Source organism: Acinetobacter gyllenbergii, from assembly GCF_001682515.1.
Taxonomy (GTDB): Bacteria; Pseudomonadota; Gammaproteobacteria; order Pseudomonadales; family Moraxellaceae; genus Acinetobacter; species Acinetobacter gyllenbergii.
The window spans coordinates 173,015-230,685 of sequence record NZ_KV575265.1 but is presented as its reverse complement, the minus strand read 5'-3'; the positions used below and the strand labels follow the sequence as shown (position 1 = coordinate 230,685).

The following is a 57,671-nucleotide window of genomic DNA, read 5'->3' as shown; positions in this document are numbered from 1 at the left end:
TCATTTAAGAATAAAACGACCGTGGACAGTTTAGAGTAGTGTAAGTCAAAAAATAAATGCTCTTGGGAGAGTGCTCAATGAAAATGTTTACTAAACTAGCTTTAGTTTCTTCAATGGCGATTAGCGTAAATGCAATGGCTATGCAGTCAATGGACGATGCTGCACTAAGCGCTGCAACTGGTCAAGATGGTATTAACATTGGTCTTGGTGTTACATCTGTTACGATCGACAAATTATTAATTCATGATAATGATGGTTATGCTGATAATGGTGGTGCGACAGGCGCTGCAGGTGTAATCGGTGCTGGTGGTACAGCAACTGCTGGTGCAATCGTAGTTAACAGTATTTCTATTACACCAAATACAGATAACTCTGGTGCAGAATTATTGGCTTCTCATAACCTAGCTGATTTAACAATTGATACAGATGCTGGTACTGCTGCAACTGGTGGTGCTTTCCTTAACGTAGCAGCGAAAGTATCGGGCTTAAATATTAGCATTGGTGAAATTGGTGTTTCTGCTTCAGGTACTGCGAGCACTACAAGTGTTCAGCGTGGTAACGATGCATCTAACTACAATGCAATCTTATCTGGTTTAAGCATTAAAACAGGTAAAATGGATGCAAACATCCAATTAGGTGCTGCTCCTCAAGGTGCAATGATCAAGTTAAATACAACGTTGGCATCTGGTTTAGAAATTACCAACCTCGGTATTTTGGATAAATCAACAATTGGTCAAACAACGTTGACTGGTGTTGCAAGTACAGCTGCAGGTGAAATTCACCTTGATAGCATCAAAGTGGCTGATCATGGTGTGAATAGCTTAAGCGTTAATACTGACGTTAGTGTCGTAGGTGAAAGTGCAGCAGCTGCGAATGATGGTTATTTGAAAATTATCAGCAAAGCACCTGCAAATGGTACTGACATCTATATTTCAGGTGTTCATTTAGGTAGCAAAACTGCAGGTTCAATCGGTGATGTAGAAATTCAAGGTTTGAAAACGACTTACGCTGGTGGTAACGGTGCTGCGATTACGATTTCTGGTCACTAATCAGTTATCAAACAAAAAAAGCGCATTTTGCGCTTTTTTTGTTTTTAAAAGAAAACTTTATTATTTGAAAAGTATAAAAGCTAAATCATAAGACCCTTTTAGCTTTTTTGGGGGAGTTAGCTTGATGTTATTTTATGCCTATCGTTTATTTATCTTTGGCCCACTATGGTAATTTATAGCGAATAAAAAGACATTTTTAGCAGCAATTTCTTGTTGTTGAATTGTATTGTTAGGGGTGCTAATTGTTTAATTGTAGAGGTAATTATAAAAAAAATAACATTCCGTCAAAAAAAACCAAAAAAAAGATGTATTTTCTTATAAAAAAAGGTATCTTCATCTTGCAGGGATGTAGTGTCATCGACACTAAAAATAAAATGAATAAGGCAAGTGCTGCCATTGTTAGAAAAAGAGACTTATGTTAGAGATCGCTTTAGGCTCGGCATTGATGTATTACTTTACAACGCAAGCCTTTGAAATAGAAAAAAAACCTGAGGGAACTGTATATTATACAGAGACCTTGGACTCTCGTTACCCATCTTTTACTCGTAATCATCGTGAAGCAGTTGTGATTAAGCCTGCTGTCGAGGAGCAATTTCGGGGAATTGTTCGTCAAGCTTACGACTATAGTTGTGGTTCTGCTGCATTAACAACCCTACTTAATGGTTATGGAGGGCTACGCCTTACCGAACAGCAGACCATGAGTGGTTTGCTTCAGTATGGAGAATACCAGCGGATTATTGAGCGCCGTAGTTTTTCTTTACTGGATATGAAACGATTCGTCTCTGCTTTAGGGATTAATAGCGGTGGCTATCGGGGGGAATTTTCCGATCTTATTTCATTAAAACAACCCGCGATTGTTCCTATTACTTATGCCGGTTTTAAACATTTTGTAGTATATAAAGCATATAAAGATGGGAGAGTTTATGTTGCTGATCCTGCTTTGGGCAATATCAGCTTTGATGAATCTCGGTTTAAAGAAATATGGGATAACAATACGCTATTTATCGTTGACATTCCTCAACAATACCAAAAGAGTTTATTGGCTCTACAAGATGCGGATATGCGTCATGTTGAAGATGCAACAGTCAATAAGTATGCCCTTGCTGAAATTCAATTTCCAACGCAGAAATTAGAACGTCTTGCGGATAAAGCGTCAACCATGCGTCGAGTGTTGGATGCGGATACCAAATCAGCAACTTATAACCAGCCGATAACAACCTATATGCGCTTATATTACAAGCGGAAGTAAGTTTAGAAAAATCAGTAAAATTAATGTAATAGGATGCAAAGTAAAATGAATCGTACATGGATGAATATGAGTGTGTTGGCGTTGAGTTTGAGTGCCATCACATCAACACTTTACGCAGCAGAACAACAACCACCTGTCGAATCTGGAACAGAGACGGCTCCAGTTGAAGTGCAAGGAAATGCCACAACTGAAAGCCCGGCAACTCCTGGCCCAGAACCTCAAGCGCCTGCTGAGAATAACCAAGCGGATCAAGCGGCAAGTGCCTTACAAAAGAAAGAGAGTGATGCGACTCAAGAAACGAATTTACAAGAAGTATTTACTTCAAATGAACGTCAGTACTCATTAATTAAGAAAGGTATTTTCTCATCTTATTATGATTTGGATTATACCTATTACAGAGATAGCCGCCTTGATTTGGCGATGAGTGATAGCAATAGTTCTTTATCAAGATTGCGTGTTGAAGAGGATGCAAACCATACCTTAACCAACACCTTTACCGTTCAATATGGTCTGTTGGATAACGTGACCTTATCCGCCTCGTTGCCTTTTGTTGCGAAAAAAGAACTTTTAAAAGATCAAACGACAGCAGGTTTGGGGGATATCAACTTTGGAGCACGTTGGGAACCATTTCCATTAAAGCAAGGACGTCTACCTTTGGTACTGTTTGGTAGCTTATCTACTAAAACTGGGGATAGTCCTTATGAAGTGGGGGTAGATGAACTTTCTACGGGTAAAGGCTATTATTCGGTGGGTGCGGGTGCAAGTACACGTAAGTATATTGATCCTGTTGTTCTGTTTGCCTCAGTTTCGACCAGTTACGGCTTTAAAGAATCAGGTCTAAACCAGTTAAGAGGAAGCCGAGTTTTAGAAAGTTTTGATCCTGGTTTAAGTGGCGGATTCTCTTTTGGTTTTGCATATTCGTTTAACTATGATGTGTCGTTAACCATGTCATATCAGCAAAGCTTTAATACGGGTGCAAAATTCTACTTTGAAAATAATGAGAGTTATGAATCCGCTGACCAAAGTAGTGCGATGTTGTCATTCGCTTTAGGGGTACGTGTATCACCTGAAACAATTGTCAATGGTACGGTGGGAATTGGCTTAACTGAAGATGCTCCAGATGTCTCATTAGGTCTGTCTTTCCCACTTGATATCATAGGTTTTGGTAAAAAAATTCGTTAAGGAGATGTAATAATGGTGAAAAACCTTAAATTATGTCCATTAACGATAGCAATTTTTTTAGCAGGGCTATCAGGTGCTACACATGCACAACTCGGACAAGACTTATCTGTAGATTTGCGTTCTTTGGCCTTGGGGAATGCGGTCACCGCTGATCCACCAGGCATTAGCGCTGTTCATTTTAACCCAGCCGCACTTGCTAAACTGGATGGTCTGCAAACAGATGTGCAGGGGATTCTGGCTAATTTTGCAATTCAACGAGATTACTCAGCGCCAGCAGGTTATAACGTTTTTGGTTATTCTGACGATCCTTTGGTCTGTAATGATGGACCAGAAATAGATGCGAACATTTGTACTGATTTTAAGGGAACAGTACATGGGGATGTTGAATATGCCAGTATTTACGTTCCTGTTTTAAAGAAAATTGTAGATTTGGGGCCAAATTCTCCTTTAGTTGCGCCAACGGCAGGGATTTCTTATAAGCCACCTGGTTCGAAAGTAACTTATGCAACAGCTGTATATGCTCCACTTGTTGCGGGTTTTGGTGCCGAAGATGGTAACCCAAGTAACTATATGGGACAGCAAGTTGCTTTAGAGCGTATTACTTATCTATCGCCATCATTTGGCTATCAGGTGAATGATCATTTATATCTTGGTGCTTCATTTGGGATGTCCTATCAAGCGATTGCCATGAAAACTGACTTACGTTTCCCGAATGAGTTAATTGGGGTATTACGTATGGTCGATGAAGTGGTATGTGGACCATTTAAACAAAATGGAGACATTATTACAGACCTCTTACTTTTCGGTATCTGTAATGCGCAGCAAGGCATGGACCCTTTTAGCAAGGTAGGTTCATTAGATGTCTCACTTGAACAATCGCTCAGCCCTAGTTATAACTTGGGTTTGCTTTGGGAACCAACTGACGACTTTAGCTTCGGGATGGTATATCAAAGTGAAGCGAAGATGCGTTTACATGGTAAATACTTAATTAATGTGGCAGAAGCACCACAACAGTTAATTGCGGGTTTAAACTCTTCAGCAACAGGTAAAGTTCTTGCTGCAATTCTAGGCCTCCCAGCTTATGCACCCGCTGTAGATTCTGGTTTAATGGCTATGGATTTCAAATATCCACAGCATTTTAAAGCAGGGATTAAATATAAAATCTTTCCAGACTTACAAGTGAACTTTGATTTGGGATGGACCGATTTCTCGGCATGGGATAAGTTCAAATTTGAATTTGACCGACAAATTTCTTTGTTAAAAGTTGCTCAGATTTTATCAAATGATGTTACGGATCGATCACTTGCCTTACCGTTAAAGTTTCAGTCCTCTTGGCGCTGGGGAATCGGTTTTGAATATTCAGCAACAGATCGTTTGAAGTTACGCATGGGCTATGAGCCGCGTACCAGTTCGATTCCAGACGACAAACGAAATACCATGGTGCCGATTAACAATGCACAATTGTTTGGTTTAGGTATTGGCTATCGTTTTGACCAAGATACTGATTTGGATTTATCACTTGGTTTCTTACGCAGCCGTGATGATATTCCTGCAAATACAAGTAGCCTTTCAAACCAGACTGGGGTTAATAACCTATTACTCAACCCCTATGCTGGTTTGAATGTCAAAACCAATACCAAAGTCACTTTACTTGGGATTAACTACAGAACAAGATGGTAATGCAAAAGATAAAGATGAAACGATCAACACTTGCTATTTCATTACTTTGTTTAATGGTATCAAGTGTTTCGGCTGTTTATGCGGATGGCTTCTATACGATTATCGGGCCTGATGGTCGTCCAATGGTTGTACCGATGAAAATTGGGAAAAAGGACGTAGAACCCAATAAGCCGAAACAGGAAGCACGTTCTGAAAAAGTAGTTCAACCAGCCGTTGATCATTCCAATACGGTAAAGACTGTTGTTGTGCCTATGGAGCAGAAAAAGGCTGAATATTCTCAATCAGCCGAATCTAAACAGATTCCATCTAAACCAGTTAAAACCATTGATGTGGTTGAGCCTACAATCGTCAAGCAAAAATCTGAGCCAGCACCGTCATCTAAAGCAAGCAACAAAGATACAAAAGACGTTTCTGCAATTGTTACTGAACCATTGAAGGTAACACAAGCACCGTTAGTTATAGAGAAGCCTGCAATCGAGAACAAATCAACAGTTGCACCCAAAGTACCATTAACTCAACGTGCTTCAAATGCTTCAAATGCTTCAAAAATGCTTCAAATGCTTCAAATGCTTCAAATGCTTCAAATGCTTCAAATGCTTCAAATGCTTCAAATGCTTCAAATGCTTCAAATGCTTCAAATGCTTCAAATGCTTCAAATGAAGTTATGTCTTCTACAGGATTTAGCCAAGTTGATGGAGTTGATTATGTCAATAATGAGTATTTGGAAAATCAAGAGTTTAATTTAGATGGAAAAAAACGTTTTTATACCATGCCAGATGGTACTGGACGTATGGAAACCATAGAAAGAAAAAAAGGGGTGAGTCGCTCAATATTAGATAAACTATTGAACCGTTCTCAACAAGCAACTGCACCCATTGCATTGTCTGGAACTTATGTGCGTTTATCGAGTGAGGACCTAAAATCTGCATTTGAAGATGATCGTTGTTTTGTAGAAGGTTATAAAAAATCGATCAAGACCTTGACACTGAAAAAAGATGTCGGACTATGGCCACGAAAACCATTGAAAGAAAAGTTTGAATATGAGGTCGTAAAACTGGATCCTGCAATTGAATATATGCAGATAGACTCTTATGCCTCAAACAATGAAAAACCTGTTTATTATTGGCCTCTTGTTGTATTCCTCAATGAAAAAGGTTGTATCGAAGAAGGCGTGAGTGGCTTTAAAAATAGTCAAGTCGCTGCGACAATGTTGCAACATTCTGCGCTTCAGGGTGTGATAAAAGTACCGAAAGACGCGCATTATATCATGATGACTCCTTTAGCATCGGCAGTGGATGTTTCTGAGCAAGAGCTCTCTAATCAAGGACAGATTAAAATTTCTGTTTTACAGTAAGTACGGATAGGATGAACCAATGATGAATAAAAAAATATTATTGCCATTTGCTCTTTCAACATTGGCTGTTTTTTTACATGGATGTGGTGGCGAAAGTAGTAAAATTAATGAAGACCCAAACAAGGGTGTAAGTGGAGTGACGACGAGTACAAGCTGTAATCCAACAGCAAGTAATTGTGTTGAGTTCATTTTAGACTACCCGATTGCGGGACTAAATTTTGATTGTAGTAGCGATACTGTAAATCACTTTGCAACAAAGGAGGACGGCGGTGCTGCTTCTGGCGCATGTAAGGTGAGTGATACAGTAAGTTTTTATTTTCAAGGTAAAGAATCTCGTAAAATCAGTCTTGGTGCTGTGAAGCTAGATGATATTATTAAGGTAAAAGATACAGAAACTCGATTGGCCCCGCCTGTAATCCGTGTGATTGATATGGCTAGAGCTTTAACAGGCCAAGCTTTGCCTCAATCTATTGAGCCAAGTAATGATACTATTCGTGTGGCATTGGCAATAATAAAAATATTCAATGGCATTAGTTTAGAGCAAGATGATAATGTCAAGGGTGATATTCAGCCTATTGAGCTTACAGCAGAAAAGAAAGATTTATTGTCTGTATTAAATCAGGATATTGGCGTTACTGAATTAAAAGATGGATCTTATGTCAACATATTAAAACCTTGGGTGGATGTAAGCTCGATTTCGGATAATGATGCGTTGCTTATGCTCAATCAATTGCTTAATCTGAGCAACGCTGGGGTATGGCAAATTGAACGTCCAGTATTTAAAACCAGTAGTAATTTGACGACTGCTCTTCCAGATGGATTTTTTGGTTGTAATCAAGAAGACTATGCAAAGTGTATGGATCCTAAGCTAGGAACGGGCCTCATTCATTCTATGGGCAGCGCTTTCTTACTGACAGATCGGCAGGGCTATGCGATCGGGGCTGGAAGTCAATGGAAAGGTCCGGCCACGATTTTAAAAGATGCGAATGGGACAGATTTCGTCTCGGCACCCTATATGTCGTTATCGACCAAAGTTAAACCAAGCAGGTTACAAGTAAATGCACAAAACGCATGGTTTAATACGATTACACTGGAAGTTAATTCCAATTCGCCTCTACAAATGAGTGTATCTGACAATGTTGCCGATAATTTGAAAATAACAGGGGGGAAACTGTTTAATGGTTATGCCATTCCTGGTATTGAATCTATTTACAGAAAATTACTCAATTTAAAGGCGACAGATCCTGTAAATATCAATAATTTAGGACGTTGGACACAGACGATTGATGCAAGAAACTATTCGGGACGAGTTGAGTTCTATAAAGTGAATCCAATTCTCTCTCTTTCGAAGAATATTTTTAAAGTAGAAAGTAATGTGAAGGTGGGGGAGAAATACTATTTCCCACTCTATGCAACATTAACCTTTGGATTTTCAGAGCCCAACCTGACTCCAATCGATTTAGGGATTGTGATTGATGAACATGGGGATATTCGAACCGATATTAAAGCAGGTTCAACTGATACCGATATGAGTGGTGTGTGTGGTACGGTCCAATCATTAAATGATGATGGAACGATTTTAGACAGTAACAACCAAGTACAGTATCGTATTGGAACAGCCACAGCAACTTCATTTACTGCTACTGATAAGTCCTTTCCAGTACGGATGATGTTTGCAAATTCTAAATTTGGTTTTATTAATGGCGCTTCTCTAGGGTTGAATTTGTCGAACGTATCGGCTGCAAAAATTAATGTAAATAATTTAATTTCGGGACAATCTTCAAATATTAATCTCACGAGTTTTTCTGGCGAAGCGGCTAATTGGGATAATGGTTATGCTCGCGATATGTTCACTTACGTAAAACTCTATGATGCTTTAGCGAGTAAAAATAACTATGTACCGCCTAGTATTGAGGACCGTGAGTTTGCAAAACGCTATTTTGGTAAAGTGACGTTACGTATCGCAGATCAAAATCTTCCTGCATGTAAAGCAATTAAGATTAAGTCTTAATAACAGAATAAAAAAAAGACCGCTGAGGCGGTCTTTTTTTTATTTAACCGGTATGATCAAGCCGTGTTCCCAGTGTTTCTAGGTGGGGAGGGAACTGTCCGGTTTTACGGTCAGCAAAATAATGTCGGAGGGTTTGTTCTACACTCGGAAAAGCCAGTTCAGTCCAAGGAATTTCATGTTCTTCAAATAGGCGACATTCAAGACTTTCCTCACCAGCACCGAATAAACCTTGTTTTAAATGCGCTTTAAATAGCACATAGATTTGGCCAATACGTGGGATATTGTACATACAATACAGTTGTTCGATTTCTACTTCGGCCTCGGCTTCTTCACGGGTTTCACGTGCAGCGCCTTGCTCCATGGTCTCAAATAATTCCATATAACCAGCAGGTAAGGTCCATAGACCGTAGCGAGGCTCAATTGCGCGGCGACATAACAGAACTTTATCATCCCAAAGGGCCAATGCACCACAAATCACTTTAGGGTTTTCGTAGTGAATGTTGCCACAATGAGTGCAGACAAGTCGTGTTTTATGATCACCTAGTGGAATTTTTGCTTCAGTTTGATGTCCACATGCAACGCAAAAGCTCATAATTATCATCGGCCGTAGAGATAGCTCAGCATAACTGAATTTTGATGACTTCGCATCATGATCTATGATTGCAGTTAAAATTTCGGCTATGATGCTGGATAAGGAAAAACAGAAAAAAGAGATGAGTCATATGGAAGAACCATCGTTAACACAGCTTTTACAACAACGGTTGCGTTTTTCCAAACGAATCCAGCAGGCAGATGCCGCTGTTTTGATTGCAATTACCCAAGAGCCGCAACCCAAAGTTTTACTGACCCGCCGTTCAATGCAACTGTCTCAACATGCGGGGGAAGTATCTTTCCCTGGTGGCAAACGGGATCCAAGTGATACCAGCAATATTGTGGTTGCTTTACGTGAGGCACAGGAAGAAACAGCCTTAAATCCTTTTGATGTGAAGCTGCTGGGAGATTTACCGATTCAGCGTGCACGAAGTGGTCTCTCGGTTAAACCGATTGTGGGATTAATCCCTGCTCAAGTTGAATTAATTGCTCAGCCGACAGAAATTGATCGAATCTTTTTTGTCCCTTTACAGGAGCTGATTGATGCACCGCCGTTACCTTATGAGGTGCGTTTAGCTCGACAGTCGCTTTATTTTCCTAGTATGCAGGTTGAGAGCGAAATAGTTTGGGGACTGACGGCTCGGATGCTGATTTCCTTGTTTCAGTACGGATTGGGTTATCAAAAAAATTGGCCGTTTTTGGTGAACCCACCTCACTTTGGTATTGCAAAGTTCTAATTTTTAAAAGAGTTTTTTATCATGATGTATACCTATCAGGGATTGAGTCCAAAAGCTTTACATGAACCTTGGGATGGTTGGGTTGCACCCACGGCGACCGTAATTGGTCAGGCTGAATTAGGGCGACAGGTCAGCATTTGGTTTGGTGCCGTGGTTCGTGCCGATAATTGTGTGATTCGGATTGGCAACTTTTCCAATATTCAGGAAAATGCCGTGTTACATACTGACGCCGGCATTGAATTAAACGTGGGTGAATATGTCACGATTGGGCATAAGGTGATGCTGCACGGTTGTACGATTGGTGATAATTCCTTAATTGGTATGAATGCTGTGATTTTGAATCATGCGGTGATTGGCAAGAATTGTATTATTGGAGCCAATGCACTGATTCCAGAAGGGAAAGTGATTCCAGACAATTCAGTGGTGATGGGATCACCAGGTAAAGTGGTGAAAACCTTAGATGAGCAGGGGGCTGCCCGATTGCGTTTAAGCGCATTGCATTATGCAGAACATTATAAAAATTTCTTAGATTTAGAGCCGTTCCAGTTCTAATCATTCCAGTCAAAGAAGCCAAGTTGATACTTGGCTTTTTTATGGTGATAAAAACACAATAACTCGCCTATCGTGTTTGAGTGGAGTATGATACTCGACGTTTTTTATCTCTTTTTCTCTAAGGTTTTTGCATGAAGTTGCTTGCATTGGAAACTGCAAATGAGCAGTGTTCTGTTTCATTAATTGATGATACTCAAGAACTCTATTTTCAATTGGATGAGCGAACCAAGGCACAAACTCAAACTATTTTACCTTTAACTGAACAAGCCCTGTTGCAAACCAATACGCAATTGGCTGACTTAAGCGCGATTGCTTTTAGTCGTGGCCCAGGTTCATTCAGTGGTGTGCGGATCAATGCGGCGGTAGCACAGGCCTTAGCATGGTCACAAGATTTACCTGTTATTCCTGTTTCAAGTTTACAGGCTTTGGCACAGGCGGCTTATCGTCTTAATGGTCTAAAACAAGTGACGGCTGTTCTTGATGCACGTATGCAAGAAGTCTACATTGCCAATTTTAGTCTGGATGAGCAGGGCATCATGCAGGCCATTGATGATGAGAAATTGTTAAGTTATGAACAGGCCACAGCATATTGTCAATTTACAGCGATTGGTTCGGGTTCAGAATTAATTAAGCCAACTGCGATAGACTCGGAAGCGGCTTCCAGTCAGCACACGTCAAATGTCAACATCAAGGCAACGGCGCAGGATATTGCGAGCATTGCTCGAGTCTATGCGGCGCAGCAAAAATGGGTGGATGCTGAACACGCATTGCCTGTGTATTTACGTGATGATGCTTGGAAAAAAATTCCCGAACAAGGCAAAGCGAACTAAGGTTAATTATGGATCTTTTATTGCTATTCAAAGCAGCGATCATGGGGTTGGTAGAAGGGATTACTGAATTTCTACCAATTTCAAGTACAGGACATTTGATTTTAACTGGTCAACTGTTGGATTTCTGGACGGTTGAAAAACGAGATATGTTTGCGGTGGCTGTACAGATTGGTGCAATTGCAGCCGTGATCTATGAATATTGGGGTAAGTTGTGGGGCGCACTGATTGGCGCACTCACAGGACAAGAGCAAGGTCGTCGCCTAAGCCTGAATCTGATTATTGCCTCGATTCCAATTGTGATTATTGGTTTGACCTTCGGTGATGTGGTCAAAGCCTATTTGTTTAATGCCATTACTGTTGCGATTGCCTTGATTGTCGGTGGTTTTATTATTTTATGGGCGGAACGTCGTCCACATCAGATCGTGACTCAAGAAGTTGATGATTTGAGTTTTAAGCAAGCGACTTTAATTGGTTTGATTCAGTGTTTGGCTTTGATTCCAGGAACGTCTCGTTCAGGCTCGACCATTATTGGCTCATTATTCTTAGGCGTATCACGTAAAGCTGCGGCAGAGTTTTCCTTCTTTTTAGGGATTCCAGTGCTGATGGGTGCAGGCTTACTGGATATGTACAAGATGCGTCATGAGTTGCATAGCAATGATATGGCCGTGTTAGGCGTAGGAATCATTGTTGCCTTTGTTTCTGCTTTGGTGGTGATTCGCGCTTTGATTCGTTATGTATCCAAGCATGACTTCACTGCATTTGCTTATTATCGCATTATCTTTGGTTTGTTTATTCTTGCAACATGGTGGACAGGTTGGGTGCATTGGTAATGCAAATCGGGTGTTGGTATCAAACGGAATATGAACAGTCGTTTCAACAACTGCACACGCATTTGGCTGAACTGAATGTGCAGCTCAACGGGCAGGCGGTTGAAAAGGTGAATGCACGTTTTTTACGTTTGAATCCTGACATGGCATTGGTTTTGGATGAGGATGGACTTAGTCTTGCTGCCAATGGCATGAAAATGCAGCCGGATTGGCGTGCAGAAATTCCTCGCCTAAAAAGAGCCAGCCTGAAATCTGAAATGATTGCCAGAGCCTGTCAGTTAGGTGAAAAGCCAACCTTAATTGATGCCACTGCGGGTTTAGGTCATGACAGTTTACTCATGGCCTACCTCGGTGCGAATGTTCGTTTGATTGAACGTCATCCGATTCTGTTTGTGTTATTGGAATACAGCAAAGCCAAAGCCGAACAAGATCCATTTTTGCAAAGCTTTATGCAACGGATCGAGCTGATTTATGCAGATTCCAATACCTATTTACAGCAATTGGGGCAGCAAGGTGAACAGGTGGATGTGGTGTATTTAGATCCAATGTTCCCGCAGCGTGATCAGAATCAGCAAGCCGTAAAAAAACAGGCGCAAGTCAAAAAACAAATGCAATTGTTGCATATGTTGTTGCCTGAGGATGGCGAGATGGATTTAGGCGATCAACTGCTGGATCTGGCGCAAAAAATTGCCAAACGTGTCATTGTGAAGCGTCCACGCCATGCAGTTTATCTGGCAGATCAAACGCCTGATCATCAATGGCTTGGTGATGCTTGCCGTTTTGATGCATATTTTCCAAAAGGTCAAATTTGAATCAGAATTGAATGATTGTTTGGCTTGCGTCAATGCTCGGTAAAGATTTGTGATATAGTGCAAAAGCATGATTGCTAAAAAATTCTTGTCGAGCTTACACTACAGTCACGCATCGCGTCTTTTAGGAAAAGTACTGCGCATTCAATCATTAGAATGGCATATTTTCAGTTTAGGCTTGAAAAGAGAAACTCCCGAAGAATTTTATGATCGACCTCAAACCCTCTATTAATATCTGGCATGATTTTAAAAGTAACCAAATTGCTGGAATGTGGTTGTTCCTCGGGTCACGTCGTTCCTTGCAGGTCGTTCATCCCTCGATTACCCAGCTGATTATTTGGGGTATTTTAGGGGGCTGTACCAACTCTTTATATAGCTGGTTGGTGGCTGGACAAGTCGGAGAGTTTAATGCTCAAGGTCTGATTGGTTATGCACTTTGGCCGTTTATTGCGCTCATTGTTGGTATTTTCCTGTCACAACGCATGAACCAGCCGCGTCTGATGTTGGTGCCTGCCTTGTTATGGCTCGTATTGGATACCAATATTCTATTGTTGCAATGCGCCATTCAGTATTTGGGCTCAAACGGCTATCTTAACTTTATCCCTGACAGTATTTATAACGGATTCTTACCACCTTTATTTGTTGGCCTCTTTGTTTGGCAAAGTTTGGCAGTGATCTGGGTTTTTTCACGTGCCTTGAATTGGCCGTGGTGGGAACGTGCCTTGGTGTTTGTGGCAACCATTGCCACCATGGTGGTTTGGCAACTTTCAGTGAAAGATCAGCCGATTTGGAAAGTCGAGGCAACACCACCAAGTTTTGCAGAAGATGCTTTTTATGCGCAAAGTCATTTGTTAGATAAAGCGCTGGATCAGATTCAATATGGAGATATCGCCAAAAGCCATTGGTATTTTATGGGGGTGGCAGGTGATAGCTATGTGGATGTATTTAAATCTGAAATTGAGCGCATAAGAGAACAATTTGACACCCGTTTTGGCACTTTTGGGCGCTCGATTATGCTGATTAATAATCCAGCAACACGCTTGGACGTCCCAATTGCCTCTAAAACCAGTATGGAATTGGCTTTACGCCGTATTGGTCAGCAAATGAATCGTGATAGCGATGTGCTGTTTCTTTATATGACTTCACACGGCGAACGCAATCATTTTGAAATTGAAAATGCGCCTTTGGATTTGGATCAGGTTGATCCAAAATGGTTAAGAGAAACACTGGATAAATCGGGCATTCGCTGGCGTGTCATTGTGATTTCTGCTTGTTATTCAGGTAGCTTTATTCCGGCACTACAGTCACCTGATACTTTAATTATTACCGCATCTGCTGCAGATAAAACCTCGTTCGGTTGCAACAATGAAGCGGATTATACTTATTTTGGTCGAGCATTCTTTGATTTGGCGATGCGCGAACAATACTCAATGAAAACTGCATATGAGCAAGCCAAGCAAACTGTGACCAAATGGGAAATAGCACAGGGTGTAGAACCTTCTGAGCCACAGTGGGCGATTGGCCGCAATATGGAACTCATGCTGCCGCAGCTTGAGCCTTATTTATTTCCAACGCAAAATATCGCTTCAACAGATATAGCCAAAACACAGGATGATGAACATGCAGCTACTGCAAAAAAACCGTTGTTTTGAGGGTGAGCAACGTATTTATCAGCTGGAGTCGCAACATTTAAAGGGAAGTAGCAAGGTGGGCGTTTATTTACCTCCTGCAGCTTTAGCGGGTAAGCCTTGTTCCGCTTTGTTTTATCTTGCGGGACTGACTTGTACCGAAGAAACCTTTGCCATCAAAGCACATGCACAACGAATGGCTGCTCGATTAAGTCTGATTTTGATTACGCCCGATACGTCTCCGCGTGGAGATAATGTGGCTCAAGGCGATCACTGGGATATCGGTCAGGGTGCTGGTTTTTATCTCAATGCCACACAACAGCCTTGGGCAGCACATTATCAAATGGAGTCTTATCTAGTTGATGAGTTGTATGCGCATGTCTTGCAAGAATTCCCCGTGATTGAAAACCAAATTGGTATTTTCGGACACTCGATGGGTGGGCATGGTGCTTTAACTTTGGCTTTTAAATACCCAGAGCAATTCAAGTCGGTTTCGGCTTTTGCACCGATTTGTGCGCCGAGCATTTGTCCTTGGGGCGAAAAGGCATTCACCCAATATTTAGGTGCAGACCAACAGCAATGGCTCGCGCATGATGCGACAGCTTTGGTACAGCAAAAGGGCAGTGTGTTTGATGAAATTTTAATTGACCAAGGTTTGGATGATCAGTTCTATGCGCAATTGAACCCTGAAAAGTTCAAGCAAGCTTGTCTGAATGCAGGGCAGCACCTGACGTTACGCCAGCACAAAGGCTATGATCACGGCTATTACTTCATTCAAAGCTTTATCGATGATCATTTACAGTTTCATGCGATTCAATTAGAAAAAAATTAACAACCAAAAGGTTGTTTTTAGGGGGCTGTTGTTTGAGCCTATAACATAAGGCATAGCTGAAATGCCAACAGCCCCTAATTTGTTAGACGATTATAATTTTACTAATTCGACTCTTCTGTTTTTTGCTTTACCTTCCTCAGTATCGTTCTCGGAAACGGGTTTGCTATCACCAAAGCCTTGCGCCTTTAAACGGGATGAGTCAATTCCTGCATCGGTCAATGCTTTGACGACGGCTTGTGCTCTTGCCTGAGAGAGTTTTAAGTTATGTGCGGATTCACCTGAGTTATCGGTATAGCCATTAATTTCAAGCTTGAGAGCACCATCATTTTTTAATAAATTCAGTATTTGGTTAATTTGTTCATCTGAATTTGCTAGCAGTGTTGCTTTATCTGTTTCAAAGTTAATCTGTATATCCACTTTATTATTTTGATCTAAAGCTGCTTTTAACTGGTTTGCCGATAGGGCTTGTGCGGTGATTGCTATAGGTCGGGTTTCTAAGACCAATAACCCAGCTGAAAGTCCGCTTTGAGTGATTTGAAACCAGATATCTCGATGATTTTGATGAATCACATAGCTTTGAGTTGGATTGTTATAAATATCACCTAATCCATCGACATAAGCGACGCCATATTTTTCTGAAAGTTGGCTAGCGAGCGCTGTCGGGATTTTACTGTCTGTAATTTTTTTCCCGCCTAAGCTGCTAATCACAGCATCTAAATTACGCTGTAACTCCAAGAAAGAGGCCGCTTTGTTATTCTCTTCCGCATCGATTCGTCCATTAAAAAGCTGACCTTCAACTTTCTCTAATCGATCTCCGACCCAAAACTCCATTTGAGCAAAGTTTTCAGTGGATTGATGAGCAAAATGATAGCCTTTAGGCAGTTGAATAAATGGAAAATCTCCAAGTTCAACATTCGAAATCGGAATTTGATTGATACTGAAGCTAGCTGTTTTTGACGGGGTTTCTGCTGATTGATGTTCTGTTGTTGGCGCACTTGTTTCGGCTGCCTCATGCTTTTCTTGTTTTTTGCTACAACCAACGGTTGCTAGACTGATGATTGCAGTCATTAAAATGACGGATGAAAGTTTCTTATTCATATGCTTTCCCTATTTAAGGCATACATGATATCCAAAACAAAATACTATTTTTAATTCATCTGATTTAAGCTGACAGATTGAATTGAAAGACTGATCTGCCAGCTGATTGAACACTTTCTTCAGTTTTTTAACTATGTTGCCATTCCGCTACAAATTCCTGTTGTGCCATACGATTTAAATGATCAATGACGACTTGTTCCAGACGAGCCACATCTTCTTGTTGATTTTCAATCAGTACAGTCAAATATTGTTCCTGTGGTGTGAGTGTCACAGTGGCAGTTGGCATGAAAATTTTTGAATGGGTTTCGGTTTCTAAGACTTCAAATTTATGTTTCCAATGATTCAGTAAACGCTTACTGATTCGTTTCCCTTCAGTGGTTGTGATTTGAGTCGTACTGTTCATGTTTAAGACATCCTCTTATTTCACTTGATACCATAGCAAAGCTGAGAAAAGATAAAAATAGTGCAGATGCAACGTGGTGTTGCAAGTTTGCAATGCCCTAATAATGACTTTGTAACAGACTTAAGTCCGCTAAATTTGCTATAATCAATGCATCATTTTCTTAGAGTTTGCCAGGTCATCCATGTCCAAGCCTTATTTGATTGCGCCTTCGATTTTATCTGCTGATTTTGCCCGTTTAGGTGAAGATGTAGAAAAAGTTCTAGCGGCAGGCGCAGACGTTGTACATTTTGATGTGATGGATAACCACTACGTACCCAACCTGACTTTTGGAGCAGGTATCTGTAAGGCATTAAAAAGTTATGGTATCAAAGCACCGATTGATGTGCATCTAATGGTTTCACCTGTTGATCGTATGATCGGTGATTTCTTAGAAGCTGGTGCAGACATTATTACCTTTCATCCAGAAGCAACCGATCATATTGACCGTTCGTTACAGTTGATTAAAGCTGGTGGTGCCAAAGCAGGCTTGGTGTTCAATCCTGCAACGCCGTTGCACTATCTCGATTATGTATTGGATAAAGTCGATCAAATTTTATTGATGAGCGTCAACCCTGGTTTTGGTGGACAAAAATTCATTCCGATGACGTTGGAAAAGTTACGCCAAGCGCGTCAAATTATTGATGCCAGTGGCCGTGATATCCGTTTAGAAGTGGATGGCGGAGTAGGGCCAGCCAATATTCGTGAAATCGCAGAAGCAGGTGCGGATATGTTTGTCGCAGGCTCAGCGATTTTTGGTCAACCAGATTATAAAACGGTGATTGATCAAATGCGTGCAGAGTTGGCACAGGTTGGTGCAAAAGAAGTTTAGTATTTTCATTCTATTCTTCATATAAACTTGTGGATAACTTTGTTTATAACTCGGTGGATAACCGTGTTGATAACCAGGTGGATAAGATGTTGTTAAAATAAACAAAATGATTTCAGTTGCTTATATTGACAACAAAATGATAAAAAAAGGACAGTTTTCTGTCCTTTTTTTGTGCATTAACTTATTCATTTTGCTTTATTTTTGCTCATGGCTCTTGAGGTGCCGTTTAGCTTGATAAAACAGCATTTTGGCGCGATGTATGGATGGAATTATCGAAATTCAAACATAAAGATGGTTGTGTATAACTACAAAAGAAATTATCCTACCCCTATCGAATTATTTTTTGATGATTGGAATAAGGAACATAAGTGCAACTTCTTAAGCGATACAAACGCCTGTGGTTTGTATTCCTGATGATATTTTTCATCGGGGGAAGTGGCGTGGCTGTTGCTGCTGTTCAAGCGATTCAATCTGAGCAAAATACTTCAACTTCTATTCCCACTACGGCATGCCATGATCAGCAAATGATGGATCAACATCATCATATGCCAAGTTCAAAAAGTGCCCCATTGAGTTTAGCACAGTGCCATGATGGGAAAATGCACAGTGATCAACATTGTCTGGACTGCAATAGTACCTCACATTGTCAAAGTATTAATCTAGGCTTAGATCAACATAGCCCAAGTTTAACATCATCGCCATTTTTAGAGTTGAGTACCCGTACCAATACGGCTTATCAAGCTCGACACCTTGCTGGTTATTGGCAAGAGATTTTACGCCCTCCTAAAGCCTAATCTGTCTTTATAGGCTCTTTCTGTCTATGAAAAGAGCAATTTGAAAAGTTAACAGATTAGGAAATTATCATGTCTTCAAAACTATATGCTGGTGTTGTTGCTAGCTTAAGTCTATTGTTTGCCCCTTATACGCTGGCTGCAATTAAAGAATATCATCTGAACATTAATGAAGGGACGGTGAATGTCACCGGCAAACCCGTCAAACGCATTACTGTAAACGGTAAATTTATCGCCCCGCTATTAGAGTTTGAAGAGGGTGATGAAGCCGTGATTCATGTGCATAACCAACTCAAAAATCAAGATACCTCTTTGCATTGGCATGGATTGTTATTGCCTGGGTTGATGGATGGCGTGCCTGGTTTTAATGGTTTCCAAGGGATTAAGCCAAATGGCAGTTTTGAATATCGTTTTAAAGTACGTCAAAACGGCACTTATTGGTATCACGCACATAGCAAGGGACAGGAACAAGACGGTTTGTATGGCGCGTTGGTGATTTATCCAAAAGGCAAGCAACCTGTTGCTGCACATGAGAAAGCTGAACGTGATTATGTAGTGATGTTGTCGGATTTCCATGAAACGGAAAGTGACAAGATCATGGCAAATTTGAAAAAGTCTGCTGAATACTATCAAAACCATCGTGAAACACTGGGTGATGTTTGGAAACAAGTTAAAACGCAGGGTATAAAAGCCACGTGGCAAGATCGTTCCGCATGGAATCAGATGCGTATGGCCAAAACCGACATGGGTGATGTAGACGGCTATACCTTCTTGGTCAATGGTCAGACCCCACAACAAAACTGGACTGGTGCTTTTAAAGCAGGTGAAAAGGTACGTTTACGTTTTATTAACGCATCGGCAATGTCTTTCTTTGATGTGCGTATTCCCAACTTAAAAATGACTGTGGTCAGTGCCGATGGTCAGCCAGTCAAGCCTGTTCCTGTGGATGAGTTCCGTATTGGTACAGCTGAAACCTATGACGTGTTGGTTGAACCAAAACAGGCCCATTATCAAATCGAAGCGGAATCGATTGATCGTACTGGCTTTGCTATTGCTTCATTGCACAATGACATGACACCCAATACCCAAGCAGTTCAAATTCCTAAAGCGCGACCACGTGCCTTGTTGACCATGGAAGATATGGGCATGGATCATGGTTCACATGGTCAGATGGATATGGGCAAGATGGATCATAGCCAGCACCAGATGCCACAAGACCAAGCGAAAACTGCAACAACCTCACAGCCAGCCATGGATCATAGTGCACATGGCCAAATGAATATGGCGAATATGGATCATAGTCAGCATCAGATGCCACAGGACAAGGCGAAAACTGCAACAGCCGCGCAACCTGCTATGGATCACAGTGCACATGCTCAAATGAATATGACCAATATGGATCATAGCCAGCATCAATCAGCTGCAACTGCTGAAGCATCAAACGCGGATACTGTACAAGGTTGGGCCAATGCGGCAACGCCTGCGGGGCATAAAGCGTTAAGTTATGCAGATTTACAATCATTAAATCCACAGCCTGAGAACTATAGTCGTCCAGCAGAACGTGAAGTGGTGATTCGTTTGGGCGGTACCATGGAGCGTTATATCTGGACCATTGATGGTAAGAAGTTTAGTGATCCTGACTTTAAGCCTTTAACCGTGCGTTATGGTGAACGTATCCGTCTCAAATTTGTCAATGAAAGTATGATGGCGCATCCGATGCATTTGCATGGCATGTTTATGCAGCTGGAAAATGGTCAAGCACCACAGGATATGCCAAATAAACATACCTTGGTTGTGCCACCAGGCAAGACGGTTACGGCTTTACTGACTGCGGATGAAATTGGAGAGTGGGCGATCCATTGCCACCTGTTGTATCACATGAGTGCGGGCATGATGAGTAAGTTGATTGTCGCTAATGTAGACGGAAGTACAGCTGCACCAGCAACCCCTGTTCAATCTTCTCAAGGAGCAAGCCATGCACATCACTAAGCGATCTTCTAAGATGAAACGTTATACGCAATTATTGGCGATGGGTGGATTGGTCTCTTCTTTAAGTACATTCACTTTTGCACATGAAGGACATGATCATTCAATGCAAATGGATATGTCAGCACAGCAGAATATGCCCATGAGCGCTTCTGCTGCGATGGATCATTCGCAACATCAAAACTCAACTATTCCTCCACAGACGCAAAATAAAGATGAACATGCGGGCCATTATAAGGAGCATGGTGGGCAGATCTATCAGGCGACACAGTTAGATACGCAATGGATGTTGGATGAAGATGGGCAGGGCACACTCAAATCCAAGTTAAAAACTTGGGTGGGAACCGATGAAAATAAATTATTCATTATTGCCGATTATGCCAAGGCCGAGTCAGAAAAATCGGAGCAAAGTCTGGCTGCGCTATATAGTCGGAATATTGCAGACTTCTGGGATGTACAAGCTGGGGTGAATTACCGCTATAACCCTGATCGTGAGATGGATAAGGAACAATTTGAGGGTGTCGTCGGCTTGCACGGTATGGCTCAGTATTTCTTTGAAACCGATGCACATCTGTATGTCGGACAAGACCAACAATGGCGCTTTGTGTTGGAAACAGAACGTGATCTATTGCTGACGCAAAAGTTGATTCTGCAACCATATCTAGAAATGGAGTGGGTACTGCGGGATGAATCCAAGTATGCGGCTAAAACTGGTCTTGCCGATGCGGAAGTGGGGATCAAAACCCGCTATGAAATCGTCAAAAACCGTGTCATGCCTTTTATTGATGTCGGCTATGGTTATAGCAAAGGGCGTAAAGAAACCAATTGGCAAACCGCCAGTGATTCTAAAACGGGTTGGGTTTATGGCGCAGGTCTTTCGCTAAAGTTCTGATATTTTGTTTAAAATGTCATTTTTTCGAGATACTGTTGGTTTATACTAACAGTATCTTTTTTGAGTCATTCATGGTGCATAAATGGCTTTAGAACAACAACACAATCCAATAATAGATAAAGCAAACTCGTCGACCAATTTACGAGAAAAAGCTGCACGTGTGTCGGCCTCTCAGCTTGAATTGATTCCTACCGATGGCAGTATGAATGTCAGTTTTTACTATATTCCCCATATGAGCAGTGCCGTAGAAGTGCTGCGCGTTAGAAAAGCATTACTCTCTTTTTCAGATCAATTGATTGAACACGGTATTGATTTAGAAGCGCGTCATTTAGCCCTCTATCATCAAGATGCCATTCCTGAGGTAACAGCAGCATTACAGCGTTTAAATCTCGGTGCAGAATTACAGCAGACCCTGCCACATTATGAACCATTGGAACTGTCCACGGCTCAACACGAATCAACTCAGAATAAATCTATGCCACCGAGTGAAAGTGTCTTGAGTCTGATGCAACAGTTTTTCTCTGCTGTTTTTGAGAAAGTGAGGTTATGGATAAAAGCGGTGAGAAATAAACAGGATCAATAAGATGCCAATATAACTGGCGTTGCAAGAGCTCACTATCTCGACAGAATACAGGCATTGGCGCATGTGAGTTGATGCGTGTCGATCAAATTATCTAGCAGTAACTCATCTCAATAGAAGGTTCATATTTTCAATATCTTAGTCATTTTAGATACATAACAAATCACATAATTTTCATGTTTTACAGTACACTGCTGCACCTAGGAGGACGACCTCCCTCGAAAGAATCACGTTGGGACGACCTGACAATCGATAAAGTTGAGCGTAATAAAATGGCATGGGCAATTTTAATTTTGGCAGGTATTTTTGAAGTTATTTGGGCATATTCCATGAAGATGTCTGAAGGATTTACCAAGTTAACGCCAAGTATCGTGACCATTGTTTTCATGATTTTAAGTGTGGTATTACTTTCCATGTCTATGCGGACTCTTCCACTTGGAACGGCCTATACGATTTGGACGGGAATTGGAGCAATTGGATCATTTGTTGTTGGTATTTTGATCTTGAATGAACCAATGACGGCTATGCGTATGATCGCAGCGGTATTAATCGTTTCAGGTCTTGTGTTGATGAAATTGTCATCAAATTAATGTTTTAGGAGAGTGTGATGCAACTGGTGTATATGTACATGGATTCTCCTGTGGGTGCATTAAAACTGGTTGCACATGATCAGGCACTGGTCGCCGTGATGTGGGACAATGAAGATCATAAACGGGTACGGCTTTCTGAACTGATAGAAGATCGTCAGCATCCAATGCTGCATCGCGTCAAACAACAATTAGAACAATATTTTGCAGGACAACGTCAGCAATTTGATTTGCCTTTGGACTTTCAAGGCACCGCATTTCAGCAACAGGTTTGGCAGGCTTTATTGACCATTCCTTATGGCGAAACACGGAGTTATAAAGAGATCGCCGTTCAGTTGGGCAATGAAAAAGCCGTGCGTGCAGTTGGGGCAGCCAATGGTAAGAATCCGATTTCGATTATTGCGCCGTGTCATCGGGTGATTGGGTCGAGTGGTGCATTAGTTGGTTTTGCAGGTGGTTTGGATAAGAAGCAGATTTTACTGAGTTTGGAACAAAGTAAATCTACTTAGTTCATGGATAAAAACTCGATTTTTCTGATTATTTAGCATAAGCTTTTAAGGCAAGGTTTGGTATATAAACCTTAGTAGATTTTTGATACGCGGAAACGTCACCCGCAACCTGCCCGATTTAAAGAAGATGCAAATATTGTATTGATGATTGAAATTAGATAGATGCAAGAAATGAACAGGTTTTGCGGGTGACAAATGGTTTTGCCTACTTTTCCCGAAAGAAAAGTAGGTCGAGCCGAAGGCTTACCCAGAAATGGGATGAAAGTTCAATAAGACTCCGATGAAATAAATCTCTTAATTAAATATCAAACTAATATCTTTAAAGCTCAATTAATGGAAGTTTAAAAATGGCTGTTGGTGACGTAACAATGCCACTTATGCATGTGGTGCAGGGTGTAAAAATTGGCTCAACTGAGGCGTATGTACGTTATCCAAATCGACGAGATCTAGTCATTTTTGAATTTGCTGAAGGCTCGAACGTGGCGGGAGTATTTACTCAAAGCGCTTTTGCGGCTGCACCTGTTCAATTGAGTAAAAAGCATTTGGCCGAGAACACACCACGTTATCTGATTATCAATACAGGCAATGCCAATGCTGCAACAGGCACAGTCGGTTATCAAAATGCAGAAGCCACTTGTGCCAAGTTAGCTGAATTAACTGGTGTTCAAGCCAATCAGATTTTACCCTTTTCAACTGGTGTGATTGGAGAGCAACTCCCCATTGAACGCTTAGTGCAAGGCATTCAACCTGCATTAAATGATTTAAATGCGGATCGTTGGGCAGATGCTGCATCAGGCATCATGACCACAGATACCACACCAAAAGGTGCATCTGAACAGTTTGAGCTGGATGGTGTGAGCTATACCATGACAGGAATCAGCAAAGGTGCAGGCATGATTCGTCCGAATATGGCGACTATGTTGAGCTTCGTTGCAACCGATGCGCCGATTCGTGTTGAATTGGTACAGCGTTTATTGCAAACCACGGTTGAGCATTCTTTTAACCGCATTACCATTGACGGTGATACCTCGACCAATGACTCTTGTATCTTTGTGGCAACGGGTCTGGCTGGTGGTGCTGAAATCCAGAACCAAGATGATGCACGTTATCAACAAGTGCTCGATGTGCTGGCACGTATCATGAATCGTTTGGCGCAATTAATTGTGCGTGATGGTGAGGGTGCAACCAAGTTCATTACCGTTCAGGTGGAAGGTGGAGCCAATACCCAAGAATGTTGTGATGTTGCTTATAGTGTTGCTGAGTCGCCACTTATTAAAACAGCTTTATTTGCCTCAGATCCAAACTGGGGTCGTATTGTGATGGCGATAGGTAAGGCGGGTGTACCAAACCTAGATAGCAGTAAAGTTCAAGTCTGGCTGGGTGATGTCCAGATTTGCCTAGATGGTGGGGCAAACCCAGACTATACCGAAGAAGCGGGCGCAGCCGTCATGGCTGAGAAAGAAATTAGCATTCGTATTGACCTCGGTCGTGGTACAGCAAAAGACACGGTTTATACCTGTGACTTTTCTTACGACTATGTCAAAATTAATGCCGATTATCGCTCATAAATTTGCGTTATAATAAAGCCTCCACAGTGGGGCTTTTTTTATAAGCTAGTTTGTGGATGAGGTGATTTTTCCCAAATGATCACGCCATTACCCACGTTAAAAGTTTGCAGTGATGCAAGCACGCAGGATAGAGAAGACGTTTTATGAATGATGCGAATTTAATTGCGAACGAAGCCAAAAATATTGTGCAAGCGCATTTAGATCGTTTGGGCGAGCCAAAGGACAATAGTCTTAGCCCAGAAGTGAAACAAGAAAAGTTTGCCCAAATTGCAGCCGAGTTGAAAAAACGCAATGCAGTGCTTGTGGCTCACTATTACTGTGATCCTGAAGTGCAAGAGCTTGCCGAACTGACTGGTGGCTGTGTTTCTGATTCATTAGAAATGGCGCGTTTTGGTCGTGATCATCCTGCGACGACTTTGGTGGTTGCTGGGGTGAAGTTTATGGGTGAAACCTCTAAAATCTTATCACCTGAAAAAACCGTGTTGATGCCAACTTTAGAAGCAACCTGTTCACTTGATTTGGGTTGCCCTGTGGATGAGTTCACAGCATTCTGCGATCAGCATCCTGATCATACTGTGGTGGTGTATGCCAATACCTCAGCGGCTGTGAAAGCGCGTGCCGATTGGGTGGTGACATCAAGTTGTGCGGTTGAGATTATTGAGCATTTAGATAGTTTGGGTGAAAAAATTATTTGGGCACCAGATCAGCATTTAGGGCGCTATATTCAAAAGAAAACCGGCGCTGAAATGTTGTTGTGGGATGGTGCATGTATCGTGCATGAAGAATTCCGTGCGCGTGGTATTGCGCAGATGAAAGCGCTCTATCCAGATGCTGCGGTACTGGTCCATCCTGAGTCACCTGAATCAGTGGTGGATATTGCAGATGCGGTGGGGAGTACTTCACAACTGATTAAAGCAGCACAGACCTTGCCGCATAAACAAATGATCGTGGCAACAGATCGCGGTATTTTCTACAAAATGCAGCAAGCAGCGCCAGATAAAGAATTATTTGAAGCACCAACTGCAGGTGAGGGGGCAACTTGTCGTTCATGTGCACATTGCCCGTGGATGGCAATGAATGAACTTGATGGCATTTTGCATGTATTACAACATGCTGATCAAGAAATACACGTTGATCCAGCCCTAGCTGAACGTGCGAAATTACCCTTAGATCGAATGTTGAACTTTAGTGCTTCTTTGAAACGCTAAAATGTCTGAAAATGCTTGTTAAATATACATTTGATAAGGATTTATTAGTTTTTTAGAAAATAGGTGTTGACGTTCTAAGGCGTCGCGCCTAGAATGCACACCGTACCGCACGATGTGCGATACAATAAAAGCTGAAAAGAAATCGGAGCATAGCACAGCCTGGTAGTGCACCTGGTTTGGGACCAGGGGGTCGTAGGTTCGAATCCTACTGCTCCGACCATTTAAAATATGTTGAAAAACATAGTTTTAAATATCGGCGAAGTATCGTGATAGTATTATCATCGTTATGCGCCTGTAGCTCAGTTGGATAGAGCATCCGCCTTCTAAGCGGATGGTCACAGGTTCGAATCCTGTCAGGCGCGCCATTTGGCAGCTTGGTATATAGAATCAAAGTTTTGATGGTGGATGTAGCTCAGTTGGTAGAGCCCTGGATTGTGATTCCAGTTGTCGCGGGTTCGAATCCCGTCATTCACCCCAATTTCGGAGCATAGCACAGCCTGGTAGTGCACCTGGTTTGGGACCAGGGGGTCGTAGGTTCGAATCCTACTGCTCCGACCATCATCTTAAAAGATGAGATAAAATACCGCTAAGTTAGCGGTTTTTTTACGTCTGGATTTTTTGAATTTAATAGCTTAAGTTGAGACCGTAGCCATAAGTCGAGGCGTACCACATTAAAAATATATGTGTAAGAAAAAATAAACTGAAATAAAAAACTAAAAGTAATGTCTTTATTTTTTGAATCGCGTAGTAATAACTTAATGTTATTGTTATGAGTATTACTCCCCAAAACCAATATTTGAGTATTGAAATAAACTCGGTACTGCATCCTTCTTTGCAGGGGATTTTTCCTGTAACAAAAACAAATGGGTCATATGAAAACTGCATAATTGCTAAAATAAATATTACCCCTACAATTGGGTATAGAATTTTTTTTATCATTTGACCTCAAAATTAGTAGCTTAGATTTAGTCCATAGCCATAACCTGTGCTGTACCAAACAATGACTAAATAAATCATTAAATAGAAGGCAAGAAAGGAATAAATATTTTTACGATTAACAGTTTTTTTTGCTAATAAGTAACCAAGTATTGGTGCGATGATTAAACTTATAAGACCAAACGAAAATACAAATTTCCTAAATGCTGGGGCACACCCTTCAGCACATATAGATGAATTAGGAATCATAAATTCATAGATTAGAGGTAGCCCAAAAAAAATAATTACTACAAGGATGATACTTAAAATTGGATATATTATTTTCTTCATTATTTACTCTATTTGGAATAGTGTCTCATTTTAGAATTACGAAAAAAAGGGATAACCTGCATATACAGCTGAGTACCAATGAAATAAGTACATTACAATAAAATAGATTGGGAAAAACCACAGAAATGAAATGCGTTTGGTGGTCCAATATTTCCAACCGATTAACAGCCCTAAAAAAGGAGTAAGCATGATTATGTCAAAATGTACATAACTGAATGTGCCAGATGCATGTTCAACAGCATAATAACGCCCTGTCATTTTGTGCATTGAAGTTTGAGCTAACGCAGACAAAATGAAAGCGATAATCACACTTAAAATTGCTGATAAATATTTCATTATTTGATCTAAAAATTAATAACTTAGGTTTTTCCCATATCCATAATCTAGGCCGTACCAAGTTATTGCGATCCAGATTATCGAAAGAAAAATTATGATAGTAAGTAGGATTTTATTGGGTAATTTATTGGAACTTTTTAAGTATCCTAGAATACCACCAATCACAATGGAAAATAGAAGGGACCACCTACTGAAACTGATATATGCTAAGCTACAACCCTCTGCACAAGTTTTTCTACCAATAATAGCTAAATACAAATTGGATATTGTATAAATCAATAATATTGTCAGTACAATGCCCAAAATTACATATAAAATTTTACGCATTATTTAACCTCGAAAAATAATATCCTTTTTGCGTTAGCATAATCAGTGTATATATACCCACCAAGCATATTCATTCTATTTATACCAAAAAAGAATCTAGGTACTGTTGTCCAATTGCTTGTTAACCTAAAATTATTCCATAGATCTATATGTCCTCCAGAGGCAATATCTCTAAGTTCTTCTAGTCCATCTCTTTGCCAAAAGTCTCCAAAGTAAACAATTCCTGTTCGACCTTTAATTTTTTTCTGCCAATCTTTGCCAGTGATATCCTCCGCTGGGCCGATACCACAAACTGGACGTGTTTGTAACCACTGGGCAAATTCATTTGCTCTTGTTGAGGTGGGTAATCCTTTTAAAAGTAGGCGACCAATAGTTGCTTCATTTTTTTCTGGTTTTATTAGTTTTTCTGAAAAAGAAGTCATTTTTATACCAGTGCGATGAAATGTAACACTCATTCGAATTGCACATTGATTTTCAAACTCATCAGGTATTTTTCCATTTACAGTATAAGGTGGAGTTTTGTCACCATAGTAATTATCCCATAGTTCTTTAAAGGTAATCGGGACGATTCCCGCCATACTACAAGCCGCAACAGAGCCACGTTTGGGATTTGTTTTAACCGTCCCCGATTGATTAACTGGCATCACCACCACGCTTGGTGAGTGCTTCTTCACCTAAATAGAGCTTATAAGAAGTATGTCCCTCAGTTTCAATCCGTGGCAGTTTTCCATCAGCCCCAATTGTACCTTGATAGATTTTAGCCTCAGCTGTTTCGATCAAGTAGGGCATCCCTTCGGCAAAACTAAACTCAGCTGCAACTTGCTCATCAAAAACTTGAGGGCTACTGGTATTGAGAAAGTTGCTAACAGCGGATGAACTATTCGCGCCTGTACCAATTCCGTTATCTCTCACCACAAGGCTTTGATTCGGGAAAAAGGTTGCACCGCAAGTGGCTTTGTCACCCGCCACAATAATAGTTCTGGTGCCTGCCTTTAAAAAGCCTCTGCCTGAAGCTTGGGCTGTGGCCATCACTTGGCATTTAGGGCAATAGTGCCTCATGCCTTCGACGTGTACAGGAATCCCTTCGACGAGAAAGATGTTATCTGCCTCTTGTACTATGCCACCGTGGTCTGTATGACAACCTTTGGTGATGAGTGCCTTCATTATTTTATCCTGTAAATAATATTCAGTTATTTGAAAAATTTGTTTTAATAAAACTAATAAGTGGTTTATTTACTTGGTTTGGCTATTCAAAGTAAAGCGGAATGTAAACATTGTCCTGATGTGTTAAGAGGAAGTGGCTAAAATGGTGAGTTAAACTGGGTATTTGCGATATGATTAAATCAAAATAAAAAAGAGAAAATGACCATGCATAATATGAGTTATATTATGATTAGCATATTGGGAGGTGTGATTGTTCCACTACAGCTCGCAATGGTAAATACTTTTCGAAATACAAGTGGTGCTTCTCAAATTCAATCAACTTTTGTGCTTTATGTTGGTGGAGCAATTGCATCACTAATCATTGCATTAATCGTTGATGGTACGATTAAACCTCCGTTATACCAACAAGCCTCATGGTGGATGTGGTTTCCAGGTTTTCTTGGCTCTATTTATATTCTTTGTATGTTTCTTGCAGCTCCTCAAATAGGAGCAACAAATACATTGTTATGGGTTTTCTTAGGACAAATGCTCTTTGCAACGATTATTGATAGTACTGGACTTCTAGGAATGCAAATTAGAAAAATAGATGGATTAAAGCTGTTAGGTCTGTTTTTTATCCTTATGGGCGGTTTGATTCTAATTTATAATGAATATAAAAATATAAATAATTAAGTTAATGTTGATAAAATATATTCTAAAATTTTAGATCTTATTTTTTTGTTCTTAATAAATTAAATTTAAAATTACTGGGGAAGGAATATGCTTTTATACTTTATATTTTTCATTATTATTCTTTCTATTATCACTTATTTGAAATCACCATATTTTAAGGGAAGAATAGGAGAGCTGATGGTTAAGGCTCACGTAGAAAAGGGGTTAGGAGAGGAGTACATGTTATTAAACAACGTGACGATCCCTGATGGCGAGCAAGGTACAACTCAAATTGATCATATTTTAATAAGTCCTTATGGGGTTTTTATTATAGAAACGAAGAACTATACGGGGTGGATTTTTGGTAGTGTTCGACAGAAGCAATGGACGCAAAAAATCTATAAGAAAAGCTATAAATTTCAAAATCCTTTACATCAAAACTATAAACATAGCAAAGTGCTAGAGATAGTGCTAAATGACGTGTTAGATCCACAATATTTGCACTCGGTTATTGTTTTTACGCCTCGTAGTGAGTTTAAAACAGAAATGCCTGAAAATGTGTTTCGAGGTAAGACTTGGCTGAAATATGTGAAAAGTTTCAATGAGGAGGTGATCAGCCCCATGAAACAGAAAAGAATTCGCTCTCGTATTGAGAAAGAAGTATTGGAACCATCGTGGAAAACAGATCGTCAACATGTTGAGTATCTGAAACAGAAAAAATTAGAGAAAGAATCCATCCAGTAGTTTTGCAATTGGCTCTCTTTTTACAGCAACGTGACTGCTTGATTTGACTATTGCGCTTTTATTGCGTTGCAGTTAAGTTGCTTTTAATGATATGAGTTGGTTAGACAACAACAACAGTATTTAAATGCCGTGTTCGGCATAATGCTTCCACTTTTTAAAAAGAAAAAACAGAGTATAGCGATGACAGAAACAGCTTTTGATTTTGTAATTATAGGTGGTGGTTCAGCAGGTTCGGTACTGGCTGGTCGATTATCTGAAAATCCAAATATTTCGGTATGTTTATTAGAAGCTGGTGGTGATGGAAATAGCTGGTTGGTGAATACACCTTCCGCAGCGGTGATCAGTATTCCAACTAAAATTAATAACTGGGCTTTAGAAACCATTCCACAAAAAGGGCTGAATGGACGTAGAGGCTATCAACCTCGTGGAAAATGCTTAGGTGGCAGTTCTGCCATCAATGCAATGGTGTATATCCGTGGGCATCGTAGTGACTATGACCATTGGGCTGCTTTGGGTAATACGGGATGGTCTTATGACGATGTTTTGCCATATTTTATAAAATCAGAGCATAACGAGCGCATTCGAAACGAATATCATGGTCAACACGGACCATTAAATGTCAGTGAATTGCGTTCGGACAATCCGTATCAGAAAACCTTTGTTGAAGCTGCGAAGCAGGTCAATTATCCGCTGAATGATGACTTCAATGGTGCAGAACAAGAAGGACTCGGTGTTTATCAGGTTACACAAAAAAATGGTGAACGCTGGAGCGCAGCGCGTGGTTATCTGTTTCCTTATTTAGGTAAACGCCCGAATCTACATGTGATTACCAAAGCTTTGGTGTCAAAAATTGTGATTGAAAATGGTCGTGCTGTTGGGGTCGAATATAAACACAATGGACAAAGCACGTTTGTTCGTGCCAATAAAGAAGTGCTCTTATCTGCGGGTGCATTCCAATCTCCACAAGTCTTGATGTTGTCGGGGATTGGTCCACGCCAAGAACTAGAAAAACATGGTATCCCTGTAATTAAAGATTTAGCAGGTGTTGGAGAAAACCTGCATGATCATCCTGACTTTATTTTTGCTTATAAGACCAAGCAAATGGAAGGCACTTTTGGGGTGTCGGTTGGGGGCAGTATTGATTTAGTCAAACAGATTGGGCGTTATCGTAAAGAACGTCGTGGTTTAATCACCACCAATTATGCTGAATGTGGTGGTTTCTTAAAAAGTCGTCCTGAATTGGATAAGCCGAATCTACAGTTGCATTTTGTGATTGCGGTGGTGGATAACCATGCTCGAACCATGCATATGGGACATGGAATTTCATGCCATGTTTGCTTGTTGAATCCGCGTGCGCGAGGTTCAGTCAAACTCAGTGGCAAAAATGTCGATGATCCATTATTAATCGACTTTAAATTCCTTGAGGATGAGCAAGATCTGCAAGATATGGTTGATGGGTTTAAAGTCACGCAAAAGTTAATGAATGCACCTGCTTTAAGTGAAAAAATTAAAGAAGATATGTTTACAGCCAATGTGCAGACTGATGATGAAATTCGTGAGATTTTGCGCCAACGTGTCGACACGGTGTATCACCCTGTTGGTAGTTGTAAAATGGGTGTGGATGAGATGGCGGTAGTCGATCCTGAGCTAAAAGTGTATGGCATTGCAGGACTGCGCGTGGTGGACGCGTCGATTATGCCAACCGTGGTCAATGGCAATACCAATGCACCTGCAATTATGATTGCTGAAAAAGCGGTGGATTTGATTCGTCAAACTTGGAAGTAAGTTCTAAGTTATTGAGGAGCTAAGCTATTTACCTTAGCTCTTTTCATTTTCAGTGCTGTTACGTGGCGTTTCCAGCATACGCGGAAAAGTAAAATTATAATCTTGCAGTGCATAGCGGAACAATTGAGCAGGGCGCTTGCCGACAATTTTTTGCTGTCCCGTTTCTTCAACGGCACCAGCTTCTTGCATACGTCGTCTAAATGATTTTTTTTCTAATCTATGACCTAAAATAATTTCATAAATGGTCTGTAATTCAGTCAGGGTAAATAACTCAGGCATCAGGCTGGCGGGTAAGGCGGTATAACGGGTTTTATTGCCAAGACGTTCAAATGCCAGTTGTAATAGCTGTTGGTGATCAAAGGCTAAATCTAGTTGTAATGCCTGATCGATCGGAAGCCATTGACGATGTTCGGTGGTGCTGCTTGTTTGAATTTCAAATTGGTCAAAATCAATCAGGGCAAAATATAAAGCGGTAATGGACCAACCACGTGGATCACGATGTTGATTGCCAATGGTTTCGACTTGTTCTAGATAAGGGGAGGTAATCCCTGTTTTTTCAAGCAGTTTACGGTGTGCTGTTGCCATTAAATCGGGATCGGTTTTTAAATCGACAAAACCACCCGGTAGCGCCCATTTGCCTTTTTCGGGAAAGTTGGAGCGTTGAATCATTAAGACTTGTAATTGACCTTTTGCTACAGAAAAAATTGCCATATCGACCGTAAACAGAGGCGTGTCATAGTCTGTTTTTTGATAGTGGGCAAGGTATTCCTGTTCGGAGGTATGGATAGTTTCCTGACTCATAGAAATATTAAGAAATCGGAATAAAGTAATATCATAGCGGAGTCTTATTGGGTTCTCATCATATTTTAGGATAAGCCTTCGGCTCGACCTACTTTTGTTTTGGCAAAAGTAGGCAAAACCTGAGGTACGAAATAGCAAAGATTGATAATCTTTGCCGTACCGTAAGGCGAAAGCTTTGCTTAAGTGCTTAACTATTCATTTCATTTATCTTGCACTACGCCAAAGCTTTAGTCGCTTTGGCTTGTTCAGGTTGCGGATGACTTTTCCGAGTATCTAATCACTGGATGTGTTTTAATCATAGAGAATTTTGCTTAGACCAATCTCTCCCGAATTTGATCAAGTGAGCATTCTCTTAACAATTGACCATTTTCAAATACCGTTTGCAGTGCGCCCATTTTCTCCTGTTCAAAGCTTTGTTGATCAAAGAGCTCAAAACCATTTTCAGTTTGTTCAACCCGTAACAAGCCTTTGGCTGACTTTTTAACACCTGAATCCGTTACAGGGTCTTTAAACAGTTCACGACCGACACCGTTAACCTGACCCCAAGTGGCTTTGACTGCAAAACCAAAGCTATCACGAGTCAAATAGTTATAAGTATAGCTGCCGATTCCAAAGACCAGATTATTTGAAGCAAAGCCTTTGGCCTCCAAACCTTTTAAGATATTTTGGGCACGTTCTAGGGTAATCGAGTCACCATAAATCAAGCCAACTCGTTCATTCAATACCTTATAGCCTTGAACGGTTTCTGTGCCGCCGAAAATTTCCCATAAACATTGCACTGCACCTTTATAAGCAGGACTATCTCGCTCTGCATCAGGATCGCCACAGATAATTTTCACGGGATCACCTGAGTCAGGGCGAAACACCACTTTGGCGAGTCCGAGGGCATTCGGTTGGCGTTTTAAAATCTCCGCTTTTAATTCCACACTAAACTCGGTAATCACACGCCAGAAATCCCAAGTATCTGAAACGATACTGACTACACCGGCAGGATAAAGCTCACAGATCAGACGTCTAAAGGTCTCGATTTCACTTTCTTCACTGCCCATACACATCACACTGTGTTCTGTTGCAGGTACTGAAACGCCTACGACACCTGTTGCGTTGTAATATTCTTCTGCATAATCAATAGAAGCAACTGAATCTGTCCCAATAAAACTGGTTAAGTGACCCACACCCGATTGGGCAGCATCATAGATCCCACTCATCCCTCGGCTACTAAAATCATGGCCTTGAACAGCAACAAAGTCTAAAGCTGCACCTGTTTTTTCTGCATATTGGGTCAACAAGCGTTTATATTCATAGGCAATGCTGGCTGTAGTACAGCTTTTCCATAGCTCGGCACTGAGCACGGTTTCGATGTAGTTGGTTAGCCAAAAGAAATTCGGGTCAGTATTGATAATAGTCAATACAGGTACTTTGATATTGACGCGGCTACCTTCTGGCAAGGCTTTAATTTTTAATGGTAAATAGCCGAGATCGTGTAAAGCTTCGATGTGCTCGACAGGCACTGCACCTTCACCTAAAGAATTGTCCATACGGCGTTTATAGGCTGCGACTACTTTGGCTTTAGGTTGATTGAAGAAGCCTTCATTCCAGGTTTCAATCAAAAAGTGTTTGATAAAGCCTTGTAGGCCAAAGAACACTATCTTGTCATCAAAATCCGGCAGCATTTTGGCTAAACGTGATGAACGCGGGGTAAAGTTGGCATAGACGTATTCAGTTCCCACTGGATACTGGCGACGGTGGTCGGCTTTATAGAAATCAATTGCATTGAGTGGATTAATTTTAATACTCATTTTTATTGGCCTCGTGCTTTAAATCTTAATTTTGAAAATTGATAATGTTGAGTTTGCTTGCTTCTGTTTGTGGCAGGCTATTGCTGGTAAAGACCTGATCGACCAAGCCATCAAATACCGCGATACCTTTGCTAAAAATGCCATGCGTGACATATAAAATAATGTTTTGGCAGTTTAGGCTGCGTAATTGTTTGGCAATACCAATAAAGGTTGCACCACCGTCACAAATATCATCGGTGATCACGGCTGTTTTTCCTGTCAAATCAGGGCTATCCACCGCCGTTGTGCTAATTTTGCCAGTGCTTGGATCACGTTTCTTTTCACAGTGAATCACTTCAATGGCCTGTTGGCGTTGCGGATTAATACCGTTTGCAATCGCTTGGGTGCGCTGTATTGCGCCTGCATCAGGACAGATCAATACGCTATTGTCGGCGCTTAAAATCTGCATCAATGCTGGGCTTTGCTGGATAATCTCAATTGGTTCGATATTGATCACTTGTTGGAAGCGGGTATTTTTTCGTAGCAGCTCCAGAGTCACCTGACTATGACAATCCCACACCACAATTTTCTGACGTTGCCCTGCAAATTTTTCGCTATTGCTATTTAATAACTTGGTCATTAAATCCAATGAGAAGGCCTGACCTTGTGCACAGATACGGTCTTGACGTGCATAGGGAAAATAAGGGATTTCTACCGAAAGGTGAGTGCCTTGTTGCAACAACACATTTTCTAATAGCAGATAATCCATCACATCTGCACTGTTCTGTAGTGAGGCTTTGATCTGAGTGTCAGCTGTTAATTGGTTTAATAATTCAGGTTGCAGTTGAATATGACGCTCGCCACCTGAAAACTGCAAAAACTCGATGGGAACATTCGCTTGAGCTGTCATAAGTTGAATCGTCATTTTTAATTTCTCTTTTATAGTGGCTTAAAGCCAGTAAATATATATTGGCATAATGACACTATTAAATGCAAGGTTTAAATTTGATCGTTTTAATAAAAATCGGGCAACAATTGAGAAAAATAGACTCATCTATTTGAAGTTAAAAGAGAATAATTTTTAATCTTTTTTCAATCAATCGAGCTATCCTAAAATACATCATTTGCTGACTTTATTGCTTCGATATATTGATATTTCGGTCATAGTTTTTGACAATTATCCTTGTCAGGATTGAGTCATGTGTTGTTTGCTTGGCACAGCAACGGGTTAAAGTGCTGAAGGTGAACAATGGGAATAAAACAAAAAAGGAAAGCATTCTATGAAATCTCTGGTTTGTCATAACGCTGAGCTGAAACTGGAAGACAGTGTTCAATTGGTCCCTGCTAAAGGACAAGTCCTGCTTGAAGTGGTGCGTTGCGGTATCTGTGGTTCGGATTTACATATGCAACATCACTGTGATCATATGCATGATTTGGCAGCACGCGTCGGCTTTAATGGGGTGGCAAAATCCTCAGATAAATTGGTTTTCGGGCATGAGTTCTGTGGCAAAGTCTTGGATTATGGTCCAAAAACACGACGTAAATTAAAAGCAGATACGTTGGTTTGCGCCATGCCCTTGTTAAATGTTGATCCGCAAGGCTATGTTCCTACAGGCTTGTCACCGAGTGCTTCCGGTGGTTATGCAGAGCAAGTCTTGGTGCAATCCAGTCTGATGTTTGAAGTGCCGAATGGTCTAGATGCGGACAGTGCCGCACTGACGGAGCCAATGGCTGTTGCACTGCATGCAGTACGTCGTAGTCGAATCAAGAAAAATGAGCCAGCGATTGTGATTGGTTGTGGTCCTGTCGGTTTGGGCGTGATTATTATGCTGAAAGCGGCTGGCGTCAAAACCGTAGTGGCCAGTGATTTTTCACCGAACCGCCGTCGCTTGGCTGAGCAATGTGGTGCAGATATCTTGATTGATCCTAAACAGCAATCGCCATTTAGCAGTTGGAAAGAGCTGGGTTTATTGGGCAATGTTTCTGAAGCAGTGAATATGGGGATGGGGCTTTTTGACAAGGTTCAAACTTACTCATTACCGTGGGTCAATGCCATGCGCGTGGGGGATAAACTTGGAATATTGCCAAAGCGTCCAGTGATTTTTGAGTGCGTCGGTGTGGCTGGAATTATGCAGCAGATTTTGGAAGGTGCACCACTGTTCTCACGTATTGTGGGGGTGGGCGTGTGTATGCAAAGTGATAAAATCGAACCTGCCTTGGCGATTAATAAGGAATTGGAAATCCAGTATGTATTGGGTTATACGCCGCTTGAATTCCGTGACACGCTGCATATGATTGCAGAAGGTAAAGTCGATTGTTCACCATTGATCACAGGTGTGGTCGGTTTGGAAGGCGTCGGCAATGCCTTTGAGGCGCTGCGCGATCCAGAGCAACATGCCAAGATTCTGATTGATCCAAAACGTGCAGGTACAACGATTGAACTGATCAAGCCTTAATATCCAAGATTTTAAAAGCCGCTTTCAATGAAGCGGCTTTTTTTATGCCAGAAGACTTGATTCAGCTTGGATTAGAAGCTTTTGGTCAGTGACAAAGTTACGGTTGAATCAATTGGATTGGAGACTTTGGCGTTGGGATTGCCATTGCTGTATTGCTGATAAAAATCGTCTTTATCCCATGCTTTGCTATAGGTCAAACTGCTGGAAAGGTTATATGGTAGCTCTTTGTTGACGGCAAAACTGGCATCTTGGAAGCTGGCAGCAGAAAAGTTTTTAATGCGTTGGTTGCCATAATGGGCATCGACTGACCAACCTTGTGTAATCGGTTGATGCCAATTGACATCCAAATACCCCGAGCCACGTGAATGCTTATTGTTGCCGACGCCTAAGGTATCCGAATTATTGCCGAAATAATCTTGGGTATAGGTAATCGCATATTTCACGCTGAGCGGGCCGTAACTGATTTCAGGAATAATTTCCCCATAATCAAAACGGGTATTGCCTGTATCCGCAGTGGTTTTTGCCCCAGGATAATAGTAATAGGCGACTTTAGTGCCGACGGTTAAATCACCAAAACTGCGGCTATAGCCAGTATATACATCCCATTCGACTGAAGCATCGCGAATAAAATGATCGCTTACGGTCGATGCCCATGTACCCGCATAAAAACCGCTGGCATGATTGTAGTCCAGTCCCCCTTGCAAGGCAGGTTTGCCCCAAGTTTGTTGAAAACCGCGTGAAACGTATTGGCTGGCCGCAGTGATATTGGCTGAGTAGGGGGAAGTGGTTTCAGTGGCGTGGGTGCTTTGAAAATAAAAAGCCAAAGGTGCAATTAAGAATAAAGTTTTTTTCATCATTTCTCCCTGAATGAAGTGGAACCCGAAGCTGAGCTTCGGGTATCCCCTGAGGAATATCTTCCTTATAGTATTGGACGTAACGGCGCTTGACGTACAGGTGCTGTACCCGCTTTGTAATAAGCCGCTTCAGAACGAGGGAGTTTTTTGCCACGGATTTGATCGGCAATTTTTTCTGCGATCATAATGGTGGTGGCATTTAAGTTGCCAGTAATGATTAGTGGCATGATGGAAGCATCGACCACACGTAAGCCTTGTACGCCATGCACTCGACCTTGGCCATCGACTACCGCCATGTCATCTTCGCCCATCTTACAGCTACATGATGGGTGGAACGCCGTTTCTGCATGGCTACGTACGAACTCATCCAGTTCTGCATCGGTCTGGATATGTTTACCTGGACTGATTTCTTCACCACGATACGGATCAAGCGCAGGCTGCGCCATGATTTCACGGGTGATACGGATTGCATCACGGAATTCACGCCAGTCCTGTTCTGTTGACATGTAGTTGAACAGAATACTTGGATGTTCAAACGGATCTTTGGATTTGAGCTTGATCCGACCACGCGAAGGCGAGCGCATTGAACCGACATGGGCTTGGAAGCCATGCTCTTTTACTGCATTACTGCCGTTGTAGTTAATCGCAACAGGTAAGAAATGATACTGGATATTCGGCCAGTCGAACTCTTCCGAACTGCGGATAAAGCCACCTGCTTCGAACTGATTGCTTGCGCCCACACCTGTGCCATTGAATAACCATTCAGCGCCAATGGCAGGCTGGTTATACCATTGCAGTGCAGGGTAGAGTGATACAGGTTGCGTGCATTGATATTGCAAATACATTTCCAAGTGGTCTTGCAGGTTCTCACCGACACCTGGCAGGTCATGTACCACATCAATATCCATCGATTTCAGGAAGGTACTTTCACCTACACCTGAGCGTTGCAAGATTTGTGGTGAGGCAATTGCTCCTGCACAGAGCAATACTTCACGTTTGGCTTGTGCCTGTTTCATATTGGCTTGGTCAGCACCAATAATATATTCCACACCGACTGCCTGTTTTTGATTAAACAAGATTTTATTGGTGGTGGCATGCGTGACGATGGTTAAATTCGGACGACCTTTGGCCATATCCAAATAACCACGCGCGGTACTTGAACGACGACCTTTTGGGGTCACGGTACGATCCATTGGGCCGAAACCTTCTTGTTGATAACCATTTAAGTCATCGGTACGTGGATAACCTGCCTGTACGCCTGCTTCAACCATGGCATGGAACAGCACATTATTGCCATTTTTAGGGGTTGCCACGGATACAGGACCTTTGTCGCCATGATAGTCATTGCCGCCAATATCACGGGTTTCGGCTTTTTTATAGTAAGGTAAGCAGTCGGCGTAGCTCCAGTCTTCCAAACCTTTCATGCTTGCCCACTGATCCAAATCCATGGCATTACCACGGATATAGCACATGCCGTTAATCAGTGAAGAACCACCGAGGCCCTTACCACGACCACATTCCATACGGCGATTGTTCATGTGGGGTTCAGGATCGGTTTCATAGGCCCAGTTATAGCGACGACCTTGTAAAGGAAAGGCCAAAGCGGCTGGCATTTGAGTACGGAAATCTAAACGGTAGTCTGGGCCACCAGCTTCCAAAAGTAAAACAGTCACATCTTTGTCTTCAGTCAGACGTGTTGCGAGCACATTTCCGGCAGATCCTGCGCCAATGATAATGTAGTCATATGCTTGAGTATTCATCGTTATCCCTTTTTCTATTCTTGAGGATGCCGAGGCAATCATGGGATTGCTCGGCATTGAGGATTAATTTTGAGGGTGAAAGCTGAGGGCATTAGAAAATGCTGTGATACTCACCCAACTCAACTTGAACGGATTTGATACGGGTGTAATGACCCAAAGTGGTTAAGCCATTTTCACGGCCAACACCAGATTGCTTGTAGCCGCCCACTGGCATTTCCGCAGGTGATTCACCCCAGGTATTGATCCAGCAGATACCAGCTTCAAGTTGATGAATCATACGATGCGCTTTAGTGATGTCTTGGGTCACCACACCTGCAGCTAAGCCAAAGGTGGTGTCATTGGCACGACGAATCACTTCTTCCTCAGTTTCATAGCTGAGAATGCTCATCACAGGACCGAAGATCTCTTCTTGCACAATCGCCATATCATCTTGGCAGTTGCTGAATACCGTCGGGAGCACATAAGCACCTTTGGCGAGATCACCTTCTGTGGCACGACCACCACCAATCAATAGTTTTGCACCTTGCTGTTTGCCTGACTCAATGAAAGACAACACTTTTTCCATATGCGGGAAGCTGGTGAGTGGACCGAAATTGGTTTGCTCAGCCATCGGATCGCCAATACGAATGCGTTTTACCCGTTCTACAATGGCGGCTTCAAAAGCCGCAAGCAGGGCTTTCGGTACAAACACGCGAGTACCATTGGTACAGACTTGGCCTGAGCTAAAGAAGTTTGCCATGACGGCGATATCCGCAGCACGGTCGAGGTTGGCATCATCACAAATAATCAGCGGTGATTTACCACCCAACTCCATGGTGACTTCTTTCAAGGTTGAACCCGCAGCGCTGGCCATCACTTTCTTGCCAGTTTCGACACCACCCGTGAACGAAATTTTTTCAATCACAGGATGTTCAGTCAGCCATTGACCGATATCACGACCCGCACCTTGAACCACGTTGAAGACGCCGTCTGGAACGCCCGCTTCCGTATAGATTTCAGCAAGTTTGAATGCGGTTAGCGGCGTAGTTTCGCTTGGTTTGAAAATCATGGCATTACCCGCAGCAAGGGCAGGGGCAGATTTCCACATTGCGATTTGAATTGGGTAGTTCCATGCCCCGATCCCAGCCACTACACCAAGGGGTTCACGACGGGTATAGAAGAAGCTTGATTCACGAAGTGGCACTTGCTCGCCTTGAATGGCAGTTGCAAGACCTGCGTAGTATTCGATGACATCGGCACCTGTCACAATATCAACAGTCGATGTTTCGCTGTAGGCCTTACCAGTATCGAGGGTTTCGAGCTGGGCAAGTTCATCATTACGTTCACGTAGGATATCAACTGCACGGCGTAGGATGCGAGAACGCTCCATCGCAGTCATGGCTGCCCAGACTTTCTGGCCTTGTTGTGCGCTTTGAACAGCCGCTTCAATGTCTTGTTGTGAGGCTTGTTGAAGTGTTGCGATCACTTCACCGTTGGCAGGGTTAATGCTGTTAAATGTTTGACCACTGGTTGCTGCGACATAACGTCCGTGGATATATAACTGGTGAACTTGTGCATCACTCATTCTGTTTCTCCTGCAAAGGTTTGTTCGCAAATTGCAATTGCGTTTTTACATAATCGTAAGCAATGGAACGTGCCAACTGGCTGTCAAACTCATCATGACTGCTCAAACTGCCACGTAACCATAATCCGTCAATCAAAGCCGCCAATCCGCGAGCGGCAATGCTGGCCTGTTGTTTATCCTCTACCAACATCAAAAAATAATGCTTCAGGTTGGAGTACAGGCGTTGATCATTAATTCGTTGTAAACGTCCAAGCTCGGGCAAGTGCATACTGGCTGACCAGAAGTCTAACCAGACCCGCATGGCTTGTTTGTTGACCTGACTGATATCGAAGTTGGAATCAATAATGGCCTTGATCTGGCTTTCTGGATGCGCATCTGCTTCGGTTTTGTATTGGTCAGTCTTTTGACGCAAAACGTTGAGCATTTCCTGCATACAGGTATTGATTAGACCCTGTTTGTCACCAAAATAGTGACTCACGATACCGGTCGATAGTTCGGCCTTTTTTGCAATCTGTGCAATGGTGGTATTGGATAACCCCACTTCAGAAATTACATAAAATGCGGCGTTAATAATTTCTTCACGTCGCACATGCTCTGGTTTTACTCTACGCTTTGTCATGCTTATCCATTTCAAGCCCGGCCAAGGTGCTTTTTATTCAACATTTCTCGATGTAGAGCATCATAACATTTTTTTATCATACTTTTTATTGATTGAACGTTCAATCAATAAAAAGTATAATCTGTAAAAATCAATGAATTTTTGATTGGCAAGAATAGAAGTAGCGTAATAAATCAAAGATTCTTATGGATAAGGCGATAAGCAGAATTGAACACTTATCACATTATTTTTTAAGAAAAAAACACCAATTGCAAGGAGCAAGAACATGGTGTCAGAAAGTAATGAAGGGTCCCCATCTGAACCTATACGTTTAAATTTGTTTGTTTTTTGGAGCTCCGCAATCAGTATCGGCATTTTTGGCCTATTGTTTGTGTTGTTTCCACAGCGCAGCCAGTTCTGGTTGACCTATATACAAGGGCAGGCCAATCAATTGTTTGGTTGGTACTATATGCTGGTGATTGTGGTTTGTTTAGGTTTTGTTGCTTGGCTGGCTTTTTCACGGGTTGGGCAGATTCCTTTAGGCAAAGATGACGATAAACCTGAGTTTGGCTATCTGGCTTGGGTCTCAATGCTGTTTTCGGCAGGGATCGGGATTGCACTGTTGTATTACGGTGTAGCTGAGCCTGTTGATCATTTCCTGCGACCGCCTGAAGGTCAGGGTGGCACCATACAAGCTGCGCGTGATGCCATGATGTATAGCTTTCTGCATTGGGGCATTCATGGTTGGGTGCTGTATGCCTTGCTAGGTGTGACATTGGGTTATTTTGCTTTCCGTCGAGATTTGCCGTTGGCCTTGCGTTCCGCGCTGTATCCAATCTTTGGTGAGCGGATTCATGGTCTGATCGGTGACTTTGTCGATGGTTTCGGGATTTTAGCCACGGTGATTTCTCTGGTGACTAACTTGGGCATCGGGGCTTTGGTACTGGTCTCGGGTCTACATTATCTTCTCCCAGAAATTCCCAATAACCAAACCACACTGATTGCGGTGGTGTTGTTGATGATGTCAGTGGCGACCATCACTACCGTGGCCGGAATTGAAAAAGGTCTGGCGTGGTTATCTCGTATTAATCTACGATTACTCTATGCCTTATTGCTATTCGTGTTCCTGACAGGCCCAACCAATCATTTGCTCAATGGTTTGGTGCAGAACATGGGCGATTACCTCGATCATTTTCTGGCAAAAAGCTTTGATATGTATCTTTATAACAGCAAGGCGGGTGAGTGGTTAGGTTCGTGGACCGTATTCTATTGGGCATGGTGGATCGCATGGGCACCATTCGTGGGTATGTTTATTGCGCGAATTTCCAAAGGCCGTACCATTCGCGAAGTGGTGTTGGGTGTCTGCCTGATTCCACTCGGTTTTACCTTGGCTTGGATCTCGATTTTTGGCAATACTGCAATCTATTTTATTCTGGAACAGAAGCAAAAAATCCTCGGTGACTTGGTGTTGACTGACCCTGCGTTGTCCTTATTTAAGCTTCTCGAATTTTTACCGTTCAATCCTTATATTGCTGGGATTGTTGTTGTGATTTGTTTCGTATTGTTTTTGACCCCTGTGGGTTCTGGTACACTCATGATCGCAAATCTGTCCTCGAAAGGGGGTAGCAATGAAAGTGATTCGCCGATTTGGTTGAGAATTTTCTGGTCTGTGGTGATTACCATTGTCAGTATTGGTCTGCTGTTGGCAGGGAGTTTTCACTCCATGCAAAGTGCCGTGGTGCTGTGTGGTTTACCATTTTCCGTTATTATTTTGCTGTATATGTTTGGCCTGGCCAAAGCACTAAAACAGGATCAGTTTCGTCCTACACCGCCGCAAGTGATAACGCAGGTAACTCAGTCATCACAAGCTATAACTGAAAAATCAGAAACATTGTAATTCGGGTAAATGACTTTTATTTTTCATTTTTTATTCAGACATGTCTTTTCATTGATGCAAAGGTGGAAAGACGTAGATGAATATTTTCTTTTTGTTCTCTAACTCCCTGAGGATTGTATGGCAACAGATAATCCAAGAGCGGTTGATGATTCTACATTAGCGAATAAAGACCAGTTAAATCGTGTGGTCTTTTATGTTTCAGCTCTACTTATTTTAACATTTGCACTGGTTACGATTTTTTTTAATGACTTTGCCAACCACTTACTTAATGTGGTGCTGGCTTGGGTCAGTGATAAATTCAGCTGGTATTACTTGCTGGCAGCAACGCTATATCTGATCTTCGTGATCTTTATTGCCTGCTCGCGTTATGGTGATATTAAGCTCGGTCCGAAGCACTCCAAACCTGAGTTTAGCTTGCTGAGTTGGTCGGCCATGCTGTTCGCAGCGGGCATCGGCACAGACTTGATGTTCTTCTCGGTGGCTGAGCCGCTGTCTCATTATATGAATCCTCCCGTGGGCGAGGGACAGACCTATGAAGCTGCGCGTCAGGGCATGGTCTGGACGCTGTTCCACTATGGCTTAACGGGTTGGGGCATGTATGCGCTGGTCGGGATGGCCTTGGGCTATTTTAGTTATCGTTATAACTTGCCGCTGACCATTCGTTCTGCCTTATACCCAATCTTTGGGAATAAAATTGACGGACCGATTGGGCATACCGTCGATACAGCCGCAGTCATTGGTACGATCTTTGGTATCGCCACCACCTGTGGTATTGCGGTGGTGCAGATCAATTATGGTTTGCATGTACTGTTTGATGTACCTGAAAATCTATGGATTCAGATCGCCCTGATTGGTCTTGCTGTGATTGTCACGATTATTTCGGTGACGGCAGGGGTCAATAAAGGCATTAAGGTTTTATCCGAAATCAATATTTATGCCGCGATTGGCTTGATGTTGTTCGTCCTATTCCTTGGCAATACCGAATTCCTGCTCAATGCCTTGGTACAAAACTTTGGTGACTATATCAGTCGTTTCCCAAGTTTGGCCTTGGAAAGCTTTGCCTTTGACCGACCAAAAGACTGGATGAACAGTTGGACCTTGTTCTTCTGGGCATGGTGGGTCGCATGGTCGCCATTTGTGGGACTGTTCTTGGCACGTATTTCACGTGGTCGTACCATTCGTGAATTTGTCTGTGGCACCTTGATCATTCCTTTATTGTTCACGATTACGTGGTTGTCTATTTTTGGGAATAGCGCTTTATATAACGTAATTTTTGAAGGCAATACGGCACTGGCACAAACCGTTCTGACTGATCCTGCACATGGTTTTTATGACCTGTTGGCGCAATATCCAGGCTTTGCCTTTATTGCGGGGATCGCCACCATTACGGGGCTATTGTTCTATGTGACGTCTGCCGATTCAGGGGCTTTGGTACTCGGTAACTTTACCACCAAGTTCTCCAATGTCGATAATGATGCACCACGTTGGCTGAGAATCTTCTGGGCAACTGCCATTGGTTTGCTTACCGTGGCGATGTTGATGGCCAACGGGATTACTGCACTGCAAAGTGCCACCGTCATTATGGGCTTGCCGTTTAGTTTTGTGATGCTATTGGTGATGGCGGGCTTATATAAATCCTTGCGCTTAGAAGATTATCGTAAAGCCAGCCGTAGCCTGAATGCTGCACCTGTGGTCGGAAACGTGGATATTTTGAACTGGAAACAGCGTTTGTCCCGTGTCATGCATCATCCAGGCAGTAGCGAGACTCAACGTATGCTCGATAGCGTGTGTAAACCTGCGGTACAAACCGTGGCGGATGAGTTGGTGAAGCGTGGCATGAATGTCGAAGTGACGCAGGGTGAAGTCGAAGAAAGCGAAAGCCTGTATCATCTTGATCTCACCATTTACATCGAAGAAGAACATAACTTCGTGTACCAGATCTGGCCAGTCCGTTATATCGCGCCGACCTTTAGTGAGCGTGGTAAACGCGGCAAACAGTTCTATTACCGCTTGGAAACTTTCTTATATGAAGGTTCTCAAGACAATGACTTGGTTGGATATACCAAAGAACAGGTGATTAATGACATCTTGGATAAGTACGAGCGGCATATGACCTTCTTGCATATCAATCGTATTAGTCCTGGTAATCGTCCTTTGTACCCTGATTCGCAAGATTAATCGAGTCAATAAAAAAACCTCACGTCATGTGAGGTTTTTTTTATGGGTGGACTTATAAAGCACCATATTTTTGCCATGTTTCACCAGTTTCATAGGGAGCATAATGGCTTTTCAGTTCATGCAGAGATTGGCTTTGGTAAATTGCAAAGATGATCATAATCAAAAACAGGCTGATCAACTTAATGGCGCGTTTATGTTTATATTCGCCTGAATAGAGATAGAAAATACAATAGAAGGCAATCATCAAATAGGTACAAAATAGCGAATTAAACACTAGATAGACCAGTAATATGGCAGTGATGGCCAAGGCAATTCGGTTTTTTAAGATGTTGGGGCGCAAGCTGAGTAGGTTCAGAATCAACAGACCCAAAGAAGTCCAGAACAGATAGGCTTGACCCCCGATAATGACAATATAGGTCGACTGTAGCCACAACAGTACTAGCCATACAAAGACGGAAAAAATAATAAATTTAGAGAGGCCTGAAGATGCGGGCAAAGTGTGTTTCATATGATATTGGTTTTTTAAATAGCTGTTTGTTTGGGGGATTAAAAACGAAACTTCAATAAATCTTTGGTTTTGATCTTGGTCAGTAGCACACAGAACAAAGACAGTGAACCGCCAATCAACATGGCTGGCACCACGCTAAAAAAGCGTGTCATCACACTGGACTGCAATGCACCCAGCTCATTGCTGGATGTGACAAAGATGCCATTAATGGCAGCGACACGACCAAGCATGTCTTTGGGTGGAATCAATTGCAGTATGGTTTGACGAATAATTATGTTGATGCTGTCACATGCCCCCATGATAATGAGAACTGCAATGGAAAAATAGAGGTGTCTGGTAACAGCAAATAACAAAGTACACAGACCAAAGCCAGTGACCGCAATGAGCATCATCTGCCACGGTCTGGATTTAGGTGGATAACGTACCAAAATCAGCAGCATGATCAAGCCACCAAATGCAGGTGCGGCGCGTAATAGACCAAAACCATCGGCACCGACATGCAAAATATCTTGGGCAAAAATGGGTAGCAGCGCGATGATGCCACCAAAGAAAACCGAGCCGAGATCGAGAAACATCGCCCAAAAAATAATTTTGGTTTTAAAAATAAATTGTAGTGCGTCTTTTAGACTTTGAGTCACCGACTCCGTTTGGATTTGAGGAAACGTGCGCTTCTGTAAGCACCATAGGGCCATACTGCCCGTAAGAAAAAGCGCCACAATCACGGCAAAGGTAATATCCAAATCCAGATGCGCCAACAGAAAACCGCCAACCACGGGTGCAAGTATACCGCAAGCTTGCCAGCACATACTGGTCCATGTCGCTGCATTGGTATACAGATGCTCAGGTACGACAAAAGGTCGTAAGGAGTTAAAGCAGGGGCTATAAATACCGCGAATACAGCCAAATAAAAACAGGATACTGAAAGTCGCAATCAGTAGGACATTGGCACTGAACGTCTGAGTGTTATACAGATCAAAGCAGATCCATAAGCCAACCGACAGGGGAATGGCAAGGCTAAAACTGATTTGTAAAATACGCTGCCGATTAAAACGGTCAGCAATATAACCGCCCCATAAAGACAGAGCGAGAAAAGGTAAGAAATCCATGATCCCAACTAGGCCGAGAATGAGCGGATTTTTGGTGATTTGATAGAGATGAAAAGCCACCAGCACTTCTTGAATGAGCACTGCAAACGTTAGGCAGCATTGATTGAGGGTCAATAACCTAAAGTCACGACTGGCAAATGCAGCAAAAGCAGAGTGGGGTGCAGCAGCGGGCATAAGGTGTTATGTATAAAAAAGAGATAAAGAAAAAGGGAGGAGCGAAAACTCCTCCCATTTTCAATGGGCTTGGCGTTGCTTATTGCGCAACAGCTTCCGCTTTTTCGACTTTCTTGGCAGGAACCAAGTTTGCAGGAGTCGTATAGTTCAAGCCTAAAGTTGAACTTGAGTACTGACGGATTTGATCTAACAACGCTGGATCAGTTGAAAGGTCTTTACCATAAGAACGCACGATTTCATGTAACTTGCCATTCCATTCACCTTTAGTTTGCTCAGGGAAGGCTTTTTCAAGCAAGTTGAGCATGATGTAAGGTGAAGTTGAAGCACCCGGAGAAGCACCTAACAATGCGGTTACAGACTTGTCTTTAGAAGCAAAGATTTCTGTACCAAATTGCAATTTAGCAGGTTTACCTGGTTCTTTTTTGATGATCTGAACACGTTGACCACCTTGTTGTAAATGCCAGTCTTTTGGATCAGCTTCAGGGTAGTATTTTTTCAACTCGTTGAAACGATCAGCATCAGACATTAACACTTGGCTTACCAGATACTTAACGAGATCGGCATTTTGTAGACCAATTGCAGTCATAGGCAAGACGTTGTTTTTGTTGGTCGATGCAAGCAAATCAAATTGTGAACCATTTTTCAGGAACTTGTTTGAATAGGTTGCGAATGGGCCAAACAACACATATTTTTTACCATCAATATAACGGGTATCAATATGTGGAACAGACATCGGAGGCGCACCAAGATCAGCACGGCCATAGACTTTGGCTGTATGTTTTGCAGTGATTGCTGGGTTGTCAGTTACTAGGAACTCACCGCCTACAGGGAAGCCCGCATATTGTTGTGCTTCTGGTAAGCCAGTCATTTGCAATAATTTAATTGCAGCACCGCCCGCACCAATAAATACGAAACGTGTTTTGACATGATCAACTTTGCCCGATTTCAAATCTTTGAAAGCAACAGACCAAGTGTTGTCATCATTTTTGCTGATGCCCGTCACTTCAGTTGAAGTGCTGAGTTTAAAGTTAGGACTCTTTTCGAGGTTGTTGATTAACTGGGTCGTGATAGCACCGTAGTTCACGTCAGAACCAACGTCCATACGGGTTGCAGCCACTTTTTGTTGAGGATCACGACCGTCCATCACCAATGGTGCCCATTGTTGAATTTCAGCTTTGTCTTCACTTAATTTCATGCCCGCGAATAACGGATTTTGAACCATGGCAGCATAACGCTTTTCCATGAAGTTCACGTTATCGCCCCACACAAATGCAATGTGTGGTACAGGGTTAATGAAAGTGTTTGGTGTTTCGAGTACACCTTGTTTGACTTGGTATGCCCAGAATTGCTTGGCAATTTCAAACTGACCCGCCACATTCACAGCTTTAGAAATGTCCATTTTACCGTCTTTTTCTTCGGTATAGTTCATTTCCATAAAGCCTGAGTGACCTGTGCCCGCATTGTTAAAACCGTTTGAACTTTCTTGTGCAACAGCATCAAGACGTTCATACATGCGGATGTTCCAGTCAGGTTGTAATTCGTTGAGATAAGTACCCAACGTGGCACTCATAATCCCGCCACCGATGAGTACGACATCGACAGTAGGTTCGTTGTTGGTGGTTTTAATTGCCTTAGACGCAACTGGTCTAAAAAGAAAGGCAATTGCAATAATAATTAGTACCACGAGCAGTACTAATAAATATTTCCAAAATTTTTTCATTCAATTTACCTTAAAAATTAAATGACGCTCTATATGACAAACCAGATAGAGAGAAAGAATTTAAATGATGATACAGGCGCAATAAAGGCACATCAGCAGGGCAAGGGATTGCCTTAACACTGATGTTGAAGAAGTTAGTTCATGAATTTTACTTTAATTTAGACGGTGTTTTAGTTGTACTAGTGTTTCAAAATGTATCAATCAAGTTGATTATGATTATATTTAAGATGGTTTATTGTTAATAATTCTAGTAATGTTCACCTTTATTGGGTAGGGCGAGAGTTTTCTCATCCTTGATACATGTTGTTTCTGACATTTAAATGATTAAGTAAATGAATAAACTAAATTTAATATTGAAAAGTGGGGTGGTTTTCGCCATTTGTTTGTTACTCCAGGCATGTGCTACAACGCCGCAATCAAGAGAAATGAATGCAGTGGCAAAAGATGTGTTCGCACCTGAGCAACAAGAAGAGAAATTATATCCTGTGGTCTTAAGTATCGGTTTTAATAATGGGATGAATTTTCCGTTTTTACTCGTAGAAAGTCTTACAGAAAAAACCATGATCCGGAAAAATAATAAGACCTATAAAATTGATGTTATTAATTCAGGAGTTTCACGTTCTACACTGATTTATAGTGGGAAATTACCTGCGGGGGAATATCGTGTTGTTGAGCTGAACAGCTTTATGCCGAGTGCAAATCCGATGCTGGCAGGGGCAACAAAATTTATCAATTTGGTGGATAATGAGCAAGCCAGTCAAGCCCGTACATTTAAAGTGGTTGAGAATACAACCACTGATCTTGGACGTATATTTTTGACGCATGCCAATGGTGCATATTTTTTTTCAAGATCTGAAAACTATCCATCCAATAAAAATCTAATCAATAAATTTGGAGATAAGTATCTGCAAGCGATTTATAAAGACAAGGTTTTAACAGGCTGGACTCAACCCATTACTGAGATAGAAAAACATTTTGGTAATGAAAATAAATTATTACCTTTTGGAATGCAGTGTTTTAAGGAAACACCAGACAATAGGGTGGTTGCAGCAAGTAAAATTGGTTCTATTTTTTCTTTTTCCTTAAACGATGATATCCAAGATAAAAAAGAAAAAGCTAAAATACTTCAAAGCCAAGAAGCTCTGTCTTTTGACTGCGTAACCGTAAAAGAAAATCGTCATTTTGATTTTTTAGCTTATGGTGAGATGAATAATTTCTATAAGCATCAAAAAGATAGTGATACGCTAAGTCCTGTTGATACGGGTAATTTGCCTATAGGAATCATTGCCTATGTTGTGGGTAACGATCAACAAGGTTGGTATTTAGCACATATTGTGGGAACTGATCTGACTATTTATCGTAGTGATCGTTTAGAAAAGGGGGATTGGAAACCAATTTCAACAAAAAAAATATTCAATGCTTGGTTAGGGCTGAATGGTTTCTGGATGTGGGAGGATGAGCGCGGTTTTGATTATGCTGATATGTATGGAAATATTAATCGCTATGAGTATGCAAGCAAAGCATGGAGCCAAAATAAGGTACCCGATAACGCCAATATCACGCAGCTGTTTGTTAACCCAGACCAGTCCTTTAGTTTGATTACTTCTAAAGGTGGTTTTGCAGGTGTTTTTGCCAAGCAATTTAATTCAAAAGATCATGGTGCGACATGGCAAAAAATTGATAGTCCATTTAAAGTCAATATTTGGCCAGCGCAATTTTCAAAGCAAGGCGATATTTATATTGCTTCTGGACCATTTAGCTGGGGTGAGTTAGCGGTTAAAGAAGAAGCAACACCCACATGGGAAAAACGTAAAATAATCCCGCAGAGCTATATCACAGTGCTTGATTCAGGGGCTCTTTTAAATACTTATTTTTCACCTTACTATGCCCTTGTTAATTTTTCTAAAGACAAAGGCAAGACGTGGAATCCCGTCTATTCAACCTATAGCAAAAAATTACATGAGCTACAGCAGAAACAAGATGCTTCAGCTCAAAAATAATGAATGAGCTTGAGAAAGAAACCGTCATTTATGACGGTTTCTCATTGATTCGAATTTACCATTTATGGCTATAAGACACTTTCAGCGTAATGCCATTTGCAAGTAAATGACTGGTATTGTTGCTGTTTCTCATCAGCTGGCTATACAGCGGGTAATATTGCTTGTTAAACATATTTTCGATACCGATGGTCATCGTATCTTTCTTGTTCAGTGCAAAGCTACTGAGTAAATCAGCGGTGGTATAAGATTTGACATCATAACGTCCAAAGCTATTTACGCCATTCAAGCGATAATCCTCTGCGCCAAAATAAGTGGCTTGAATGCGGTTGGTCCAAGTATCAGTCGGACTATAAGAAATATAGCCTGTGACTTTTAACGGTGGGATACGGTAACCAGTCATATCTTGCTCAGTATGAGTATTTTGAGGGGTTTCGCGTCCTTTCATCCACGTCACACTCCCACCAGCCCCCCAGACTTTGGCATCTTCAAGATAATCAAGAGTCGCTTCTACACCAGTCACTTTTTCTTTGGTTCGCGCAAGCACCAGTCCATTATTAAAGGATTGCACACCCCCCAGATCAGAAGTGGAGTGGAATACCGCTAAACTAGAACTAAAATGATCAAAATGACCATTCCAGCCAAGCTCATAATTATCCACTTTGACAGGTTCTAAGAATGAAGAGCCTAAGTCGAAACCTACCCCTGCATTACGGATGATGACACCAACATCGGGGAGTTGGAAACCCTGATTAAAGGAGGCATAAATCGAGTGTGCATCTGTAGGTGCAAAGCTGACATTGGCATTGTAAAGCCATGCGTCTGCTTTGACTTTACCGCCTTGAACCGTATAAGGATTGGCTTTGCCGAGTTGAGACAAGGGAATAAAGCTGTCAATTTTGGCATAACTGTCTTCATAACGTGTGCCGATTTCTGCTGACCATTGCTCATTGAAACGGTGCTTCAATTGCGCAAATCCACCGATACTTTGCGTGGTGAGCTCAGGTAAATAAATCAGTTTGCCATTTTTGACAAATTCCAGACCACCTGACTGGTCATAAATTTGCGGGTCGAAGGTATCTAAAGGCATTTCACTTTTTTCACGGCTGAAATCACCGCCCCAAACCAGCGAAGTGTCGCCTAAAAATGCAAGCGGTGTATTCACGGTTAAACGGCTGCCCAGCACATTATTTTCTTGATAGACCTGATCGACTTGCCCACCACGGGTTGCGACTTTACGCGCATCAAAGGGTGCAAAACGGGTAAAAAAGTCACGGTAATAGACTTGCGCATCGACTTTATTACCGAAGAAATCTTGATGGCTATAGGTCAAATTGTAGATCTGATTTTCATTTTTATTCTGGTCTTTTAGTTTCAGACCCTTGATTGCCTTGGCTGGTACACTACCCGCAGGAAGCTGAGCCACACTTGGATCAGAGGCATAGTCCGAGTCTTGTTCCGCATTATAATAATTTGCAGCAAATTGAAGATACTGATTGTCGTCCAGATGATAGCCAAGTTTGCTACCGATGCTATAGGCATCTGCATCAAACAGGTCACCTTGACTGGGTTCAGGTGCAACCCGTCTGCCACGTGCATCGTATGGACTGCCAATACGTTGGTAGCCAAAATCGAGCGCATAATCGAAGTTATTCAGGCTGCCAGAGAAATATTGATGGATGTCACCACTTAAGGCATCTGTACGAAGATTGGTTAAGCCTGTTTGCAGTCCAATCACAGTTTTCGCTGTCGGTTCGCCACCAGCCGCTTTGGTGGTAATCGAAATGGTCCCCCCAGCTGCACCACTGCCATAAATCGCATTACTGCCACGAATCACTTCGATACTGCTAATACTTTCAGGATCAATTGCAGAAAGCCCACGGGAGGTATCACGGGTGAGATTCATGGGCACACCATCGACCAAGATCAGCGCATTACGGCCACGTAGGGTTTGTCCATAATCGGTAATGGTGCGACTGGAATCGGATAATCCCGGAACGACTTTTGCTAATACGGTGGCGATGTTGCCTGATGAGGCATTTTTTAACAGCTCGATTTGTTTTTCATCGAGCTTGGTGACTTGTTTGGCCGAAGAGGACAATTCATCTGCACGCGATGCCGTAATGCTAATGGTCGGCAGCACTTCGGAGGGCTGATCTTGATTGGCAACTTCAGCAGGCGTTGCTGCAAAAGATGAGTTTGAAAATAAGATAAATCCACCGATAGAGAGAAGGGGACTAAGAGGTCTGGCTTGTTTTTTTCGATTAAATACACGATCTTTTTTCATCTTCTGTCCTTTGATCTCAGCCTGAGATTGCTTTTTAATTAGTCTGAATTATAGTTGAGAATGAGAGCTATTCACAGTTTGATCAATTAATACAGCTTGCTTGTTATGTCCAGTCGATTGATTCAGCCCTTATATAATTTTTATTGGTATCGTATTGATTTTTAATTAATTGAGCTGGAGTTTTTTTCCTGTGGTTTGTCTATATCCGCCCGAAATTCCCTGAGCGATATTCATCTGCAAAAGTACCATCAATCGAGGATACTGAGCCATTTTCATCTCAGCAAATTTCTTAACATGAATTTCATTCATTTTGGACTTAGATTAAATCATTTTTATTCAGCTAATGATTACGGTATAAATCACTCTATACAGAAATTCAGATTTATCTCAGAAATTAGGGTGGCGGATTAAAATGAGTAGCGCATTTAATTTTACGATCAAGAGTATTCGTTTTGATGAGAACTATTACCCATCAGAAAATACCCGTATTACAACCAACTTTGCCAATTTGGCTCGTGGTCAAAGCCGCCAAGAGAATCTGCGTAATACCCTAAAAATGATCGACAATCGTTTCAATACCTTGGCGCATTGGGATAATCCAGAAGGCGATCGTTATGCGGTCGAGCTTGAGATTATTTCTGTTGAGATGAAAGTTGAAGCGGGCAGCGATAGCAATGCATTGCCTTTGATTGAAATTTTAAAAACCAATATTGTCGATCAAAAAACCAATGAGCGTATTGAAGGTATTGTGGGCAATAACTTCTCTTCTTATGTACGTGATTATGATTTCAGTGTGTTATTGCTTGAGCATAATAAAAACCAGTCTGGATTTAGCACACCAGAGAATTTCGGCGACTTACATGGCAACTTATTTAAGAGCTTTATTGAGTCAGAGACTTACAAGGCAAACTTTAAAAAACCGCCTGTGATCTGCCTCAGTGTTTCCAGCAGCAAGGTCTATCAACGTACTGAAAACCAACATCCAGTATTAGGTACGGAATATCTGCAAGATGAATATTCATTAACGGATGAGTATTTCCAGAAAATGGGCTTAAAAGTGCGTTATTTCATGCCGCCAAATAGTGTTGCGCCGTTGGCCTTCTATTTCTCTGGGGATTTATTGGCGGACTACAGCAATCTGGAATTGATCAGCACCATCAGCACCATGGAAAGCTTCCAGAAGATTTACCGTCCTGAAATTTATAATGCCAATTCAGTGGCTGGTAAATCCTATCAACCAAGTTTGAGCAACCAAGATTATTCACTGACTCGCATTGTCTATGACCGAGAAGAGCGCAGTCGTTTGGCGATTGAACAAGGCAAATTTGTTGAAGAACAATTTATCAAACCTTATCAAACCATTCTGGAACAATGGTCTGCCAGTTATGCAGCACAAAGCAACTCGCAAAAAAGTTACGCGCACTAATTTATTGAAAATATAAGGTTATTGATGATGAAAAGATTATTACCAACGTCGACTGCGGGTAGCTTACCGAAACCGTCTTGGCTGGCAGAGCCTGAAAAGCTTTGGTCGCCGTGGAAACTGCAAGAGCAGGGTTTGATTGAAGGTAAACAGGATGCATTGCGTTTGTCTTTGCATGAACAACAAGTGGCGGGCATTGATATTGTTAGCGATGGTGAGCAAACCCGTCAGCACTTTGTGACGACATTTATTGAGCATTTGACGGGTGTTGATTTTGAGAAACGTGAGACGGTGCGTATCCGTAATCGTTATGATGCCAGTGTGCCGACTGTTGTCGGTGCTGTATCGCGTCAAAAGCCTGTTTTTGTTGAAGATGCCAAGTTCTTGCGTCAGCAGACCAATCAACCGATTAAATGGGCGTTGCCAGGGCCAATGACCATGATTGATACGCTGTATGATGCGCATTATAAAAGTCGTGAAAAACTGGCGTGGGAATTTGCCAAAATCCTGAATGAAGAAGCCAAAGAGTTAGAAGCGGCGGGCGTGGATATTATCCAGTTCGATGAGCCTGCCTTTAATGTGTTCTTTGATGAAGTGAATGACTGGGGTGTAGCGACTTTAGAACGTGCGCTTGAAGGTTTGAAATGTGAAACTGCGGTGCATATTTGCTATGGTTATGGCATCAAAGCCAATACCGACTGGAAAAAGACCCTCGGTTCAGAATGGCGTCAATATGAAGAAGCCTTTCCAAAGCTACAGCAGTCAAAACTTGATATCATCTCACTGGAATGTCACAACTCACGTGTGCCGATGGATCTAATTGAATTGATTCGCGGTAAAAAGGTGATGGTCGGTGCGATTGACGTGGCCAGTAACACGGTAGAAACACCAGAAGAAGTTGCCGATACCTTACGTAAAGCACTTCAGTTTGTCGATGCCGATAAACTGTATCCATCAACCAACTGCGGTATGGCACCTTTGGCGCGTGATGTTGCGCGTGGCAAGTTGAATGCTTTAAGTGCAGGTGCAGAAATTATTCGTCGAGAACTGCAAGGCTAAAATGCACTGAGGTCGAGAGGTGCAAAGGGCGAGTAGGTGCGTCCTTTGCGCTATCCCCAAGCTCGGGTTTAATTGAGGAGTAGAGTGATGGTTGAAGCAACAGATTTTAGAGATGCAATGTCTTTACTTACCAGTGCGGTCAGTGTGATTACCACCACTGGCATGTCTGGTCGCTATGGCTTTACTGCATCTGCTGTATGTAGCGTCACAGATACGCCTCCGACTTTATTGGTGTGTATGAATAGAGCCTCGAGTTCGCATGTGCATTTTGTCGACAATAAAATCCTGAGCGTGAATGTGTTAAGCGCAGATCATCAGCATATTTCGAAAGCCTTTTCCTCTAAATTGAGTCCAGAAGAACGTTTTAAACACGGTGCTTGGTCAGCGTTGGAAACAGGTGCGCCAGTTTTGGATGATGCCTTGGTGAATTTCGATTGCGAGATTGATCAGATTCAGGACGTGGGAACGCATACCATTTTTATTTGTCGTATTGTAGCGGTTCAACAAAGTGGACATGATCAAAGCTTAGTGTATTTTAATCGTGCCTATCACCAAGTTGGGCAGACCGAAGTCGCTTAAAGCAGTGCGCTTTAAGCCGACTGGCTGATTATTAAAATATATTTATATGATAATTTAAAAATAATAAATAATTTAATTTATTGAAAAATAATAAGAAAATTACTTTGGCCCAAAGTGTAGCATTGACACCCTTAAACCCACTGATTATTCTTTAAGCGCTGGCCTACATCGCCAGTCGGTTTTAGCAGACCGTTTCCTAAGTGCATTGAAAAACCTTGTTTTTTTGATGTAGACTTGTTCGTCCCTCTTTTGTAGCGGTAGGGCGAAAGGGGGACGCCTTCGGGCGTGCTGATTCTTAGGTTCAGTCTGCTAACCCTCTTTCTCCCTGCCACCATAATCTTTATGTCTTGGCAGAATTCCGAATGAATTAGGAGTTGGCCATGCACAGTCTTTATATTCTTCTCAATTAGTCTTTGACACCGTTTGATTGCTCTTAGGTTTTCAAGCGTAACTTCGTCACGACTAAAAAATCATATCAACAATAAAACTTGAGATGCGCTCAGGCCGTCTTATCGGGTCTTTGCATGCTTTTTTTTTGCTTATTGCAGCATAAATGGCCGCTTGATCTGTTTGAGCAACAACAAAAAATTATTCAATCATGGAAATGATATGCCACCTTTTGCTTTGACTTATCGTGCTTTAAGAGTCTTGAATACTTCGCAAACCTTGTTTAGCCAAGATGGTTTTCATCATGTTGGGGTCGACCTGATTATTGATGCATCGCAAATTGCCAAAGGCACCTTTTATAAATACTTTCACTCCAAAGAGCATTTGGTTGAAATGACACTGAGCTTGCAAAGAACGGCACTGAAGAAAGAAGTCCGTTCAATTCTCTATG

49 protein-coding genes, 4 tRNA genes and 1 pseudogene (1 of these 54 cut by a window edge) are annotated in these 57,671 nt (G+C 41.9%); 37 read left to right on the top strand and 17 right to left on the bottom strand.

Annotation, left to right across the window (positions count from 1 at the left end; translation table 11 throughout):
• Positions 1–77: 77 nt before the first annotated feature.
• The 6 genes and pseudogenes from filA to filF all read left to right on the top strand — a co-directional run bounded on the left by filA (position 78) and on the right by filF (position 8,525).
• Complete coding sequence (filA, locus tag NG55_RS14050) at positions 78–1,049, top strand: putative pilus system protein FilA (RefSeq protein ID WP_065343601.1); 972 nt, start codon at positions 78–80, stop codon at positions 1,047–1,049.
• 415 nt (positions 1,050–1,464) lie between these two features.
• Positions 1,465–2,298 carry a putative pilus system C39 family peptidase FilB gene (gene filB / locus NG55_RS14040; RefSeq protein WP_016543170.1) on the top strand — a complete coding sequence of 278 codons (834 nt, stop codon included), beginning with the start codon at positions 1,465–1,467 and terminating at the stop codon, positions 2,296–2,298.
• Positions 2,299–2,343: 45 nt separating this feature from the next.
• Positions 2,344–3,480 (top strand): putative pilus system protein FilC, encoded by a 1,137-nt coding sequence (gene filC, locus NG55_RS14035; RefSeq protein WP_065343600.1) that lies wholly within the window; start codon positions 2,344–2,346, stop codon positions 3,478–3,480.
• A 15-nt stretch (positions 3,481–3,495) separates the two neighbouring features.
• On the top strand, positions 3,496–5,160 hold the full coding sequence (gene filD, locus NG55_RS14030; RefSeq protein ID WP_171257983.1) for a putative pilus system OmpP1/FadL family transporter FilD: 1,665 nt from the start codon (positions 3,496–3,498) through the stop codon (positions 5,158–5,160).
• Between the two features lie 565 nt (positions 5,161–5,725).
• Positions 5,726–6,514, top strand: a pseudogene (gene filE, locus NG55_RS14020) (putative pilus assembly protein FilE); the annotation flags it as partial.
• 19 nt (positions 6,515–6,533) lie between these two features.
• Positions 6,534–8,525 carry a putative pilus system protein FilF gene (filF, locus tag NG55_RS14015; RefSeq protein ID WP_081409008.1) on the top strand — a complete coding sequence of 664 codons (1,992 nt, stop codon included), beginning with the start codon at positions 6,534–6,536 and terminating at the stop codon, positions 8,523–8,525.
• A 43-nt stretch (positions 8,526–8,568) separates the two neighbouring features.
• Here the strand turns inward: filF and NG55_RS14010 are convergent, their stop codons facing one another.
• Positions 8,569–9,117, bottom strand: a complete 549-nt coding sequence (locus NG55_RS14010; protein WP_016541544.1) for an NUDIX hydrolase — start codon at positions 9,115–9,117, stop codon at positions 8,569–8,571.
• 121 nt (positions 9,118–9,238) lie between these two features.
• Here NG55_RS14010 and NG55_RS14005 point away from each other — a divergent pair, with 121 nt between their 5' ends.
• The 7 genes from NG55_RS14005 (at position 9,239) to fghA (ending at position 15,331) form a co-directional block, all read left to right on the top strand.
• A complete protein-coding gene (locus NG55_RS14005) occupies positions 9,239–9,853 on the top strand; it encodes a CoA pyrophosphatase (protein WP_167539962.1) in 615 nt (204 codons plus the stop codon).
• A 24-nt stretch (positions 9,854–9,877) separates the two neighbouring features.
• A complete protein-coding gene (locus tag NG55_RS14000) occupies positions 9,878–10,405 on the top strand; it encodes a gamma carbonic anhydrase family protein (RefSeq protein ID WP_167539961.1) in 528 nt (175 codons plus the stop codon).
• Between the two features lie 131 nt (positions 10,406–10,536).
• The gene (gene tsaB / locus NG55_RS13995; RefSeq protein ID WP_023270758.1) at positions 10,537–11,235 is read left to right on the top strand and encodes a tRNA (adenosine(37)-N6)-threonylcarbamoyltransferase complex dimerization subunit type 1 TsaB; all 699 of its coding nucleotides are present in this window, start codon (positions 10,537–10,539) and stop codon (positions 11,233–11,235) included.
• A gap of 8 nt (positions 11,236–11,243) precedes the next feature.
• Positions 11,244–12,065 (top strand): undecaprenyl-diphosphate phosphatase, encoded by an 822-nt coding sequence (locus NG55_RS13990; protein ID WP_004655558.1) that lies wholly within the window; start codon positions 11,244–11,246, stop codon positions 12,063–12,065.
• Positions 12,065–12,874, top strand: a complete 810-nt coding sequence (locus NG55_RS13985) for a class I SAM-dependent methyltransferase (protein ID WP_023270757.1) — start codon at positions 12,065–12,067, stop codon at positions 12,872–12,874. The genes NG55_RS13990 and NG55_RS13985 overlap by 1 nt, the downstream gene beginning before the upstream one ends.
• 203 nt (positions 12,875–13,077) lie before the next feature.
• Positions 13,078–14,523 carry a C13 family peptidase gene (locus NG55_RS13980; RefSeq protein WP_065343597.1) on the top strand — a complete coding sequence of 482 codons (1,446 nt, stop codon included), beginning with the start codon at positions 13,078–13,080 and terminating at the stop codon, positions 14,521–14,523.
• Positions 14,492–15,331, top strand: a complete 840-nt coding sequence (fghA, locus tag NG55_RS13975; RefSeq protein WP_016541552.1) for an S-formylglutathione hydrolase — start codon at positions 14,492–14,494, stop codon at positions 15,329–15,331. The genes NG55_RS13980 and fghA overlap by 32 nt, the downstream gene beginning before the upstream one ends.
• Before the next feature lie 90 nt (positions 15,332–15,421).
• Here fghA and NG55_RS13970 read toward each other — a convergent pair whose 3' ends face one another.
• Both NG55_RS13970 and NG55_RS13965 read right to left on the bottom strand, forming a co-directional pair.
• Complete coding sequence (locus tag NG55_RS13970) at positions 15,422–16,429, bottom strand: OmpA family protein (protein WP_065343596.1); 1,008 nt, start codon at positions 16,427–16,429, stop codon at positions 15,422–15,424.
• A gap of 127 nt (positions 16,430–16,556) precedes the next feature.
• Positions 16,557–16,832 carry a DUF2218 domain-containing protein gene (locus tag NG55_RS13965; protein ID WP_065343595.1) on the bottom strand — a complete coding sequence of 92 codons (276 nt, stop codon included), beginning with the start codon at positions 16,830–16,832 and terminating at the stop codon, positions 16,557–16,559.
• 181 nt (positions 16,833–17,013) lie between these two features.
• Between NG55_RS13965 and rpe the strand changes: the two genes are divergently transcribed.
• The 13 genes from rpe to NG55_RS13900 all read left to right on the top strand — a co-directional run bounded on the left by rpe (position 17,014) and on the right by NG55_RS13900 (position 26,379).
• A complete protein-coding gene (gene rpe, locus NG55_RS13960) occupies positions 17,014–17,700 on the top strand; it encodes a ribulose-phosphate 3-epimerase (RefSeq protein ID WP_016541555.1) in 687 nt (228 codons plus the stop codon).
• A 368-nt stretch (positions 17,701–18,068) separates the two neighbouring features.
• Positions 18,069–18,494 carry a hypothetical protein gene (locus NG55_RS13955; protein WP_065343594.1) on the top strand — a complete coding sequence of 142 codons (426 nt, stop codon included), beginning with the start codon at positions 18,069–18,071 and terminating at the stop codon, positions 18,492–18,494.
• Positions 18,495–18,563: 69 nt separating this feature from the next.
• Positions 18,564–20,480, top strand: coding sequence for a copper resistance system multicopper oxidase (locus NG55_RS13950; RefSeq protein ID WP_065343593.1), 1,917 nt, complete (start codon positions 18,564–18,566; stop codon positions 20,478–20,480).
• The gene (locus NG55_RS13945; RefSeq protein ID WP_065343592.1) at positions 20,467–21,369 is read left to right on the top strand and encodes a copper resistance protein B; all 903 of its coding nucleotides are present in this window, start codon (positions 20,467–20,469) and stop codon (positions 21,367–21,369) included. Before NG55_RS13950 ends, NG55_RS13945 begins: the two co-directional genes overlap by 14 nt.
• Positions 21,370–21,451: 82 nt before the next feature.
• Complete coding sequence (locus tag NG55_RS13940; RefSeq protein WP_016541559.1) at positions 21,452–21,952, top strand: hypothetical protein; 501 nt, start codon at positions 21,452–21,454, stop codon at positions 21,950–21,952.
• A 269-nt stretch (positions 21,953–22,221) separates the two neighbouring features.
• On the top strand, positions 22,222–22,539 hold the full coding sequence (locus NG55_RS13935; RefSeq protein ID WP_004655532.1) for a DMT family transporter: 318 nt from the start codon (positions 22,222–22,224) through the stop codon (positions 22,537–22,539).
• Between the two features lie 17 nt (positions 22,540–22,556).
• Positions 22,557–23,045: a methylated-DNA--[protein]-cysteine S-methyltransferase gene (locus NG55_RS13930; RefSeq protein ID WP_065343591.1), complete on the top strand. Its 489-nt coding sequence runs from the start codon at positions 22,557–22,559 to the stop codon at positions 23,043–23,045.
• A 347-nt stretch (positions 23,046–23,392) separates the two neighbouring features.
• Positions 23,393–24,613, top strand: a complete 1,221-nt coding sequence (argJ, locus tag NG55_RS13925) for a bifunctional glutamate N-acetyltransferase/amino-acid acetyltransferase ArgJ (protein ID WP_065343590.1) — start codon at positions 23,393–23,395, stop codon at positions 24,611–24,613.
• Positions 24,614–24,756: 143 nt separating this feature from the next.
• Positions 24,757–25,821, top strand: a complete 1,065-nt coding sequence (gene nadA / locus NG55_RS13920; RefSeq protein ID WP_004655525.1) for a quinolinate synthase NadA — start codon at positions 24,757–24,759, stop codon at positions 25,819–25,821.
• A 143-nt stretch (positions 25,822–25,964) separates the two neighbouring features.
• Positions 25,965–26,041 (top strand) — tRNA-Pro (locus tag NG55_RS13915).
• 68 nt (positions 26,042–26,109) lie between these two features.
• Positions 26,110–26,186, top strand: a tRNA-Arg gene (locus tag NG55_RS13910).
• Positions 26,187–26,222: 36 nt separating this feature from the next.
• A tRNA-His gene (locus tag NG55_RS13905) sits at positions 26,223–26,298 on the top strand.
• A 4-nt stretch (positions 26,299–26,302) separates the two neighbouring features.
• Positions 26,303–26,379 (top strand) — tRNA-Pro (locus NG55_RS13900).
• A 744-nt stretch (positions 26,380–27,123) separates the two neighbouring features.
• Here NG55_RS13900 and NG55_RS13885 read toward each other — a convergent pair.
• The 3 genes from NG55_RS13885 to NG55_RS13870 form a co-directional block, all read right to left on the bottom strand.
• Positions 27,124–27,423 carry a hypothetical protein gene (locus tag NG55_RS13885; RefSeq protein ID WP_065343587.1) on the bottom strand — a complete coding sequence of 100 codons (300 nt, stop codon included), beginning with the start codon at positions 27,421–27,423 and terminating at the stop codon, positions 27,124–27,126.
• A 326-nt stretch (positions 27,424–27,749) separates the two neighbouring features.
• Positions 27,750–28,394, bottom strand: a complete 645-nt coding sequence (locus tag NG55_RS13875) for a T6SS effector amidase Tae4 family protein (RefSeq protein ID WP_065343585.1) — start codon at positions 28,392–28,394, stop codon at positions 27,750–27,752.
• On the bottom strand, positions 28,384–28,914 hold the full coding sequence (locus tag NG55_RS13870; RefSeq protein ID WP_065343584.1) for a PAAR domain-containing protein: 531 nt from the start codon (positions 28,912–28,914) through the stop codon (positions 28,384–28,386). The genes NG55_RS13875 and NG55_RS13870 overlap by 11 nt, the downstream gene beginning before the upstream one ends.
• Positions 28,915–29,118: 204 nt before the next feature.
• Here NG55_RS13870 and NG55_RS13865 point away from each other — a divergent pair, with 204 nt between their 5' ends.
• From NG55_RS13865 to NG55_RS13855, 3 genes are all read left to right on the top strand, one after another.
• A complete protein-coding gene (locus NG55_RS13865) occupies positions 29,119–29,586 on the top strand; it encodes a DMT family transporter (protein ID WP_016660447.1) in 468 nt (155 codons plus the stop codon).
• 87 nt (positions 29,587–29,673) lie between these two features.
• Positions 29,674–30,309 (top strand): nuclease-related domain-containing protein, encoded by a 636-nt coding sequence (locus NG55_RS13860; protein WP_065343583.1) that lies wholly within the window; start codon positions 29,674–29,676, stop codon positions 30,307–30,309.
• 180 nt (positions 30,310–30,489) lie between these two features.
• Positions 30,490–32,094 carry a GMC family oxidoreductase gene (locus tag NG55_RS13855; protein ID WP_065343582.1) on the top strand — a complete coding sequence of 535 codons (1,605 nt, stop codon included), beginning with the start codon at positions 30,490–30,492 and terminating at the stop codon, positions 32,092–32,094.
• Between the two features lie 33 nt (positions 32,095–32,127).
• On the opposite strand, the gene ntrR is transcribed toward NG55_RS13855, so the two are convergent.
• The 3 genes from ntrR to NG55_RS13840 form a co-directional block, all read right to left on the bottom strand.
• Positions 32,128–32,895, bottom strand: coding sequence for an ADPR responsive transcriptional repressor NtrR (gene ntrR / locus NG55_RS13850; protein WP_065343581.1), 768 nt, complete (start codon positions 32,893–32,895; stop codon positions 32,128–32,130).
• Positions 32,896–33,206: 311 nt separating this feature from the next.
• Positions 33,207–34,694, bottom strand: coding sequence for a nicotinate phosphoribosyltransferase (locus NG55_RS13845; protein ID WP_065343580.1), 1,488 nt, complete (start codon positions 34,692–34,694; stop codon positions 33,207–33,209).
• A 25-nt stretch (positions 34,695–34,719) separates the two neighbouring features.
• Complete coding sequence (locus NG55_RS13840) at positions 34,720–35,598, bottom strand: phosphoribosyltransferase family protein (protein ID WP_065343579.1); 879 nt, start codon at positions 35,596–35,598, stop codon at positions 34,720–34,722.
• A gap of 355 nt (positions 35,599–35,953) precedes the next feature.
• Here NG55_RS13840 and NG55_RS13835 point away from each other — a divergent pair, with 355 nt between their 5' ends.
• Entirely contained in the window at positions 35,954–37,129 is a 1,176-nt protein-coding gene (locus NG55_RS13835; protein WP_065343578.1) for a zinc-binding dehydrogenase, read from the top strand.
• 71 nt (positions 37,130–37,200) lie between these two features.
• On the opposite strand, the gene NG55_RS13830 is transcribed toward NG55_RS13835, so the two are convergent.
• From NG55_RS13830 to betI, 4 genes are all read right to left on the bottom strand, one after another.
• Positions 37,201–37,983 carry a TorF family putative porin gene (locus NG55_RS13830; RefSeq protein WP_065343577.1) on the bottom strand — a complete coding sequence of 261 codons (783 nt, stop codon included), beginning with the start codon at positions 37,981–37,983 and terminating at the stop codon, positions 37,201–37,203.
• Positions 37,984–38,048: 65 nt separating this feature from the next.
• Entirely contained in the window at positions 38,049–39,743 is a 1,695-nt protein-coding gene (betA, locus tag NG55_RS13825; RefSeq protein WP_016541615.1) for a choline dehydrogenase, read from the bottom strand.
• A 91-nt stretch (positions 39,744–39,834) separates the two neighbouring features.
• Positions 39,835–41,307: a betaine-aldehyde dehydrogenase gene (gene betB / locus NG55_RS13820; RefSeq protein WP_065343576.1), complete on the bottom strand. Its 1,473-nt coding sequence runs from the start codon at positions 41,305–41,307 to the stop codon at positions 39,835–39,837.
• On the bottom strand, positions 41,300–41,926 hold the full coding sequence (gene betI, locus NG55_RS13815) for a transcriptional regulator BetI (protein WP_005272989.1): 627 nt from the start codon (positions 41,924–41,926) through the stop codon (positions 41,300–41,302). Before betI ends, betB begins: the two co-directional genes overlap by 8 nt.
• A gap of 265 nt (positions 41,927–42,191) precedes the next feature.
• On the opposite strand from betI, the gene NG55_RS13810 reads away from it, so the two are divergent.
• Complete coding sequence (locus tag NG55_RS13810; protein ID WP_023270745.1) at positions 42,192–43,802, top strand: BCCT family transporter; 1,611 nt, start codon at positions 42,192–42,194, stop codon at positions 43,800–43,802.
• 117 nt (positions 43,803–43,919) lie between these two features.
• The gene (locus tag NG55_RS13805) at positions 43,920–45,980 is read left to right on the top strand and encodes a choline transporter (protein ID WP_023270744.1); all 2,061 of its coding nucleotides are present in this window, start codon (positions 43,920–43,922) and stop codon (positions 45,978–45,980) included.
• Positions 45,981–46,032: 52 nt separating this feature from the next.
• On the opposite strand, the gene NG55_RS13800 is transcribed toward NG55_RS13805, so the two are convergent.
• The 3 genes from NG55_RS13800 to mqo all read right to left on the bottom strand — a co-directional run bounded on the left by NG55_RS13800 (position 46,033) and on the right by mqo (position 49,488).
• Positions 46,033–46,488 (bottom strand): hypothetical protein, encoded by a 456-nt coding sequence (locus NG55_RS13800; protein WP_065343575.1) that lies wholly within the window; start codon positions 46,486–46,488, stop codon positions 46,033–46,035.
• A gap of 38 nt (positions 46,489–46,526) precedes the next feature.
• Entirely contained in the window at positions 46,527–47,768 is a 1,242-nt protein-coding gene (locus tag NG55_RS13795; RefSeq protein WP_016541619.1) for an MFS transporter, read from the bottom strand.
• Positions 47,769–47,847: 79 nt separating this feature from the next.
• Positions 47,848–49,488 carry a malate dehydrogenase (quinone) gene (mqo, locus tag NG55_RS13790; RefSeq protein WP_065343574.1) on the bottom strand — a complete coding sequence of 547 codons (1,641 nt, stop codon included), beginning with the start codon at positions 49,486–49,488 and terminating at the stop codon, positions 47,848–47,850.
• Between the two features lie 332 nt (positions 49,489–49,820).
• Between mqo and NG55_RS13785 the strand changes: the two genes are divergently transcribed.
• Positions 49,821–51,488 (top strand): sialidase family protein, encoded by a 1,668-nt coding sequence (locus NG55_RS13785; RefSeq protein ID WP_065343573.1) that lies wholly within the window; start codon positions 49,821–49,823, stop codon positions 51,486–51,488.
• A gap of 55 nt (positions 51,489–51,543) precedes the next feature.
• On the opposite strand, the gene NG55_RS13780 is transcribed toward NG55_RS13785, so the two are convergent.
• Positions 51,544–53,772, bottom strand: coding sequence for a TonB-dependent receptor (locus NG55_RS13780; RefSeq protein WP_065343572.1), 2,229 nt, complete (start codon positions 53,770–53,772; stop codon positions 51,544–51,546).
• A gap of 412 nt (positions 53,773–54,184) precedes the next feature.
• On the opposite strand from NG55_RS13780, the gene NG55_RS13775 reads away from it, so the two are divergent.
• The 4 genes from NG55_RS13775 to NG55_RS13760 all read left to right on the top strand — a co-directional run.
• On the top strand, positions 54,185–55,198 hold the full coding sequence (locus NG55_RS13775) for a DUF1852 domain-containing protein (RefSeq protein ID WP_065343571.1): 1,014 nt from the start codon (positions 54,185–54,187) through the stop codon (positions 55,196–55,198).
• 27 nt (positions 55,199–55,225) lie between these two features.
• Positions 55,226–56,254, top strand: a complete 1,029-nt coding sequence (locus NG55_RS13770; RefSeq protein ID WP_065343570.1) for a methionine synthase — start codon at positions 55,226–55,228, stop codon at positions 56,252–56,254.
• Between the two features lie 87 nt (positions 56,255–56,341).
• On the top strand, positions 56,342–56,833 hold the full coding sequence (locus NG55_RS13765) for a flavin reductase (RefSeq protein ID WP_016541624.1): 492 nt from the start codon (positions 56,342–56,344) through the stop codon (positions 56,831–56,833).
• Between the two features lie 609 nt (positions 56,834–57,442).
• On the top strand, positions 57,443–57,671 hold the 5' end (the start) of the coding sequence (locus NG55_RS13760; protein ID WP_065343569.1) for a TetR/AcrR family transcriptional regulator. The gene runs 323 nt beyond the window's last position; 229 of the gene's 552 nt are visible here — the first part of the coding sequence; it begins with the start codon at positions 57,443–57,445; the stop codon falls past the right edge of the window.

Excerpts from the sequence above, each read along its gene's own strand:
- filA (WP_065343601.1), top strand. The coding sequence starts at position 78 with ATGAAAATGTTTACTAAACTAGCTTTAGTTTCTTCAATGGCGATTAGC.
- filB (WP_016543170.1), top strand. The coding sequence starts at position 1,465 with ATGTTAGAGATCGCTTTAGGCTCGGCATTGATGTATTACTTTACAACG.
- filC (WP_065343600.1), top strand. The coding sequence starts at position 2,344 with ATGAATCGTACATGGATGAATATGAGTGTGTTGGCGTTGAGTTTGAGT.
- filF (WP_081409008.1), top strand. The coding sequence starts at position 6,534 with ATGATGAATAAAAAAATATTATTGCCATTTGCTCTTTCAACATTGGCT.
- NG55_RS14010 (WP_016541544.1), bottom strand. The coding sequence starts at position 9,117 with ATGAGCTTTTGCGTTGCATGTGGACATCAAACTGAAGCAAAAATTCCA.
- NG55_RS14005 (WP_167539962.1), top strand. The coding sequence starts at position 9,239 with ATGAGTCATATGGAAGAACCATCGTTAACACAGCTTTTACAACAACGG.
- NG55_RS14000 (WP_167539961.1), top strand. The coding sequence starts at position 9,878 with ATGTATACCTATCAGGGATTGAGTCCAAAAGCTTTACATGAACCTTGG.
- tsaB (WP_023270758.1), top strand. The coding sequence starts at position 10,537 with ATGAAGTTGCTTGCATTGGAAACTGCAAATGAGCAGTGTTCTGTTTCA.
- NG55_RS13990 (WP_004655558.1), top strand. The coding sequence starts at position 11,244 with ATGGATCTTTTATTGCTATTCAAAGCAGCGATCATGGGGTTGGTAGAA.
- NG55_RS13985 (WP_023270757.1), top strand. The coding sequence starts at position 12,065 with ATGCAAATCGGGTGTTGGTATCAAACGGAATATGAACAGTCGTTTCAA.
- NG55_RS13980 (WP_065343597.1), top strand. The coding sequence starts at position 13,078 with ATGATCGACCTCAAACCCTCTATTAATATCTGGCATGATTTTAAAAGT.
- fghA (WP_016541552.1), top strand. The coding sequence starts at position 14,492 with ATGCAGCTACTGCAAAAAAACCGTTGTTTTGAGGGTGAGCAACGTATT.
- NG55_RS13970 (WP_065343596.1), bottom strand. The coding sequence starts at position 16,429 with ATGAATAAGAAACTTTCATCCGTCATTTTAATGACTGCAATCATCAGT.
- NG55_RS13965 (WP_065343595.1), bottom strand. The coding sequence starts at position 16,832 with ATGAACAGTACGACTCAAATCACAACCACTGAAGGGAAACGAATCAGT.
- rpe (WP_016541555.1), top strand. The coding sequence starts at position 17,014 with ATGTCCAAGCCTTATTTGATTGCGCCTTCGATTTTATCTGCTGATTTT.
- NG55_RS13950 (WP_065343593.1), top strand. The coding sequence starts at position 18,564 with ATGTCTTCAAAACTATATGCTGGTGTTGTTGCTAGCTTAAGTCTATTG.
- NG55_RS13945 (WP_065343592.1), top strand. The coding sequence starts at position 20,467 with ATGCACATCACTAAGCGATCTTCTAAGATGAAACGTTATACGCAATTA.
- NG55_RS13940 (WP_016541559.1), top strand. The coding sequence starts at position 21,452 with ATGGCTTTAGAACAACAACACAATCCAATAATAGATAAAGCAAACTCG.
- NG55_RS13935 (WP_004655532.1), top strand. The coding sequence starts at position 22,222 with ATGGCATGGGCAATTTTAATTTTGGCAGGTATTTTTGAAGTTATTTGG.
- NG55_RS13930 (WP_065343591.1), top strand. The coding sequence starts at position 22,557 with ATGCAACTGGTGTATATGTACATGGATTCTCCTGTGGGTGCATTAAAA.
- argJ (WP_065343590.1), top strand. The coding sequence starts at position 23,393 with ATGGCTGTTGGTGACGTAACAATGCCACTTATGCATGTGGTGCAGGGT.
- nadA (WP_004655525.1), top strand. The coding sequence starts at position 24,757 with ATGAATGATGCGAATTTAATTGCGAACGAAGCCAAAAATATTGTGCAA.
- NG55_RS13885 (WP_065343587.1), bottom strand. The coding sequence starts at position 27,423 with ATGAAATATTTATCAGCAATTTTAAGTGTGATTATCGCTTTCATTTTG.
- NG55_RS13875 (WP_065343585.1), bottom strand. The coding sequence starts at position 28,394 with ATGCCAGTTAATCAATCGGGGACGGTTAAAACAAATCCCAAACGTGGC.
- NG55_RS13870 (WP_065343584.1), bottom strand. The coding sequence starts at position 28,914 with ATGAAGGCACTCATCACCAAAGGTTGTCATACAGACCACGGTGGCATA.
- NG55_RS13865 (WP_016660447.1), top strand. The coding sequence starts at position 29,119 with ATGCATAATATGAGTTATATTATGATTAGCATATTGGGAGGTGTGATT.
- NG55_RS13860 (WP_065343583.1), top strand. The coding sequence starts at position 29,674 with ATGCTTTTATACTTTATATTTTTCATTATTATTCTTTCTATTATCACT.
- NG55_RS13855 (WP_065343582.1), top strand. The coding sequence starts at position 30,490 with ATGACAGAAACAGCTTTTGATTTTGTAATTATAGGTGGTGGTTCAGCA.
- ntrR (WP_065343581.1), bottom strand. The coding sequence starts at position 32,895 with ATGAGTCAGGAAACTATCCATACCTCCGAACAGGAATACCTTGCCCAC.
- NG55_RS13845 (WP_065343580.1), bottom strand. The coding sequence starts at position 34,694 with ATGAGTATTAAAATTAATCCACTCAATGCAATTGATTTCTATAAAGCC.
- NG55_RS13840 (WP_065343579.1), bottom strand. The coding sequence starts at position 35,598 with ATGACGATTCAACTTATGACAGCTCAAGCGAATGTTCCCATCGAGTTT.
- NG55_RS13835 (WP_065343578.1), top strand. The coding sequence starts at position 35,954 with ATGAAATCTCTGGTTTGTCATAACGCTGAGCTGAAACTGGAAGACAGT.
- NG55_RS13830 (WP_065343577.1), bottom strand. The coding sequence starts at position 37,983 with ATGAAAAAAACTTTATTCTTAATTGCACCTTTGGCTTTTTATTTTCAA.
- betA (WP_016541615.1), bottom strand. The coding sequence starts at position 39,743 with ATGAATACTCAAGCATATGACTACATTATCATTGGCGCAGGATCTGCC.
- betB (WP_065343576.1), bottom strand. The coding sequence starts at position 41,307 with ATGAGTGATGCACAAGTTCACCAGTTATATATCCACGGACGTTATGTC.
- betI (WP_005272989.1), bottom strand. The coding sequence starts at position 41,926 with ATGACAAAGCGTAGAGTAAAACCAGAGCATGTGCGACGTGAAGAAATT.
- NG55_RS13810 (WP_023270745.1), top strand. The coding sequence starts at position 42,192 with ATGGTGTCAGAAAGTAATGAAGGGTCCCCATCTGAACCTATACGTTTA.
- NG55_RS13805 (WP_023270744.1), top strand. The coding sequence starts at position 43,920 with ATGGCAACAGATAATCCAAGAGCGGTTGATGATTCTACATTAGCGAAT.
- NG55_RS13800 (WP_065343575.1), bottom strand. The coding sequence starts at position 46,488 with ATGAAACACACTTTGCCCGCATCTTCAGGCCTCTCTAAATTTATTATT.
- NG55_RS13795 (WP_016541619.1), bottom strand. The coding sequence starts at position 47,768 with ATGCCCGCTGCTGCACCCCACTCTGCTTTTGCTGCATTTGCCAGTCGT.
- mqo (WP_065343574.1), bottom strand. The coding sequence starts at position 49,488 with ATGAAAAAATTTTGGAAATATTTATTAGTACTGCTCGTGGTACTAATT.
- NG55_RS13785 (WP_065343573.1), top strand. The coding sequence starts at position 49,821 with ATGAATAAACTAAATTTAATATTGAAAAGTGGGGTGGTTTTCGCCATT.
- NG55_RS13780 (WP_065343572.1), bottom strand. The coding sequence starts at position 53,772 with ATGAAAAAAGATCGTGTATTTAATCGAAAAAAACAAGCCAGACCTCTT.
- NG55_RS13775 (WP_065343571.1), top strand. The coding sequence starts at position 54,185 with ATGAGTAGCGCATTTAATTTTACGATCAAGAGTATTCGTTTTGATGAG.
- NG55_RS13770 (WP_065343570.1), top strand. The coding sequence starts at position 55,226 with ATGAAAAGATTATTACCAACGTCGACTGCGGGTAGCTTACCGAAACCG.
- NG55_RS13765 (WP_016541624.1), top strand. The coding sequence starts at position 56,342 with ATGGTTGAAGCAACAGATTTTAGAGATGCAATGTCTTTACTTACCAGT.